The sequence below is a fragment of the Thalassospira sp. UBA848 genome (genome assembly GCF_002295455.1).
GTDB lineage: Bacteria > Pseudomonadota > Alphaproteobacteria > Rhodospirillales > Thalassospiraceae > Thalassospira.
In genome coordinates, this window is sequence record NZ_DBGS01000005.1 from 1 (window position 1) to 41,531 (window position 41,531).

A 41,531-nucleotide genomic window follows, 5' to 3' on the forward strand; every position below is an offset into this window, starting at 1 on the left:
AATGCCATGATCACAGCTCCTTGCGGATATCAACAAGACGCAACAGTGCGGTCACGATCAGCAAAACCGTGATCAGAAGCACCACCGCACTGGCCGCTGCCGCCGGATATTGCAGAAGCCCGATTTCATTGGAAATCTGCAAACCGACCGAAGCACTCTGCCCGCCGCTCATCAAACGGACCGTAATGAAATCACCCATCACCACCGTAATGACAAAGATCGACCCGATGGCTATGCCCGGTTTGGACAACGGCACGATGACGGATTTAAGGGTTTCAAACCCGCTGGCCCCGGCATCGCGCGCGGCCTCAACCAATGAGCGATCAATCCGCATCATGGAATTGAAGATCGGCACCACCATGAACAGTGCATAAAGATGCACATCTGCCAGAACGACTGCGAAATCGGAAAACAGCAGGAATTCAAGCGGTTGATCAACAATCCCCAGATTGATCAGGGCAGAGTTCAAAAGCCCGTTACGCCCAAGGAACGGGATCCACGAAATCATGCGAATGATGTTCGAGGTCCAGAACGGAATGGTGCACAACATAAAGAACACGATCTGCCAGGTCAGGCTGCGCACGTGAAACGCCAGGAAATAGGCCACTGTAAACCCGATCACCAGGGTAAAGAACCAGGTCAGAACAGCGTATTTCAGGGTGTTGAGATAGATGCTCCACGTGACCGAGGAACCCAGCAGATATTCGTAATTCTCGAAAATAAAGTCCGGCAGAATGCGGTATTCGTCATAGTCCCAGAAACTGACCACAACAATGGTCAGAAGTGGGATGACAAGAAACACCGCAAAGATCAGCGCCATCGGCGAGATCAGGAAATAGGACGATCTTTTTGACGTATCAGAAGCCATGCTCTGTCCTTGAAACCCTGCCAGAAAACCACAAAGTAAAAACGAAAACCCAAAGGCAAAAACGAATAAGAAAGCCCGGCCCGGCACCGGAAAATAAAAGCAATATCAAACCGGGATGACGGGCGCGGCCAAAGCCGCGCCCACCCAAAATCCGTCGCAGATTATGCTGCGATGAATTCGTTCCACTTGCGGACCATGTGCTTGTTCTCGTCCATGACGGAGTTCCAGCACGCGACCGAACCCATACGCTCTTCGTAGGAACCGCCATCGCGAACAGCACCCGCCTTTTCCATGACCTTGCCGTCCGGGCTGAGGATGTCGCCTTCGGCAGCCTTGCCTTCCATCCAGAAGCCCCACTCGTCTTCGGACATGAACTTCTTCGCGGTTTCCGGTGCTGCGCTGTAGTAACCCTGACGGTTAAGATACGCACCAACCCAGCCCGACAGGTACCAGTCGATATATTCGTACGCTGCTTCAAGCTCGAGACCCGAAAGGTGCTTGGCAAGACCGATGCCGCCACCCCATGCGCGATAACCTTCCTTAAGCGGCTGGTATTTGCAGGCGATGCCTTTGGAACGCACAGCAGCAACGGCCGGCGACCACATGGACTGAATGACAACTTCGCCAGATGCCATCAGGTTCACCGACTCATCGAAGCTCTTCCAGAAGGCGCGGAACTGGCCGGCTTTCTTGGCATCGATCATGACCGCGATGGTCTTGTCGATTTCTTCCTGGGTCATGTTGCCCTTATCGCCATAGGTGACTTCGCCCATGGCTTCGCACACCATCGCCGCATCCATGATGCCAATCGACGGAATGTTCAGGATCGATGCTTTGCCCTTGAATGCCGGATCAAGCAGATCGGCCCAGCTGGTGATTTCGCGATCAATCAGGTCAGGGCGAATACCAAGGGTATCTGCGTTATAAATGGTCGGGATCAGGGTCATCCACTGGGTCGGCGCTGATGCAAACTCGACACTGTCGGCACCTTCAACGAAGCCAACCGTATGCGGCGCGGTACCTTGGGCGATTTCTGAATCCGGGGTCAGTTTGCCATCAATGAACAACTTGGAGATGTACTGATAGTTTTTAAGCTTGGTGGTATCCATCGGCTGCATGGTGCCGGCCGGGAAGACCTTCTTACAGATCCAGTATTCGATATCGGCAATATCAAACGAGTTCGGCTGGGTCACGGCACGCTGGGCAACCGCATCCGAATCAAGGGCAGTCATCTGAAGGGTAAAACCAAGATCTTCTTTGACCTTGTCGGCAACGGCGTTGATGTTTGAAACACCGGTACCGAACTGACGCAGGGTGACGTTCTTGATGTTCTGGGCCCAGATGGTCGGGAAGCCGGTGATCGCACCCGAACCGATGGCAGCACCGGTAACAGCAGCGGCACCCTTGACGAAACCACGGCGCGAAACGCCGGTTTCCGTCTCAATAGATGTCTTCGAAACTTTCTTTTCGATCGTCATGTGAAGCACTCCTGATAGCTTGTTGATTTATTTCATTCAGGCCAGAACATGTGCATGTTCCGGCTTCCAATAGGCGATGAATTTGTCCAGTCGCCTGACCGGTGCCTGCCGAAATTCGCTTTCGGTCTTCATTAGGGTTAGTTCCTTGCCGTCGGCTGTGGTGGCGACAATGCGCACCCACAGGCCGAGATATTCGACCGTCGTGATCTCGACAGGGATTTGCCCGTTCTTGCAGTCTTCAGGTGGCGTTTCGTCCAAACCGATCAGGTCCGTACGAATGGTGAATTCAAGTTCTTCGCCCGCCTTGCCATCGGCAAAGCCGGGCAGAAGGAAGCTGTCCGGACCGCGCGCAAGCAAGGTGCCCGCCGGACCGGATTCCGAAACCGTGCCTTTGAAAATGTTCTGACCGCCCATGAAGTTGGCGATGAAGCGCGACTTGGGCTGGTTAAAGATTTCGTGCGGGGTGCCTTTCTGGCGAATGATCCCGTCTTCCATCACGACAACCATGTCCGAAAGGGCCAATGCCTCGTCCTGCGCGTGTGTAACGTGGACAAAGGTAATGCCCAGCTCCTGCTGCAGGCGGCGCAACTCGTCACGCATGCGCGCCCGCAGGAACGGATCAAGGGCGGAAAGCGGTTCATCAAGCAAAAGAACGGATGGCTCGGTAATCAGGGATCGGGCAAGCGCAATACGCTGTTGCTGCCCGCCAGAGAGCTGGTCGGGCTTGCGATCTGCAAATTGCTCCATATGGACCCGGGCCAGCATCTCTTTGGCCCGATCTTTACGATCCGATGGGGAGACACCTTGCATCTTAAGGCCAAAGGCGACGTTCTCCGCACAGGTCATATGCGGGAAAAGCGCGTAATTCTGAAACATCATCGCCGTGCCGCGTTTGACCGGCGGCAATTCGGTAACATTGCGGTCCCCGATCAGAAGATCGCCTTCGCTGATCACTTCGTGACCGGCAATCATGCGCAATGTGGTGGATTTGCCGCACCCGGACGGGCCGATCAAGCAGCAATACGCCCCTGCCGGGATTTGCAGATCAATCGATTTAACTGCCTGTGTGCTGCCATAGAATTTCGTGACAGCAATTAATTCAATGGCCCCGTTACCCGTCATCCGCTCACCCGTCGCTGCATGCAAAATTGTTAACAATCATGTCAGCGATCCAAGGCAAGATGCGTGCCACTTGTTTTCATTGGCAGTTTTTCAGCGAGTCCCATTGACACGGCGAAACCGTTGCATTCCCTGATGACTGGTTGTTTGCCCGTTTTCTGGCCACAGGATGCGCATTAAATGTGCATTTATGTTGCAACGCACATTTTATCATCATATTTGCTGGTCTTTGGGTGATGGCCAGTTTTTTATTGTGCAAATCGTCAACAATTTTGTAGAAATAAACCACCACCCAACAGACATAAGTAATGAAAGTATCGCCACGATGGGCAAGGCCGACCAAACCGGCAGCTATAAAGGCAGTGACAAACTGCGCCCGGAGGAAATGATCTATCACGAGATGCTCGACGCGATCCTTGATCGCCGTCTGGAGCCCGGCATGAAGTTGGTTGAGGAAGATCTTGCCAAGACCTTTGGCGTCAGCCGCGCACGCATTCGCGCGACCTTTCTGCAGCTTGCCCATGACAAGCTGATCAATCTCGTTCCCAACCGTGGCGCCTTTGTCGCCGAACCGACCATTGACGAAGCCATCGAGGTCTTTTCCGCACGCCGCATGATCGAGGATGGCGTGGCGCGCAAAGTCGCGACCAGCATGACCGATGAACGCGCCGCACAGATCAAGGCGCATCTGGATCGCGAACATGATGCCCATCATCGCGGCGACCATCGCGCGGCCATCATTTTGTCGGGCGAGTTCCATCTGCTGCTGGCACGTCTTAGCGGCAACCTGGTGATCGAGGAATTTCTCGAACGCCTGATCCTGCGCACGTCGCTGATTATTGCCATGTATGAAAGCCCGCAGCCTGTTGATTGCTCGCACAGCGAACATGACCAGTTGCTCAATGCGCTGCTTAGCGGTGATCCCGACGTCGCCGCCGCGGAAATGTCGCGCCACCTTGACGCCATCCGCGACCGCCTGCAATTACAGCGCCCCAAACCCGGCAAGACCGACTTCGCCAGCATCTTTGGCCGCGTGCCAACATCCGAAGCCAGCTGACACCAGCCAGACCCAGCAAAAATACACCCAAAACACAAATGGCCCGCAAAACGGGCCAGCTTGACATTTGTGAGCAATCCTCACCTTTCCGGCCAACGGAAAGTCATATCTGGTTGTCCGCTGTAAAACAGACCGGAAATCTTGGAGAACCACCGCAATCACCTACAATTGCGCCGCGATGATGTCTCATCGCGATGTGTCACCACTCCTCTTGCGATCAGCTTTCTTCAGCTACGTAAATCAAGATGCGAGATGGAAATTTCAATATATTCAATCGATTGATATATTTTGTATAAAATATTCGAAATTTTGATTTTGGCTTGTTATGGTCCGCGCTTGCTGGTTGCGCGACGGCATCTGTTATTATCATATTGTATGATGTTTACATCGCCAGTTTGAAAATCTAAGCTGCGCCCAGTTTATCAGACTGCGCCATCTGGCTTGTTCCTGCCCGCTTTTGCCGGTTGCATTTTCAGGTTGGACAGAACTGCGCAGTCACATCAGGTACAGGACTTAACCCCACAGGAGACTCCCACATGTTAAGTGGAAAGCATTACATCGCAGGCGAATGGCTCGATGGCCCGGATGTATTTCAGGCAGACAACCCGTCGACGGGTGACAAGCTCCCGACGAAGTTCCAGCACGGCACCAAGGAACTTGTTGATCAGGCCGTTTCCGCGGCACAGGCTTGTGCGGAAGAATTCGCTGCCATGCTTCCGGCCAAACGTGCCGGGTTCCTGCGCGCTATTGCTGATGAAATTGATGCACGCGGCGATGAGATTACCGAAATTGGCAATCTTGAATCGGCCCTGCCCGCAGCGCGCCTGACCGGTGAGCGCGGCCGTACTGTTGGTCAGTTGCGCTTCTTTGCGGACTGGATCGAAGAAGGTTCATGGCTCGAAGCCCGCATCGAAACCGCGCAGCCTGATCGTCAGCCGCTGCCAAAACCCGACATCCGCGTGATGAACAAGGCGCTTGGTCCGGTTGGTGTGTTTGGTGCCTCGAACTTCCCGCTGGCGTTTTCGACCGCGGGCGGTGACACCGCATCGGCACTGGCTGCCGGTTGCCCGGTTGTCTTCAAGGGCCATGCCGCCCATCCGGGCACGTCAGAAGTCGTTGCCAAGGCCATTGAAGCAGCCGTGGAAAAAACCGGCATGCCCAAAGGCGTATTCAGCCTGATCCATGGCGGCACGCGCAAGGTTGGTCAGGCACTGGTTGCCCATCCGCTGATCAAGGCCGTTGGCTTTACCGGGTCGACCGGTGGCGGTCGTGCGCTGTTTGATATTGCCGTATCACGCCCGGAACCGATCCCGTTCTATGGCGAACTGGGCTCGAACAACCCGGTCTTCCTGCTGCCCAAGGCAATGGGTGAAAAGGCCGCCGACATTGCCAAGGGCTGGGTGGCGTCACTCACCATGGGTGTGGGCCAGTTCTGCACCAACCCGGGTCTTCTGATCGCGCTTAAGGGTGCAGATCTTGACACCTTTGTCGATACCGCCGCAAGCGAGCTCGGCCAGATTGGCGGCACCGCGATGCTGACTGACCGTGTCTCAAGCGCCTATCACGAAGTGACCGACGCCATGACCAAACATGGCAAGGTTGCCTGCGCGCTGAAGCGCCGTGACTCTGATGGCAAGTTTGAAGGCAGCCCGGCGATCTTCCGCACCACGGCAGCCGACTGGAAGGCCAATCCGGAACTGGCCGAGGAAATGTTCGGCCCGGCCGGTATCATTGTCGAATGTGACTCGGTCGAAGAAATGGTTTCGCTGTCCGCCACCCTGATCGGTCAGTTGACCGCGACCATCCACATGGTCGATGGCGATGCCGATACCGCCGCTGCCCTGCGTCCGGCACTGGAAAAATGTGCGGGTCGTATCCTGATCAATGGTTGGCCGACCGGTGTTGAGGTCTGCCATTCCATGGTCCACGGCGGCCCGTATCCGGCAAGTACGGATTCGCGTTCGACCTCCGTCGGCTCGCTTGCCATCAAACGTTTCATCCGTCCGGTCTCTTATCAGGCCTTCCCGGATGCCTTGCTGCCCGACCCGATCAAGGATGCCAACCCGCTGAACATCCCGCGTCTGGTCAATGGCAAATGGCAGATGCCAGGCTAACCGGTCAGAGATGACACATTTTGAAGGGGCGCGGTTTGGCTATCGCGCCCCTTTGTTTTTTGGGCCAGCGATGATCACAATACTTTGTATGCCGTCATGATCTATGCGCCGCTACCATGGGTGTCGCAAACCGTAACAACACCGCCCAAACCGCAGAGCGAGCCTGGCCCATGAACAAGAAATACACCGGAAAGTGCCTTTGCGGAAACGTCAGCTATATCGCGGACGGACAGCCGAAAGTTGTCGCACAATGTCATTGTGAAGAATGCCGTCGCCTAAGCGGTACCGGTCATACAGTTGGTGCAATGTTCCCGTCCGATGCCGTTTCGGTGACGGGGAAAGTGTCCCAGTTCAAATACCTGTCAGGCAAGGGGTCGGAGGTGACCAAAGCGTTTTGCGCAACCTGCGGCAGTCCGGTCTATGGCACAAACACGCGCACCCCTGACCACATGACCCTGACACTTGGCACCATGGATGATGCGTCCGGGCTGGGCATTGAAGTTGTTGTTTTCGAGCGGGACAAACCCCACTGGGACCAGCTTGACGAGAACGTCATTTCCTTTCCAGCGCAGCCGGACTGGAAACCGCAAAACTGAACTGAAGCCATCTCAGGCATCGCGCGGCACACCGGCCGGATCCTCGCTGCCACGGTGATATTTAAATGTACCTGTCGATGTTCCGATCACATCACCTGCCGCGTTATAGGCAGTTGCCTCGGTAAATACCACCTTACGCCCTCCGCCCTGCTTGCGGGCAACCACACGCACCACGCCCTGTTTTGCCATGCCCAGAAAATTGGTAGTCAGTGACAAGGTCAGGGATTTGCGCACATTTCCCTGCACCGGGCAGAAACAAATCGCATATCCCGACGCCGTATCCATCAGGGTCGTCAAAACCCCGCCATGCAGAATTCCCGCACGGTTACAGTGATGGTTTTGCACATCAAGTTCGATCACCGCATGGTCTTCGGCCCATTCCACCAACCGATAGCCAAGATGATCCTGCAAGCCGCTACCATGAGCCTGCTCAAAGGCAAGATTATCATTCGAACCGGTCATTTACGGGCCACCTCTGTGATCAAGAATTCCCAAGCTATAACAGAAATCTGCATCGCCCGAAAACAGCGTTGAGTCTCCGCGTCAGATGGCACCAAAGCCCGCCAATCCAATCCTGTTTTTCGCGGAACCGCCTAAGTGTTGCGCGGCGCAACATGGAATAACGTATTATTTTCAATACATTACATATACCGTTCTCCAACCAAGAACGGGATAGCGGTGAAACGAGAATAGTCGCAGGCAGGGGCGTTTGATATTTCTCAAATCACCCCAGACACAGACGATGTCGCAAAGGATTAAAGCCATGACGACGATTGCTTACAAAGACGCAACCAGCATTGAACGTGAAGTCCGTATCGGTTGGTTCACCAGCCTTGTGCGCGCCCTTCAGGTTGCCGTGATCATGAAAGCATCCCAGGCCAAGAACCACGCAGAACTGACTGCGGACTGGAACAAGGCATGGCGTCAGGTTGAGGGTTAATTCCCTTCGTTTGAGGATGGTGCGACGGTCCCTGAATCATCGCACCCTCAAACTGCTTGACGCTTCGGGTTGAACCACCGACAACGGTTCCATGCAAAAGTTTGATATTGTGACCATCCGGCTTTTTGTCGCCATCGTGCGCGCCGGAAGCATCAATGAAGCCGCCCGGCGCGAACATATCGCGACTTCGGCTGTTTCACGCCGCATTGGCGAACTTGAAGCCATGCTGGGCGTCAAACTTTTGCGCCGCCTGCCGCGCGGGGTCGAACCGACCGAAGAAGGCGCGATCTTTGCCCGTTACGGCGAAAAGCTGTTGGGCGACCTGAACCATCTTTCCAATGAATTGCGCGATTTCAACGCCGGTGAAAAGGGCAAAATCTATCTTGCCACTGTTACCTCGGCGATCCTGACCGGCTTGCCGTCCTTTTTGGCCGATTTTGAACGCGATTTCCCACACATCACGGTCGATGTTCGCGAACTGACGTCACGCGAAAGTGCTGAATCCGTGCGTGAAGGTCGCGCTGATCTGGCAATTCTGGCCGATAACAGTCCGCTTGGCAGTCTGGCCCATGATGTATTTTGTGATGATCCGATCTGGGTTGTGACCCCCAAGGGCCACCCGTTAATCCCCAATGCCGACAATCCAAAACCCGTGAAATTCTCTGAAGCCGCGAAATACGACATCATTTCGCTGTTTGAAGGCGGGGTGATTGACGATCTGATTTCAGAGGCCGCAGCCAAATTGAAACTCGACATGCACCCGCACATTCGCGTGGTGCGTTTTGGATCGCTGCGTCAGATGATTGCAGCCGGTCTTGGCATCGGCTTTTTGCGCAAAAGCTCTGTCGCGGGATATCTGGACCATATGAATATCGCCGGCGCCCCAATTGCCGACGACTGGGCCAAACGCCAGTTGCTCATCGCCCATGAGGGTGATGCCAACCTGACCAGTGCGGCACGGTTGTTTCGCGATTACCTTCTGCGAAAATCGGGTGAAACCCGCTTCAAACCGGTTTTGGGTTAATCAAGGCTATTCCTGCTTGTCAGGCGGAACGCTGCGCCCGTTCCGCCCACAAATCCTGTCCGGTCGGACCCAGGGGCACGGCTGTCCCGCCAAACCGTGCGACATGTCGCTCGGCTTCATCCAGAACCAGCCCGGGCAATTCGGACCACTGCCCGATGGGCGGCAGGACCTCGATCATTTCGTTGGGTTTGGCATCGATCAGTTCAGGCAGATCGTCGCGGGCATGCGTCCCGCCACCGGCCAGCATCGGGATAACCATCGTCTGACGGTGTGAAGCAATATCGCGCCAATCGGCAAGCGACGGTGACCCTTCAACATTGCCAATGCAGATTTCCGCCCCGACACAAATCCGGCCCAACCGGTCTGCCAGACACATGGTTTCGGGCAAGGATTGCGTCAAGGTCTTCAGGCCATGCGGTACAAGGAAGACAGAGGTATCTGCAAGATCCCAGTCCCGCTTGCGCGCCGTGGCATGGATCCGCGCGGCAATCATTTCGCTAAAGCCGGGCAGATTGATCGCAGGCGGCAAAATGACACTGTCGCTCAGTCCCGCCTCATGCAGCTTGGACGGCAGTTCTTCGAACACCAGATAGCCTTCGCTAAAGAAAAGCGGAAACACAATCAGGCGGTCGGCATCGCCAGATGCCTTGAGCATTTCAAGCTGATCACTGACCGCAGGCTGGCTTCGCATGTAGCCATGGCTGACCCGACCGTTCCAGTCAGGCGCAATCGTTTTGGCAAGGTCGCCCGCCGGGTCGCCGCCGTTACCGCCGTTGCCATGGGACACCATCATCAGTGTCGGCATTTCGAAATCAGTCATGCCAGTCACCATAATTGCTTACATTAGAGCGTAGTTTGATATACGCGCCATGCAACCGTCTGGATCGCTAGATGACCAGAATGCAGTGAATTTTCAGGGCAAGGCTACTGGACAAGATCCCATCGCGGTTGATCGCCAAAACGATCCTGAATGAATTCGACAAGTAACCGAATACGCGCGGCAAACTGGCGACTGGGCGGATACAGAAGATACAGCGTCAACGGATCGGGTGCATAGTCGCATAGAATGCTCACCAGCCGGCCCGTTTGCAGTTCCGGCCCGGCGATAAAAGTTGGCAGTTCGGCAATACCCAAACCGGCCAGAGCGGCATCGCGCAAAATTTCGGCATTGTTGCAGCAAAAGGTACCATTGACCTGAATGGCCACCGGCCCGTCAGGTCCGGTCATTTTCCAGCGCGCACCGGATGGCAGATTGCCGTAATGCAGACATGGCATACGCGCCAGATCACGAATGTCGGTCGGCTCCCCATGGGTTCTGATAAATTCAGGCGAGACACACAAAACGCGGCGCATCGGCACGATTTCATGATCAATCAGGGCAAGGGTATCGGTCGGTCGACTGATGCGCACGGTCATGTCAAACCCGTCTGCGACCGGGTCAATAAAGTGATCATCAAGGGTCAAATCGACGCGAATATCCGGATATGCCCGCGCAAAATCAACCAGTGCCGGTCCCAGATGCAGCGTGCCAAAGGACATTGGGGCATTGATCCTGATATCGCCTGAGGGGCGATCACGATGTTCACGAATGGAATCCTCGGCATCGCCAAGATCCGCCAGAATGACTTTGGCCCGCTGATAAAAAGCCTGACCACTGGGCGTGACAGATACCTTGCGCGTTGTGCGGTTCAGCAACTGAACCCCAAGATCATCTTCAAGGGCGGCCACCGCCCGATTGACCTGGGAACGTGATTGCCCGATGGCACGTGCGGCGGCGGCGAAGCTGCCTTCTTCCACCACGCGCACGAAATTCTGCAAACTGACCAGTTTATCCACGGCCTTTATTCCCGTTTACGCCTTATTGAGCCTTGATTGTTGCATATAGTGCAACACAATGGCGATTATTACACGAATTGTCTCCTTTGTTGAAAAGGGTATTCTGCCTCCAACAACAGACACCCTCATGGAGGTAGACCATGCTTATCAAGGTAGATGCAGACACCCGTGGCCGTGCCCAGTTTGGCTGGCTGGATTCCAATCATACCTTTTCGTTCGGGCATTATTACGATCCGAACCGCATGGGCTGGGGCCCGCTGCGTGTGATCAATGAAGACCGGGTGATTCCCGGTGCCGGTTTTGACACCCATGGCCACAAGGATATGGAGATCATTTCCTATGTTCTTGATGGTGCCCTTGAACACAAGGACAGCATTGGCAACGGATCTGTAATTCGCCCTGGCCGACTGCAGCGCATGACGGCGGGCACCGGTATCCGCCATTCCGAATACAACCATTCGAAAAGCGATCCTGTGCATTTCCTGCAAATCTGGATCATCCCCGAAGCTGCGGGTCTGGAACCGGGATATGAGGAAAAGGAGATCGCCCGGCATGACACCGGATCAGGCCTGACCCTGATCGGGAGCCGTGATGGTCGTGAAAACTCGATCACCATTCACCAAAACGTCGATCTGTACGTTGCCCATCTGAGCGACGGTGAGACAGCAAAACACAACATCGCAAAAGGCCGGATCGCGTGGATACAAGTCGCACGCGGCAATCTGACTGTGAATGGCGAAACCCTTAATGCCGGTGACGGTGTGGCCATCAAAGAAGAAGACGAAATCATCTTTGCCGATGCCAGCAACGCCGAAGCCCTTTTGTTTGACATGGCGGCCTGATGTTGACGGTTGGGCTTCTGACCTGACCGGTGGCAGCAGCCACCCTTGTCTTCATGGCGATTGCAGTCTCAACCCATGTGCCAGCTGGCTCATTCTGGAACGACGGCGGATTTGAAAGGTCCCTGATGTGGGGTCTACCTACCCTGTCAGTCGTCATTCAGGACCGCGGAATTCAGGGCGGCGGAAAATTCTCGGTGGATCGCAAGACTGGTCGTGAATTCCAGTAATCACGTCATTTTCGTGAACATTCTTAACGGGCTGCCTCAGGTGCAGCCCGTTTTGCTTATGTGTCTCCCCATTTGGGGATATTGCCAAAAGCAGAAAACCGCAAAGATAGCGACCGTCACCACATTTACCCGTCTACAGTTCAACCCGGTAACCGCTCATGAATGTCGCATCACCCAGAAACAGCCAGAATGATATTGAAATCGCCAATGGCCTGCGCCGTTGCAAGGGCGACAATGCCGATGGCAAGCAAAACGCAGAGAAGCGCTTTTTGCTGGTCGATGACAGCATCGAACTGCGTTTCTCGGTCCGCCGGATCTTGCGTAGCGCAGGTGCCAAACACATCGACGTCGCGGACAATGGTGAAACTGCGCTTAAGATGTTGGCTGAGGCCGGGCGCAAACAGGCCCCCTATGACGTGGTCATTATGGATTACATGATGCCGGGCATGTCGGGCATCGAAATGCTGTATGAAATAAAGCGCCGCGAAATCAAGAATGCCGAAGGCACACGCAAAATCATGCTGACCGGCTTCTATAACGCTGAACTCAACACAGAAGCCAAATCCGTTGGCGCATCAATCGTGCTGAGCAAACCGTGTGATGCGGCCAGTCTTTCGGCCGCGATCTCCTAGACAACGTCAAAAGAAATGTCGCACAACGCATCGATCATATTTGTTGATGATGACCCCTATGTTCTGCGGGGCTTGCGACGACGCATGCTGTCACGGCGTCCGAATTGGAAAATGCGCTTCTATGAAAGTGCGCAACAGGCGTTGTTGGGACTGGAACAACAGCCAGCAGACGTCGTTATCTCCGACATGCGCATGCCGTCGATGGACGGGGCGGAGTTCCTGCGGATCGTCGCAGAACGGTGGCCTCAGACATCGCGCATTCTGTTGTCTGGCTTTGCCGATCAAACCGCCATTCAGAATGGCGCTGCCGCCACCCATCATTTCCTGGCCAAACCCTGCAGCGATAGCAACATCATTCAGGTCGCCGAGCGCGGCCTGATCATGAACATATATCTGCGCGACCCGTATCTGGTTAATCTGCTTTCCATCGTTCCTGGCCATCTGATCTGGCCAACGACCTTTCGTCGCCTGCATTCGATACTGCAATTCAGCGGTCCCAGCAGCCAGGCCGAACTTACTGCTTTCGCAAAGGACCACCCGGCATTAACGGCGCTGGCCAATGAGCTTGCCCAGCGTGAACAACTCATCCCCGGGGATAGCCATCACAGCTTCATCAAACTTCTTGAAATCTTGGGCATCGAAACCATCAAGGCGCTGTGTGTGCTGTGGTGCGAGATGGGACAACCTGACAATATTGATGGCAAGCAGATCAGTGTTAACCTTCACCGTCCCCTTGTCCTTGGCTTGATGGCAGCCGAGATTGCCCGACTTCGCAACCTTGAACCGAACTCCGTCGATCAGATCCGTGCCGCTGCCCTTCTGTGTCACATCGGCGATGCTTTCACCGCCCGCGCCGTGCCCGACAAACACACGGCCAGCCGCCATCTTGCAGACGTCGATAATTGCGACATCATATCAGCTGAAATCAGTGAAATGGGTTTTGCCCATCCGGCTGTGTCAGCATGCCTGTGTGCCCGTTGGGGCTTTTCCCATCAGATCATTGAAAACATCGCGTTTCATCACCGACCAGAAGCGGCCCCGACTGCAAATTCCGAAAGCCTTCTGATTGTCTATGCCGCACAATATTTTGCCCGCAAGACAGGTATTGATGGTGCAGCATGGGCACAAAAATATGATCTGGCAGGCAGCTATATCACCAAATGCGGCGCTGGCACCGAATGGCCCGTCTGGGAACAGGCCTGCGCCGAGAAACACGTCTTGCTGAAACGTGCCAAACACGGGGCCATCTGGCAGGGCGCATCCTGAAATCAGGTGGAGACAAACGATTTGCCCGAAACATGGCTGGCAAAGACGGTTGGGTGTTTCAATCAGCGATTTCGGTTACTTACCGCAACAGGCTGCTAAGGTCGCTGGGCCCGTCAAGAAGATCTGCATTGGTTTTATCCATGGTTGCCTGATCGGGTTTGGGCAACCGAATGATGAATTCTGCACCGTCGGCATAGTCCGCTGATAATGTCAGGTCACCGTTGAAATCATCCTGAATAAGCTTGCGGCAAATCGGCAACCCCTGACCGGTGCCGACCCCCCTTTCCTTGGTGGTAAAGAAGTAGTCGAAAATGCGTTCCTTAATTTCTTGTGGCACGCCGGACCCGTTGTCACGCAAACGGATATAGACATTGTCATCATCCGAATGAACCGCCAGTTCAATCCGGCCGCGTCGCTGTCCACTTTCACGAATGGACTGGGATGCATTGACGATCAGATTAATCAGCGCCTGCGACAGATGGTTTCTGCGGCCACTGACTTCAGTAACATCCGTTTGCATGACAACATCCAGATCAGCGATATGCTTGACCTGGTTTCGGGTCAGGGTAACGGCAGTCTCAATTTCCTCTGAAATCGAAATCAGCTCGACCGCATCGGTCGTTGGATGGGCAAACTTGCGAATGCCCCGGACAATCTCGGCAATCCGGTTAAGACCCTGAATGCTTTCATCAATCGCCATGGGTACTTCTTCGGTGATGAAGTCGACCTTGTCTTTTTCAAGATTAAGCCGCGGCGGTTCGTTTGGATCCTTGCGCTCAATCGCCCCGACAAGATCGGAAAAGCTGTCTGACAGGAACTCAAGGTTGTTCTGGATATATTGCGCCGGTGTGTTGATTTCATGGGCAACACCGCCTGCCAGCGTCCCAAGGGCGTGCATCTTGGCGTAGTCGGCGGCTTCCTCGATCACTTCCTGTTCCTGGCGCGCCTTCTGGGCGGCCATATCCGCCGCAAAAATCTTCTGACGCTGCCGAATCATGAACCCGCCAAGGGCGACCATGACAATCACACCAACAAAGAACAGATAGGAAAGAATCTGAATGTCACGCTTCACGACCGAAATATTGTTGGCGTTGTATACAGAGACAAAGTTGGTGGTCCGCACCACAGCCTGCTGCAAATCCTCGTTCATCGGCTCAAGCAAGCTATACAACACGGTCAGTTTTTCTTCGGGATCATTGATCACCGCAATCGCAGCGTCGATCTGGTCGATCTGGACTTCCAGCTGTTTGATTGCTTCAGCAACTTCCGGCACCGTAAAAAGGATCTCGAACCCGTCGCCATCGCGCAGCAAGTAGACGCGGCTGACCAGAATCTCATATTCCAGCAACACCTCATCGACCGCATCATCAGTCAAACCAACCCGACCGAGTGCTGCCTCGATATCGCGCTGAACAACAAGAAACTGACGCTGAACCTGGAAAACCGCCCAAACGAAATTTTCGCGGTACTTGAAGCGCTCATCGTCAAGCTGACGGACGATGGCGGTGGAAAAAACGCCATAAAGCGCAACAAACAGGACCAATGCGATAAACATGGCCCTGCCTGACGTCTTGAAAAAGAACGACTTAATTCGCTGCATCAACCGACTTTACCTGCCAGACGGAATAAGCCCAATAAGTATCAGTCTGAAATTGTTCATCGGCATCATAGGGAAAGATCACCCAGAACGGTCCCTTTTCGCGTACCGACATCTCCCCGCCATTCAGATGATAGGCCAGAATGGCACCATCTTCACGCAGGACATTGGCCGGTACCATGACGCTGTAATCATTGAGTGCTGAAACACGAACGGTTTCTGCGTTCAGACCATAGGTATCAAACAGCAGATCAAACGCCACACCCCGAAATGTCTGTACGCCGTCGGTCCACTCGGTCGAGGTGCTGATTTCAGTGGCCTGCAAATCCATCAGTTCCTGAAGGGTGACTTGAACCGTCTTGCCATCGGCCCTGGTCATCGAAAGCATGCTGTCTGCCCATGCCGGACCTGCAAAGAAACCAAACAATGCGACCGCAACAACGATCCGTTCAAGTGCACTTTTCATCATCGTTCTCATGCTCCATCACATGCATATACAGAGTGGTCGCCAGCTAACGTTTTTCAATCCCGGATTACCGGAAATTTGACGACATATTGATCAGCCTGACGCCCGAAGCGACGTCATTGCAGTTTCTTCCCACTGTTCGAGCGGAACCGGTGCGCCAAGATGAAACCCCTGTAGTTCGGTTATACCGTAAACCTGAAGTTTTTCTGCCACTTTCGAGCTTTCAATCCCCTTGGCCGAAATCGAAAGACCCATTTTCGAACAGACCTGTGCAATCCATTCGACAAAGGCATCATCAAGGAAATCGGTCATGATGCCGCGCACCAGATTGCGATCAAGCTTGATCCCGGCGAACACTTCCTGACGCAGCAAATGCAGCGAGTTGTTGCCCGATCCGAAATCATCAATCAAAAGTCCGATGCCGCGCTCGCGCAAGCGCGCTGCACTTGCCAGCATTTCAAGATCATTGGGCAACAGTTGTTTTTCGGGAACTTCAAAGGACACATTCACACCGCGCATCCGCATCTTTTCGTAAAACCGGATGATCAGTTCAAAGAATTGCGGCGTCTTGAGCGAAAAGGCCGACAAATTGACCGCAATATTGGCCTGGTCGCCCAGAAGCGCACTATAACGTGGCGCCTGATCGACCATGATCGCCATCAACTGGCTGCCAAGACGGTTGATGACCGGATTGTCCTCGCAGGATTCGATGATCTCGTCGATCCCGAATTCCTTTTCAAGCGACGGCATGCGACACAAAATTTCTGCACCGCACAGACCAAGATCACTTGCGCGGAAACGCGGCTGCAAAACGGTATGGAAATCAGCGCGATCAATCGCATTGTTGACCATATGGGCCGACGGACCGATCGGCATGCTTTTGACGCCAAGATCGGTTTTCAGAATACGATCAATCGCCTCCTTGAGCGTCGCGACCGAAACCGGCTTGGCCAGCACACGGGATACCATCGCCTGATTGATGGCCTCGCGCAAAGACAGGCTTGAAACATTGCCTGACAATAGCATCCGATGGATGTTCGGCGCCAGACGCGCTGCCTGCTTAAGGAACGTAATGCCATCAAGGGCGGGCATCACCAGATCGGCAATGATCAGATCGGTCCGCGTGTGGTTCTGCGCAAGCCAGCCCAGTGCCGCCTGCCCATCCGTGTAGGTCACGAATTCAAAGCACCCCGACAGAGTACGACGTACCGCTGCGAGCAACTTTTCATCATCATCGACCATCAGAATGACGGGGCGCTGTATCTCAACCTGATCTTGCACAGGACTTCTCCGAACGCGGATTACCGCAAAAACCATCTCAGTCAGCCATGCAAAAATGCGCCGTCGACGCACAGCAGGCTTTGAAGCGTCGAAGATTAGTGTCAGACTGCCATTCTCCGACATCCCCATTTGTGGAGGGCAGTTTTAATGACGGCCAACAAGTTGGTCCGACTTGCATTTGTTGATGATGACGAAAACCTTCTGTCGTCCCATCGCCGCAATTTTGCCCGTCTGCGCCCGGACTGGGAGGGTGTCTTTCTCAATGATCCGATTGCCGCACGCGATGCCATTACGGCAGATGCTGATATCGCGGCTGTCATCCTTGATATTCACATGCCCGGCATGACCGGACTTGAACTTGCCGCAGAGCTGCGCAAGGCACGCAAGGACCTGATCATCTTGATGCTTACCGGGTATGCTGATCTGCAATCAGCACTGCTTGCGGTAAACGAGCTGGGCGTGTTTCGCTTCTATCCAAAGCCGACCATGCTCGAAACGATGCTCGATGACATCGACGCTGAAATCAAAAGCCGCCTTGGCCAAAACGAGGATACCCTGCCAACGGAATTCCTTGATCTGTTTGAGCTGGGCGTGATTGCCGTTGATGCGGACCTTAATATCCTGCACCTGAATGCGCAGGGGGCTGATGTATTGCGTCGATCATCCCTGGTGCGATCAGGTTCACAAGGGCAGCTGATCATTGATCCAAACCCCGAAGGACTAGCTGGCTTCTTGTCACCGCAGGGCAAGACTGTGCCGCGCAGTCATCAAAGTTTTTCGCTTGAACGTGATGGTGAAAAACTCTCGCTTCTGATCCGTCGGGTCCCGAAAAAAGCCGATGGCAAACAAAGCTTCATGATCATTCTGGTTGATCCGGCCAAGCAGCGCCCGCCCGCCATTGACGATCTGATGGATCTGTTTGGCCTGACCCGTTCTGAAGCCAAGCTGACCCAGAAACTTGCCGAAGGTCTCGCCCTTGATCAGGCCGCCGAACTTGTGGGGATTTCACATAGTTCCGCGCGCACATACCTTAAGACGATCTTTTCGAAAACCGGTGTCAACCGCCAGCCCCAGCTGATGAAAACCGTGCTTTCAAGCATTCCATCCTTACGCTAACGCGCTGTAACTTCGACCTTAAATCTGACCTTGCAGCCAAGGACACATGCCATAAAAACTTGAAAATGCCGCCAATACATCTACCCTGAGTTATGAAACATCAGGGATGATGCATGTTGGGGTGGGCATCGGGTTTGATCAGGAATACCGACATATCAGAACCGCCGCGGGCCTTGATTTGGCCTCGCTCTGCCTATGACGGATTTGCCAAACGCGCCTGTGACCTGATCCTTGCCGGGCTTGGATTAATCCTGCTTTCGCCGGTTCTGGTTGCCATTGGTGTGTTGCTGTTCGGGTTGGGCTTTAACAAACCGCTTTTTCTTCAAAAACGCGTTGGCCAGCACGGTCGGACCTTTGTCATTTTCAAGTTCAGAACCCTGCGCAACAGGACCTGTCGTAAGGTTCCCCCGCCGATACTTCGTGGTTCAAAAAGGTTCACATTGATGTTGCGCCTCAGCGGTCTTGATGAATTGCCGCAACTCATAAACGTGCTGAAAGGCGAGATGTCGCTGGTCGGGCCGCGCCCGCACAGCCTTGTCGATGATCACAACTTTACTGCGCGCATCGCGGGCTACGCCGATCGGCTGGCAATCAAACCGGGTATGACCGGCTGGGCACAGGTTCAGGGCTGGCGTGGCCCGGTTTGTAACGAGGATCATTTACATGCGCGCATTACCTGCGACCGCCAGTATATCCGGCGTCAAAACCTTCTGTTTGATGGCTTCATTCTGATCCGAACGCTTGCTTTGCCTTTCAAAACATCGGGGCATTCCGCGCCGTGGCAACGGCCCTGTCATGGGCTGGAACCCTGCCTTCATTGCGACCGGCGGCAGGTTTGATGCACAGATACTTCCTGCCCGTTGCACTTGTTTTGGCAATCACGCCTGGCGCTGCGCAGGCGATGGATCAGCCCGATGACCCCGGCGGCATTCGGATCGGTCGCCTCTTGGCCACACCATCGCTTGGTACCGGCGCGCGATATGACAGCAACATCTTTCAAAGCGATGCCAACCCGACCAGCGATGTCATCACAACCCTGACCCCGCGCCTGACCCTGCAAGGCGACTGGCGGGTTTTTCATCTGCATCTTTCTGCGGGTGGCGAGCTTGGCTTTTTTTCGGACTCTTCGGCCGACGATTATCAGGATGCCACTGTCGAGATTGCGGGCAATGTCGAACTGGGCACCACTTCGATAGAGGGCGGGATTGATGTCAAACGCAGCCATGACGCGCGGGGTAGCAACGATGTTCCGACAAGTGCGACCGAACCTGTGATCTATCGCGATGTCCGTGCGCAAATCGGCGGCCGCCATGTGACCAACGGCCTGCATTACGAATCACAGTTTTCGCTGCGCCGTCTGGCGTTCGAGGACAGCACGGCGCGCAACGGATCGCATATCCGCAATGATGACCGTGATCGTCTTGAACTGCGCGAAACCCTGCGTGTTCTCTGGCCACTTGATCTTGGCCGCGAAGCCTATGGCGAAGTCACATTCAACCAGCGCCAATATGACCGTATTCCCGATGATGGCGGGCGTGTTCGCGATTCTTCTGGCTATCAGCTCCTTGGTGGTATCCGCCTTGACCTGACCGATCTGATCCGCGCTGATCTGGCTGCAGGATGGATGAGCCAGACCTATGCCGACCCGGCCTTTGGCGACATCGCCGATTATACGTTGCGTGGTGATTTTGACTGGTCGGTCACCCGTCTGACCAACATCACGTTCAATGCTGCGCGTACCGTGCGCGAAACCACCCAAACCGGGGCCAGCGGCATTCTGGCCCTTGAAGCAGGGGCGGCCATTTCCCATGAACTGCGCCGGTGGCTAAGCCTTTCAATCAACGCTGCCTACAGCTCTGAAAACTATCAACAGACCACGCGGCGCGACACCATCACGCAGTTGGGGTTTGGTATAGGCTATGACCTTAATCGCTTTGCACAGATCGAAGGCGGCATTGCCTATGACCAGCGAAACTCAAACAGCTCTGGTGAGGATTATGAACGCCTGCAAAGCCACCTCCGCCTCAAGCTGGAGATGTAAATGACCAAAAAAGCGCACCGATCCATTTCCCGGCTCCCACAACTTTATGCCGCCCTTGTCATGCTGATGACCATGGTGATGGTCCCGATGGCAGCGGCGCAAACCATTTATGTCATGGATAGTGGTGATACAGTGCGCGTCACCGTGTTTGGCGAACCGGACCTGTCTGGCGAATTCAAGGTCGATGCCATGGGCAGGTTAAACCTTGCACTGATTGGGCAAGTTGATGTTCGCAACCTCACCACCGATCAGGCCCGTCAGAAAATCCATGATGCCTATCAGGATGGCTATTTGCGTCATCCCGATATTGCGGTCGAAATCATCGCCTTCCGCCCGTTTTTCATCATGGGGGAGGTCAATCAGCCGGGTTCCTATGACTATGTACCGGGCATGAATGTGCTCAATGCCATCGCAATTGGTGGCGGGCTGAGCTATCGCGGCGATGAAGATGATATCGAAATCCTGCGCGGTCATGACGCATCCCGCGTCGTCATTCCGGCAACGCTCGCCACCATCGTCATGCCCGGTGATATCGTACGCGTGGCAGAAAGATACTTCTAAGTCACTACGATTTGGCGAATTTGCAGTATAATCGACTATGATTTTTCGATCAAAACGCAGGGGTTTTAGAACCACTCGATATATCGTCGGATTTTCTGCCATTTTGCAGATCTGGCATCTTTACCTTTGCCCGTTTTCCATGATGAAATCGCGATCACGCCATCATTAGGGTCAGAACCTTGATGGCAAACCGATAAACTCAAAAAGCCTATTTTGCCCCACGCAACGGAGTTCACGAAACATGTCCGGGAAAACAGAAACGCGCCATGGCGGACGCATTCTGGTCGATCAACTGGCCCTGCACGGGGCCGAACGCGTCTTTCTTGTTCCGGGCGAAAGTTACCTCGCCGTGCTTGATGGCCTTGTCGATCATCCCGACATGGAACCGATCATCTGCCGACAGGAAGGTGGTGCTGCCATCATGGCAGAGGCCTATGGCAAGCTGACCAACAAACCCGGTATTTGCATGGTCACCCGTGGTCCGGGTGCCACCAACGCATCAGCCGGCGTGCATGTCGCCCATCAGGACAGCACACCGATGATCCTGCTGGTCGGGCAGATCGGGCGCGACATGGTTGATCGCGAAGCGTTTCAGGAAGTCGATTACCGCAAAATGTTCGAACCGCTTGCCAAGTGGGTCGGACAGATTGATGACATCAACCGCATCCCGGAATATATCAGCCACGCCTATCACATCGCGACATCCGGTCGCCCCGGCCCGGTGGTTCTGGCCCTGCCCGAAGACATGCTGTCTTCAAGCACCGATGTTGCCGACGCCAAACCCTATGTCCCGGTCGAGGCCAAAACAGCGCCTGAAGATGTCTCTCGCTTCCGTGATGCTCTTGCGAAATCCGAAAAGCCGGTCATGATCGTTGGCGGGGGTGGCTGGACTCGCGAAGCGACTGAAAACCTTAAATCGTTTGCACTTCGTAACAATGTGCCGATTGCGACAAGCTTCCGTTGTCAGGACTATATCCCCAACACGCATAGCCACTTCATTGGTGATGTCGGCATCGGCATCAATCCGAAGCTGGCCGAATTCATCAAGGACAGTGATCTTGTGATTTTGGTCGGCTCGCGCATGGGGGAAATGACCAGCAGCGGCTATAGCCTGCTTGATATCCCCTGCCCGCAACAGAAACTCGTCCATGTTTACAGCGGGCCGGATGAACTGGGCCGGGTCTATCGCCCGGATGTCGCAATCAATGCGTCCCAGCGATCCTTCCTGCGTGCGATTGCCATGATGGAGCCGGTGGATGGATCGGCCCGCGACGAGATGATCGAAACAGCACACGCCAATTACATCGCCTTTTCGACCCCGGTCGAAACACCCGGTGATGTCAAAATGGCCCATGTGGTGGCGGAACTGCGCGAAAAGCTGCCCGATAATGCGATTGTCACCAATGGGGCGGGCAACTATGCCGCCTTTTTGCATCGCTTCTTCCGCTACCGGGAATACCGCACCGAACTGGCACCGACCTCGGGCTCGATGGGCTATGGCCTCCCGGCCTCGGTCTCGGCCAAGCTTGCCCATCCAGATCGTCCGGTGGTCTGTCTTGCCGGTGACGGGTGTTTCTTGATGCATGGGCAGGAATTTGCCACCGCCGTGCAATATGGCGCAAATATCATCACGCTGGTGGTCAATAACGGCATGTTTGGTACCATCCGCATGCATCAGGAACGCAACTATCCCGGTCGTGTTTCCGGCACCGAACTGCACAACCCGGATTTCGCCGCCTACGCCAAGGCCTTTGGCGGATATGGCGAAACCGTCACCAAAACCGCGGATTTCGGCCCGGCCTTTGACCGCGCTGTTGCCTCCGGCAAACCGGCGATCCTTGAAATCCAGGTGGACCCACAGGCACTCACCCCGGTCAAAACCCTTGATCAAATCCGCGCAGGCACCTAAAGAATTCTTGATTGTTTCGAAAATGCAATAAGCGGGATCAGCGTTTGGGAATGCTGATCTCGCCGCTTTCCAGTCCTGCTTTCAGGGCATCAACGGCAACGGCCAGCTTTTCGTCAACGACATGCAGATAAGCCGTCCAGTCCGAAAGCTTGGAAAGCTCTTCCTTGCCATCGGAAATGCCGCGCAAACCAATCAGCGGCACATCAAACTTGTGGCACGCCCGCAGGATGGCAAAGCTTTCCATATCAACCATGTCTGCATCAATCACGTCGTAAGCTGCGCCTGACACCACATTGGCCCCGGTCGACAAACGTGCTTCGGGAATGCCTGGAATGCGCAACGCCATCTCGATCTCGGCGGGCAGATCAACAAACGGCGTGCAGCCCTTCTCAAAGCCCAGAACCGATGCATCCATATCGCGATAGGATACCGATACCGCCTGATAAACCTCGGCCTGCTCCAACGTGCGCGACCCGGCCGACCCCAAGGTCACCACAAGATCAGGCAAATCACCCGCCAACTTCAATTCGGTCAACGCAGCCGTCAGATTGATCGCAGCCTCCACCGGCCCAACCCCGATCATGAGCGGCGTGAACCGCTCCTTGAGGTAATCCCCATACTCCGCCGGTGCCGCCATACAAAACAGCACGTTATGACCAGAAAGATTGTGAAGGTAGCCGCGCATAATCCTAATCCCGAATTTCGAATGATTTCGGGAAGATTAAACACCCATGCCGGAAATACCAGCACAAACAGGGCTATGATTTTGGGGAGATTTGGCGCACCCGACAGGATTCGAACCTGTGGCCTTCGCCTTCGGAGGGCGACGCTCTATCCAGCTGAGCTACGGGTGCGCAATATGTGGGGCCATGACTGGGATATGTGGCCCGAGTGCGATGGGTGATACAGGTTTTGGCCTGAACGGGCAAGGGTTTTCGAACCTGTTTGGCACCTTGGTCATCACCGATCCCGGTTAAGGTAACCTTGGCAGGTTCCGGCTGCAATCAGCTTTCGACATCGCGGCGTTCATATGGGTCACGCACCACCCATGTGCCGTTCCATTCGCGGTCCTGTTCACGCCTCTCAAGGCGTTCCATCCGGTTCATCATCAGCTGGGCGGCAAAGTCGCTGTCATCAAATTCCATGACTTCTTCATACAGCGGGCGGGCGGCATCGAAATTGCCATCGCGATAATGTGCCATGGCGGTTTCATATTTGCTGCGCCATTCGCGCCGTTCATCGGAAAGCTGTCCACCGGGGGCCAGGACTTCGTAAAGGAAGACAACCTTTTCCGTACCCAGCAGCACCACATGATCCAGATCGCGCATCTCAACCTCGCCCGATGCCATGCTGGCGGTTTCGTGGGACGCGAGAATTTGCGTGCCATAAACCCGGTTGGCCTTTTCAAGGCGGTTGGCGTAGTTCACGCAATCGCCAACCACGGTATAGGCGCGGGACTTATCCGTGCCGATGGAACCAACCACGACCTCGCCAGTCGCAATGCCAACACGGATTTCAAGGCCATGATCACCGATCAGATCGGCATATTTGGTCTTAAGCGCGTTAAAGCGCGCGACCTGTTCAAGGGCTGCCTGACAGGCATGCTTGGCATGCGCCCCTTCGCCGCAGAAGGGCGGGCCCCAGAAGCCAATCACCCGGTCGCCGACAAAGTTGTCGATAATGCCGCTTTGATTGGCGATCGGTTCAGTCATCGCGGTCAGATAGTCATTGAGGAAATCGACAAGTTTTTCGGGCGGGGTATGTTCGGCCAGCCAGTCAAACCCGGTCAGGTTCACGACACTGACCGTCATCACGCGCTTTTCGGAATTCTCAAGCGCGGTTTCCTGATTGATAAGATTATTGATGACTTTCGGATCGACATATTTGCCAAACCGTTCGCGCATCCGAAACCGCACACGAAGTTCGCGGGTCATGCGGTTAAAGGCATCGGCCATGCGGCCAAAATCACCCTTGGTGCTGAATTCAAGCTTGGTATCAAGCTTGCCCGATTGAACGGAGTTAAGCGCATTGGTCGTCTTGCGCACGGCAATCACCACCGCATGCGCCATGTAATAGGCCAGCGAGATACCGATAATCACGGCAGCCAGCATCATGATGAATTCGGCCTGAATCAGGAAATCTTCACGCTTGGAAACGTTTTCCACCGTGTCGGCGGCGTAATCTTCAAGCAGGCGAATTTCGTTGCGCAGGTTCAGCACGATAATCCGGTGCAGGCCGCGCACGGTTTTTTCCTGCGCCCCGGCATCGGGAAGATTGCCCTCGCTGACCTGATCAAGCAGCCGTTCAACACCAAGGGAAAACTGTGCCGACACATCAGCGAATTCACGCATGCGCACATCAAGATCAAGTAGTACGCCTTCGTCAAAATGACCAGATGCCTGCGCCCGACCAAGGGCCGCAAAGGTAAAGGATTTGCGAAACGCCTGTTCGATCTGGGTTTGCTTGGCTTCGATTTCGATTTCGAGACCATTCAAAAGCGATGTCTGCGGCCCGTCGCGTTCGACCACGCGCATGTATCGGTCAATCAGTGAAATCTGTTCAAGCTGGCGCGCACGAACATCCGAAAGCGAGTCCTTGACCGGCGTGACATAGCGCGACACCGCTTCAAGATCGCCATTGATGCCAAGGGACTGGATCACGGAGAACCCGGTGGCCACGACGAGCCACACGACAAAAAAGGCCGCGACACCCAGGAACTTCGCCCGAATGGTCCTTAGCATGCCGGTCCTGATCCTCCGGTTAAGTGATGGTGCACCGTCAAACGCTGCTTGGCATATCGGAACGAAACAGCGGTTCGACAACCCGCATAATGCATTGCAACTGCAGGGTCAGGACCCGTCAATATGCTTGCAGTGGTCTGCAAAATTTGTGCGGATACGCAAAGCAAGATCGCAGGGATATATTTATATTTCAAGATTTTGCGACAAAGTAGCGGTGCAAATTTTACTGATCCGAAGGACAATCGCTATCTATGCAATCTTCTGCGTCAAAGTCCTCGACCGGGCATTAGCCCGCTCTTCGAACATTTCCTAGTATTTCGCATAGATAGCGATTGCCACTGTAACCATATTGACGGGTCCTGACCCTTGAAAAGGCTACCTGATCATGCATTGGTGGTCAAAACGCAATCAGTTAATGGTGCAGGAATAATTTTGATCGGTTTGCCCACCCATCACCCAACGCCGGATATCCTCGATCGCCACCGGCCCGTTCAGATCCCGCAGCAGCATGTGATAACCCGCCCGATAGAGGCAGCGATGATAGGCAGGCAGACCAAGGCTTGAGAGTTCATCATCAAGGGCCACAACCGCATCGGGCGGGATCACCTGATCCTGCACGCCCGACAGCAAAAGGGTCGGCACTGAAATGTCGCGGGCACGAATGCGCGCCAGATCCATGATATCCGCAACCCCGGCGATCAGATCGACCCGAACGGCGGACATCATGTATGGATCACGCGAAAGCCGACGCAGCATTTCGATATTGTCCGACGGCCAGATATCAAGCCCCTGCCCGGTCAGCGGCAACCATGGCAGGCTGTGCGACATGATCGAAAGCGGAGCTGTCTGATACCACGGCATCATATCGCGGTTCCAAACTGCGGGTGCCACCAGAACCAATCCATCCATCAAATGCCCGCGGGTGGCAGCGGTAATGATCGCCACCGCCCCGCCCATCGAATTGCCGAGAAGATAAACCGGCGTATCGGGGTAGCGTGCACGCAGCAGGGTCAAAACATCGCTGGCATCATTGACCAGGCTTGCCGCCCCGGCCCAGAACGGGCGCGACGGGCTTCGACCAAAGCCCCGCTGATCAAAGGCATAAATGGCAATCCCGCTTGGGCCGATCTGCTCGCCCAACTCCATGAAGGCATTGGCATAATCGCCCATCCCGTGCAGACCAAGGATCACCGCATCGGGATTTTCAAGATCACCCCAACTTTGCAACGGCAGCTCCGTCCCGTCAGCCGCAACAAAAACATCTGGTCCAAGCACGGTCTGGGCAATCGGTGGCCCCGCCGAGCGAACGGTCGGCGCACAGGCGCCAACCATCCCGGCAAGCAAAAGCATGGCACAAAGGCGAAAAACGGGACGCAAAAAACACGCTGACAAGACGGTGACCAACCCTACGTAGGAAACAGGGACACTCAATGAAGATCATAATGCGTTCGCCCGCAAGGTATTGTCACACATTACATATTCCAGGCAGGCAGACGGGTTATTGACGAAATTCTGGTTTAAGGTTTAACCAATCGGCCCAATCTAGTAGAACTACAGCAGGTTCAGCGGGTTTTTTAATCCAATGACAGATGCAGACATTGGTTATTTTGCCTTGTTGCCATAACGATCGTTCCACACGTTTTCCAACGAAAGGATACGACCATGAGCATGAAAGAAGCTTACGAGAAAAAACTGGAAGCACAACTCAACGAGTGGAGTGCCCAGATTGACAAGCTTAAGGCGCAGGCTGATTTGGCGGAAGCCGACGCACAACTGCAATATCAGAAACAGGTCCAGGAACTGCGCGCCATGCAAGACGAGGCCGAGCAGAAGCTCCGCGAATTGCAGCAATCAAGCGATGACGCCTGGAACGACCTGAAGGCGGGCATGGATAACGCTTGGGACTCGATTGAAGCCGCGATGAAGGCGGCTTCCAACAGGTTCAAGTAATCAAGCGGTTCAAAACGTAATCACACAAAACCCCGCAAGTTTTCTTGCGGGGTTTTGTATATCTCGCCAAATCAAAGACCAGGTTCAGGCCGTCAGGATCACGCAGCCTTGCCCGCGCGTTCCTTGTTGTTGTCACGCGTCAGCATCAGGAAGATGTCCTCAAGGTCGCCTTCCTCGGTCGACAGGTCCTTGATCGCCAGGCCACAGCCGTGAATCGCTTCAAGGATTTCCGCCATCTGCGTGTTGCTGGGGCGGTAATGAAGGGCGATCTGGTTTTCCGATTTAAGCTCCGCACCCCAGGGCGACAGAGCTTCGGGTACTGCGTTCAGTTCGTTGTTCACGGTCAGAATCAGCGTCTTGTGATCAATCCGGCGCAGCAGGCTGCGCTTGTCTTCATGGGCAATCACGTTGCCCTGATTGATGATCGCGATCTCGTCACACAGTTCTTCGGCTTCTTCAAGATAATGCGTGGTCAGGACGATGGTCACACCCGCCGCGTTCAGTTCCTTGACGTAAGCCCAAAGCTGCTGGCGCAGTTCGATATCGACACCGGCCGTCGGTTCATCAAGGACCAGTACGGGCGGTGTATGCACCATGGCCTTGCCGACCAGAAGACGGCGACGCATCCCGCCCGACAGCGAACGGGCATACGAGTCTGCCTTGTCTGCCAGGCCAATGGCGGCCAGAATCTCGTCGGTGCGGCGTTCGGGTTTGGGCACGCCATAGAGGCCGGCCTGCAATTCCATCACCTGACGCGGGGTGAAAAATGCATCAAGGTTCAGTTCCTGCGGCACAATCCCGATGGAACAGCGTGCTGCACGCATCTGGGCTTCGATATCATATCCCCAGATTTTTGCCGTACCGCTGGACTTGGTCACGAGACCGGCCAGGATGTTGATAAATGTAGATTTTCCGGCACCGTTCGGACCCAGCAGGGCAAAAAACGAGCCGCGCGGTATTTTGAGCGAAACGTTATCAAGGGCGAGTTTTTCGCCGTTTGATCCCTTATAGACCTTTGTCAGCCCCTCGACTTCGATGGCATAGTCGGGCATTGCAGTCATATGTCAGTGATCTCCACTCTTTTCCGCGTCGCCTGTTTGCGCTAAGACCATGGGGCGCCATGAGCACGCGGAAGTATTGATTGAATATGCCCAATCGGTATCATTCCCGGGAAACCGGGGTCAATGCTGTCCACAGTGCGTGGCCAATCCCGATGGTCATACAAGCCTGAAAATGGCAAACTTGGAACTGGATATATGAAGATCACCGAAGAAATCAAAGTCGGCACGTTAAATGTTGCCTGTGACGGCGGAAAAGGTCACCTTGGGCACCCGACCGTTTACCTCAATCTTGAGGACAAGGGTGAGGTGGTCTGCCCGTACTGCTCGAAAAAATATATCTTCGACAAATCCTTGGCCGAGCACGCAGCCCACTAATCCAAACCCTGCTATTTCGGGTACAGTATGGGGCCAGACACCGCCGGTCCTTGCGCACTGGCGGTCTGGCAAACCATATAGTGTCACCTGATTTGCACCTGCCTATGCTGTCGTGAACGCCATCACGGCCAATCCACGGGGAACTTCCATGACGTCTTCTGCACCTAACAGCTTTCGCGCCCTGCCCGATCCGGACGGACATTTTGGCAATTTCGGTGGACGCTTTGTCGCCGAAACCCTGATGCCGCTGATCCTGGAGCTGGAACAGGCCTATAAGGACGCCAAGGCAGACCCCGCCTTCAAAAAGGAGATGGACTACTATCTCCGTCACTATGTTGGCCGTGAAAATCCGCTTTATTTTGCCGAACGCCTGTCCGAGCACCTTGGCGGCGCAAAGATCTATTTCAAGCGCGAGGATCTCAACCATACCGGCGCGCACAAGATCAACAACTGCATCGGCCAGATTCTGTTGGCCAAGCGCATGGGCAAAACCCGTATCATTGCCGAAACCGGTGCTGGTCAGCATGGCGTTGCGACCGCGACCGTTTGTGCACGCTTTGGCCTGCCCTGCACGGTCTATATGGGCTCGAAGGACATCGAACGTCAGTCGCCCAACGTGTTCCGCATGCGCCTGCTTGGTGCCGAAGTCAAACCGGTTGTATCGGGCTCAAACTCGCTCAAGGATGCGATGAACGAAGCCCTGCGTGACTGGGTCACCAACGTTGAAGATACGTTCTATATCATCGGTACGGCAGCTGGCCCGCATCCCTATCCGGAAATGGTCCGTGATTTCCAGTCAGTAATCGGCAACGAATCCCGTCAACAGATCATGGAAGCCGAAGGCCGCCTGCCCGATCAGGTGATTGCCTCTGTCGGTGGCGGTTCGAACGCGATTGGCCTGTTCCATCCGTTCCTGGATGACAAGGGCGTTGACGTCGTGGGTGTCGAAGCCGCCGGTCACGGCGTTCACACCGGCAACCATGCCGCAAGCCTGTCTGCCGGTCGGCCGGGTGTTCTGCACGGCAACCGGACCTATCTGCTGATGGATGATGACGGCCAGATCAAGGAAGCCGATTCGATTTCGGCCGGTCTGGATTATCCGGGCATCGGGCCGGAGCACAGCTGGCTTAAGGATATCGGTCGCGCGCGCTATGAGCCGATCACGGATAAAGAGGCGCTTGAGGCCTTCAAACTCTGTTCGGAACTCGAAGGCATCATTCCGGCACTGGAATGCAGCCACGCGATTGCGCAGATCATGAAAGAGGCCCCGAAAATGGGCAAGGACCAGATCATCCTCATGTGTCTGAGTGGCCGGGGTGACAAGGACATCTTTACCGTGGCCGAAGCACTGGGAGTAGAATTGTGAGCGACGCTATCATCGGCGGCCAGGACCGCATCGCCAAACGTTTTGCCAAGCTCAAGGAAGAAGGCCGTGCAGGTCTGGTAACCTTTATCACTGCAGGCGACCCGGACCCGGAAACCTCGTTTGAAATCCTCAAACAGTTGCCTGATGCCGGTGCAGACATCATCGAGCTGGGCATGCCGTTTACCGATCCGATGGCCGATGGCCCCGCCATTCAGGAAGCATCGATCCGGGCCCTTGATGCCGGCATGCATATGCGCAAGACCCTGTCGATTGTGCGCGGCTTCCGCGATCAGGACCATGAAACGCCGATCATTCTGATGGGCTATTACAACCCGATCTATATCTATGGCGTTGCCGAATTTCTTGAAGATGCGCGCAATGCCGGTGTTGATGGCCTGATCGTTGTTGATTTGCCGCCCGAAGAAGATCCGGAACTGTGCATCCCGACGGTGGAAAAGGGCCTGTCCTTTATCCGCCTGACCACGCCGACCTCTGATGACAAGCGTCTTCCGAAACTTGTTCAGAATACCTCTGGCTTTGTTTACTATGTCTCGGTTGCCGGTGTGACCGGTGCCGGATCGGCCAGCAATGACCAGATTGTCGAAGCGATGGGGCGTCTGAAGCGCCATACCGACCTTCCGATTGCGGTCGGATTTGGCATCAAGACTGCCGAACAGGCAGCAGACGTGGCAAAGCAGGCAGATGCCGCGGTGGTAGGTTCGGCAATCGTATCAAAAATTGCCGAAAGTCTTGACGAAAACGGCAAGGCCACCGATAAGACCGCCTCTATGGTTACCGGCCTTGTGCGTGAACTTGCAAACGGGGTCCGAAACGCGCGCAAGTAAGCTGTGCTGCGTTTGAAAGAACCGATATAGACAGAACCAAGGATCAGTATCCGATATGTCGTGGCTGACTGAATTCGTCCGTCCAAAGATTCAGAAACTTGTTCGCCGCACTGATGTGCCCGAAAATCTGTGGCACAAATGCAAATCTTGCGAACAGATGATTTTCCACCGCGATCTGGCAAAGAACAATCATGTTTGCCAGCACTGCGGTCATCACATGCGCATTTCTGCCAAGGACCGTCTTGCGACCCTGTTTGATGATGGCAAGTACCAGACCATCGAACTGCCCAATGTCCCGGTCGATCCGCTGAGATTCCGCGATCAGAAGAAATATACCGACCGCCTCAAGGCCGCACAGGCCAAAGCAACCTTCAAGGATGCGCTGGCTGTGGCGCACGGCGAAGTCGGCGGTCATGCGACCGTTGTTGCTGTTTTTGACTTCTCCTTCATGGGCGGGTCAATGGGCATTGCGGTGGGCGAAGGCATTGTTGCTGCGGCCGAACTGGCCTGTGTGCAAGATGCGGCCCTGATCATCGTACCGGCTTCGGGTGGCGCACGTATGCAGGAAGGCATTCTCAGCCTGATGCAGATGGCCCGTACCACGGCGGCGATTGAAAAGGTCAAGGAACAGGGCCTGCCCTATTTTGTCCTTCTGACCGATCCGACCACCGGCGGTGTTTCGGCATCCTTTGCCATGCTGGGCGATATCCAGATCGCCGAGCCGGGCGCACAAATCGGCTTTGCCGGGCGTCGCGTGATCGAAAGCACCATCCGCGAAAAACTGCCTGATGACTTCCAGACGGCCGAATACCTTCTGGAACATGGCATGGTGGATATGGTCGTGCCGCGTTCGGAACTGAACGCGACCTTTGGCCGCCTCATCGACATGATCCGTCGCACCAAACCGGGTGCGGCTGTGGTGCCGATCAAGGATGCCAAGGCTAAATCGACCAAATCCAAAACTCCGAGTGCGGATAAATAACTTGGCGGGCAGCGACGCAATCCTTGCTCGCCTCGGCAAGCTGCACCCGAAAGTCATCGACCTTTCGCTGGGGCGGATTACCCGACTGCTTGAAAAGCTGGGCAATCCGCACCTTGCCCTTCCGCCTGTCATTCATATTGCCGGCACCAATGGCAAGGGATCGACCCTGGCCTATCTGCGGGCGATCTATGAGGCTGCGGGTCTTCGGGTGCATTGCTCCACCTCGCCGCACCTGGTGCGCTTCCACGAACGCATCACCCTTGCAGGGGACATGATCTCCGAAGATGCGCTTTGTGAACTTCTTGAAGAAGTCGAAGCGGTCAATGGCAGAGAATCGATTACCTTCTTTGAAATCACCCAGGCGGCGGCGTTCCTTGCCTTTTCGCGCGTTCCGGCCGATGTGTTGCTGCTTGAAACCGGTCTTGGCGGGCGCGTGGATGCATCCAACGTCATTGATGCCCCGGCAGCAACCGTAATTACCCCGATTTCGCTTGATCATCAGGGGTTCCTTGGCGATACAATTGCCAAGATCGCCTTTGAAAAAGCCGGGATCATGAAAACCGGGGTTCCCTGTATCACTGCCCCGCAAAGCCTTGAGGCCTTTAACAAACTGGCCTGCTATGCCAACCGGATTTCGGCCCCGATCTTCAATGATTTCGCCGTCATTGAAGAACGCGAAGACGGCTTTGCCATTCGCATTGGCAGCGATCAGATCGACCTGCCACACCCGGCCCTGCCCGGGCGCCATCAATACACCAATGCCGCCACCGCGATTGCCACCGTGCGCAAGGCGGGCATTCCCGGCTGTGACGGCATGGATACGGATATCCTTGCGCGCGGCCTTGAAACCGCAAGCTGGCCTGCACGGCTGCAAAAACTGACCACCGGGCCGCTGTGTGATGCCTTGCCTGCTGGCTGTGAGCTGATTCTGGATGGTGGCCACAACATCGCCGCGTCCGAAGCCATCGCCGACTGGCTATCGCGTCAGCCCGCTGGTGATACCGTGGTGATCATGGGCATGCTTGATAATCGCGATGCCTCGGCATTCCTCAAACCCTTGGTAACGCACATCACAGCCTTTGCCGGCGTCCCGATCCCCGGCGAACATCAGGCCCATCTGCCCGAAACCCTGCGTGATGCCGCGATTGCGTCCGGCATTAGCCCGGCCTTTTCCTGTGACGGGTTCGAAGCCGCCATTACGCCGCTTCTCGATGCCTGTGCAACGCCGAAGCGGGTATTGATTCTCGGTTCGCTCTATCTGGCCGGGCTGGTTCTGGAAAATCACGCCTGATCAATCGTATATAAGAATTTTCTCAATCAATCCTGTAATATCACCGTCTAACAGTAAGTGTCCGGCGGTGTTTAACCGAATTTGATCCGCGTGGGCGAAGTGCTGCATATAGGTTTCGCAATGCGCGAACCTGACAATTTTGTCGTCTACGCTGTGGCAAAAATGTATTGGTTTACATTCTTTTAGGACCGCAACTTCATCCTCGGTCAGAGAAAAATCAGTGACTTCCCAATCCGCCAGCCCCCAAAACGGAGCGGCGATGCTAAAGATCGCGGAAAATCGGTCCTTGCCGCGCCAGATATCGGGGTTTCGCGCCAGGTATTGCAAAATGGATGATCCACCAAGCGAATGGCCAACCAAAACGGCCCCTGATTTCGCTTGCGATACCGTCTGGTCGATCTGAGACAACCATGCATCTATATCCGGGCGCTCAGGATCGGGCATCAAGGGTGCGATGATGTTGAATTTGTCGCCCAATGCCGCTTCAAACCGTGAAATCAGGCCGGTACTGCCATTCTTACCGCCTTGCGGACCAGCACTGTGGATAAAAACCAGATCACGTTTCACTGTCAAGATGCCTCCGTCATTTTTCAGTGGCCATCAAACCGTCCGTGTTCAGACGTCGGGCAACTCGACTTTGCGGCGCGCATTGCCATTTGTCGGCCCGCCACCACCGTCGGTACTGCGCAGGCGCAGATTACCCGCCTTGTGCACACGGCGGCGATCACCCTGAACCGGGGGCGGCAGACCCTTGTTACCCTTTTTGGTGTCATCATTTTTGGTCAATCCGGGATCGCCATTTTTGGCCGCCTCGCGTTTGACCTTGCGCCCGGTAATCCAGGTATAGCCCAGCACATACAGCAAAAATCCACCCACACCGACGGTCAGGGTCAGGAACTGCAAAACCGGTATGAAACTGCCAAAAATCTGCCCGCCACCATAGATCATGAAAATGCAAAGCGCGGCCACCGGGGCAAGTGCCAAAAAGAAGATACCGCGTACCTTGTGGCGGATCGGGCCATAATGCATCAGCATCGCATAGAACAGATACATCAGCGCGACAAAGACCACGAGTTTGATCAGCAAGATGAAGTGATCAAAATTGGCAAGACGTTGATTGCGTTCGTAAATGCCAAAGACAACAAACAAGCCATGGACGATCAGACCAAAGATGCCGAAGGTCAGAATAAAGCGCAGCCAGACGCTGACGCTAAAAAACCTGCGCCATCCCGTACCGTTCGCATTGCGACGGTCTTTCTGCTTTTTGCGTTTCCGGGTGGCAAGCTTCATATCATCTGAGAGCTCACGCGCCGGACCTGCAGTTTCCACGCCGATGCCTTTTGGCAAGAATTCCGGCTTGCTTGTTTTCCGGGCCACGAACCCGATCTCCCATGTCCCTTGGGATGAAGTTATTCGTTACCATAGCAATCCCGAGGCAAGCTGATAAGCACAAAGAAGAACGGCGCTAGAAAACCCCGCGAATGAGGGCGTTACCGTTCTTGTTTCGAATTCGAAACTTTATCGAGTGCAAGCTCTGAACACCATCAAACTCTCTTGCCCAAATCTGTCAGGAGGTCAGGCTGTTTTTGCCCGAAATCGGCAGGCGGTACTCGACTTAAGGGCCCGGATCGGGCATTCTTCGGACCAATCATTTTCACGCATAAAAGAGCACGAGACGCATGACAGATTCCGCCCCGTCCGATACCGGTTCGTCCGCCGACAAAGCCCCGCGTCGCGTCGTTCTGGTTGACGGTTCCGGCTTTATTTTCCGCGCTTTCCACGCCCTGCCACCGATGACGAGCCCCGATGGCACGCCGGTAAATGCGGTCTATGGCTTCTGCACCATGCTGATGAAGCTGCGCGAAGATACCAAACCCGACCATATGGCGGTGATCTTTGACACCAAGGGCAAGTCGTTCCGCAACGACTTCTATCCGGATTACAAGGCACATCGTCCGCCACCCCCCGAAGAACTCGTCCCGCAGTTTGGCCTGATCCGTGATGCGACACGCGCTTTCAACCTGCCCTCAATCGAACTTGACGGCTTTGAAGCCGACGATCTGATCGCGACCTATGCCCGCCAGGCCGAGGCAGAAGGTTCTGACGTGATTATCGTGTCTTCGGACAAGGACCTCATGCAACTTGTCACCGATCGGGTGCAAATGTTTGATGCGATGAAGAATCGCACCATCGGTGCTGCCGAAGTTCTGGAAAAATTTGGCGTCAACCCGGACAAGGTCATTGATATTCAGGCCCTTGCAGGCGATTCCGTTGATAACGTGCCCGGTGTGCCGGGCATTGGTGTTAAGACCGCCGCCCAACTTATTGATGAATATGGTGATCTTGATTCTCTACTGGAGCGCGCTGGCGAAATCAAACAGCCCAAGCGCCGCGAGAAACTGATCGAAAATGCCGAACTTGCCCGTATTTCGCGCGACCTGGTGACGCTCAAGACCGATGTGCCGGTGGTTGAACCGCTGGGTGACTTCGAATTGCGCGAACCGGATCCCGAAGTTCTTTTAAGCTTCATCGCAAGTCACGGCTTTAAATCATTGCTTTCTAAAGTAAAGTCGAAATTTGGCGGCGATGTCGAGTTTGAAAGCCCGACGGCCGCCGGTGTTGGCATCAATGATATCAAGGTCGAAAAGGCCGAATATGAACTGGTGCAGGATGAAGATCGCCTAAAGCACTGGATTTCCGAGGCCGAGTATCTTGGCACCGTCGCGGTTGATACCGAAACCACATCGCTTGATGCCCATACGGCCAAACTGGTCGGCGTTTCGCTTTCGACCGAGCCCGGCAATGGCTGCTACATCCCGCTCGGCCATGTTGGTGGCGAGGCACAAGGTGGCTTTGACTTCGGTGATAATCCTGCCGAGAACAAGGACGCGCCCAAGCAAATCAAGCTTGAACGCGCGATTGAGCTTCTCAAACCGCTGCTTGAAGACCCGGGTGTTCTCAAGGTCGGCCAGAACCTGAAATACGATATGATCGTTCTGGCCCGTCATGGCGTCAATGTTGCCCCGATGGATGACACCATGGTGCTGTCCTATGTGCTTGATGGCACCAGCCACGGGCACGGCATGGATGAACTGGCCGAGCTGCACCTTGATTACAAACCGATTTCCTTCAAGGACGTCTGTGGCAGTGGCAAAACCCAGATCACCTTTGATCAGGTCCCGCTCGACAAGGCGCTGGATTACGCGGCCGAGGATGCCGATATCACGCTGCGCCTGCATCGGTTGCTCAAACCTCGCATCGCACAGGAACATATGGCCAGCGTCTATGAGACGCTTGATCGTCCGCTGGTCCCGGTTCTGGCCAAGATGGAAGGCCTTGGGGTCAAGGTCGATGCCGAAATCCTGAAAAACCTGTCCGATGATTTTGCCAAACGCATGGCATCGCTTGAAGAAACCATTCACGAAATGGCGGGCGAGCCATTCAATCTTGGCAGTCCCAAGCAGCTGGGCGAGATCCTGTTTGATAAAATGAGCCTGCCCGGCGGTAAAAAGACCAAAACCGGCGCCTGGCAGACCGGGGCCGACGTGCTTGAAGCCCTGGCCGCACAGGGCCATGACCTGCCAGCCAAGCTTCTGGAATGGCGTCAGCTTTCCAAGCTCAAAAGCACCTATACAGACGCCCTTGCCCATCACATCAATCCCAATACAGGGCGGGTACACACCAGTTACGGGCAGACCAACGTCAATACCGGACGTTTGTCATCGAACGACCCGAACCTGCAAAACATCCCGATCCGAAGCGAGGAAGGCCGGAAAATCCGTACCGCCTTTGTCGCCGAATCAGGTCACAAGCTGATTTCTGCCGACTATTCGCAGATCGAGCTGCGCCTTCTGGCCCATGTGGCCGAGATCGAAGCACTTCGCGAAGCGTTCAAGAACGGCGAGGACATCCACGCCGCAACCGCATCAAAGGTCTTTGGTGTGCCGATCGAGGGCATGGACCCGATGGTCCGCCGCAAGGCCAAGGCGATTAACTTTGGCATCATTTACGGCATCTCGGCCTTTGGTCTGGCCAACCAGCTTGGCATTCCGCAAAAAGAGGCCAAAGCCTTCATCGAAGCCTATTTCGAGATTTATCCCGGCATCCGCGATTACATGGACGAGGCCAAGGAATTTGCCAAAAAGCACGGCTTTGTCCGCACCCTGTTTGGCCGCCACATCCATATCAGCGGCATCAATGACAAAAACGGCATGCGCCGGAGCTTTGGTGAACGTGCCGCCATCAACGCCCCGATTCAGGGCGGGGCGGCAGACATCATCAAACGCGCGATGATTGCCGTTCCCGGTGCCTTGCTTGATGCCGGGCTCAAGACCCGCATGCTGCTTCAGGTCCACGATGAATTGATCTTTGAAGCCCCGGAAGACGAAACCGAAAAGGCGATCAAGACCATCCGCGAGGTCATGGAAAATGCCGCCCATCTTTCAGTACCGCTGATTGCTGATGCTGGCACCGGCGATAGCTGGGCCGACGCGCACTGATCAGCGCGTCCAGACGCACAGAAACCAAAAAAGACCCCGCTGCAGTTCATTGCTGCGGGGTCATCTTGTATCAGGTTCGCTTTGTCGCGCTAAGCGATTAGAGTCCCAGTACTTCACGCATGGAATAAAGGCCCGGTGCCTTGCCTTCGGCCCATTTGGCGGCACGGACAGCACCCTTGGCAAAGACTTCGCGTGACGATGCCTTATGGGTGATCTCGATCCGCTCCCCCTCGCAGGCAAAGACAACCGTGTGATCACCAACCACATCACCACCGCGCAGGGTCGCAAAGCCGATGGTGCCGTCTTCACGTGCACCGGTATGGCCATCGCGCGATCGCACAGAAACCTCATCAAGGTTCACACCACGGCCCTTGGCCGCGGCTTCACCCAGGCCAAGCGCTGTGCCCGACGGCGCATCGACCTTGTGTTTATGGTGCATTTCAACGATTTCGATATCGGCCACATCCTTATCAAGGATGCTTGCCACCTTCTCGACCAGCGCAAAGGCCAGATTCACACCAACACTCATGTTCGGGGCAAAGATGATCGGAGCCATTTTGCCTGCGACCTTCAGCTCGTCTTTCTGATCATTGGAAAGGCCGGTGGTGCCGATCACAAGGATCTTGCCGGTTTCAGCGGCCAGTTTCGCATGCTTCATGGTCGCGGCCGGGGCAGTAAAATCAATTACTGCATCAACCGCTTCAAACAGTGCCTTGGGATCGTCACCGACGACAACACCGCTTTCTTCCAGACCAGCGATCAGGGTGACGTCCTTGCCGATGAACGGGCTTCCGGGCAGGTCCGTGCCGCCACCAACTTCACATCCCTTGGTCTTGGCGGTTTCATTCACCAGCATCCGTCCCATACGGCCCGCACATCCAACAATCCCGATCTTCATTTCCGGTCTCCTCCGGGCAAGCAAGTTCAAATTTGTAATTGCTTTAACACAAGGCCCTGACAGCGCAAAACAAAACCCCCGACAAAGCTGCCGGGGGTTTTGGAAATCAATCTTTCACAGCACACGCCGATCAGTCAGTCAGGTCTTTCCAGATTTCTTTCATCTTGGAAAAGAACCCTTCGCTTTCCGGGCTGGAACCTTCTTCGCGCGAAATCTCGTCGAATTCCTCAAGCAGTTCCTTCTGACGGTCTGTCAGATTGACCGGGGTTTCGACACTGACTTCGACAAACATGTCACCCCGTGCCTGACTGCGCAGGATGGTCATCCCCTTGCCGCGCAGACGAAGCTGCTGACCGGACTGTGTGCCTGCCGGGATGTTGATCCGCGTACGGGTCCCTTCGATCGTTGGCACCTCGATGGTGCCGCCAAGGGCAGCCTTACCCATCGGGATCGGAATCCGGCAATAAAGGTTGGCACCTTCACGCTGGAAGAAGCGGTGATGGGCAATATCAAGGAAGATATAAAGATCGCCCGCTGGCGCCCCATTCGTCCCTGCCTCGCCCTCGCCTGCAAGGCGAATGCGCGTGCCGTCTTCGACACCGGCCGGAATGGTGACCTGAAGGGTCTTTTCCTTTTCAACGCGGCCAACACCGTGACAGGCCTTGCACGGGTTCTTGACGATCTTGCCCTTGCCATGGCAGCTCGGGCAGGTGCGTTCAATGGTAAAGAATCCCTGCTGCGCGCGAACCTTGCCGTGACCATTACAGGTCGGGCAATTGACCGGCTGCGAACCGGCTTCGGCACCGGTACCGTCACAGCTTTCGCACGATACGGACCCGGGGATGGTAATCTCGGCCTTTTTGCCTTCGAACGCTTCTTCAAGCGAGATCGCCATGTTGTAGCGCAGATCTGCCCCGCGGGAAGATCCGCCACCACCGCGGCGACCGCCGCCCATGGCGCCAAAGATTTCGTCAAAGACGTCGGCAAATCCACCGCCGCCAAATCCACCGCCGAAGCCGCCACCAAAGCCGCCTCCGCCACCGGGGCCACCCTGTTCAAAGGCGGCGTGGCCAAAGCGGTCATAGGCCGCACGTTTTTCCTGATCCTTCAGGATTTCGTAGGCTTCGTTAACCTGCTTGAATTTGATTTCAGCTTCGGTATCGCCCGGATTTTTATCCGGGTGATATTTCATGGCTTGCTTGCGATAGGCGCTTTTCAGCTCGGCTGCGCTGGCATCTTTGCTGACACCCAACAGCTCGTAATAATCTTCTTTCGCCATCTGTAACTCCGAAATACGGTCGGGCCGTTCCAGCAAATCCTTGCGTCCGGAACGGCCCGATTTTTCTTTACAGGGCGTCGTTCAAGACGACCTCTGCGGTCGCCCTACTTGTCTTTTTTGTTGTCATCGACTTCTTCGAAGTCGGCGTCAACAACACCGTCGTCGGCCTGAGCAGAGGCATCAGCGTCTGCCGCTTCACCGTCACCAGCTTCTTCCTGCTGGGCCTGATACATGGCTTCGCCAAGTTTCATCGAGGCCTGCTGCAGTTCATTCAGCTTGGTGGTGATGGCTTCGGGATCTTCACCGTCCTTGGCTTCTTTCAAAGCCGACAGGGCGTTTTCGATTTCCGACTTGGTCGCATCGTCAACCTTGTCACCATGCTCCGAAAGGTTCTTTTCGGTGGCGTGGATGATGGCTTCTGCCTGGTTGCGGGCTTCCACAAGGGCCTTACGCTTCTTGTCGGCTTCGGCGTTGCTTTCCGCGTCCTTGACCATGTTTTCGATCTCGTCGTCGGAAAGACCACCAGATGCCTGAATACGGATCTGCTGTTCCTTGTTGGTCGCCTTGTCCTTGGCAGACACGTTGACGATACCGTTGGCATCAATGTCAAAGGTCACTTCAATCTGCGGAACACCGCGCGGTGCCGGCGGGATACCAACCAGATCGAACTGGCCAAGCATCTTGTTATCGGCTGCCATTTCACGTTCACCCTGGAAGACGCGGATGGTCACGGCCGTCTGATTGTCTTCAGCGGTCGAGAAGGTCTGCGACTTGCGGGTTGGGATCGTGGTGTTACGGTCGATCAGGCGGGTGAAGACACCACCGAGCGTCTCGATACCAAGCGACAGCGGGGTCACATCAAGCAGAAGAACGTCTTTGACGTCACCCTGCAGGACACCACCCTGAATCGCGGCACCAAGGGCAACAACCTCATCCGGGTTCACACCTTTGTGCGGATCACGGCCAAAGAACTCTTTAACGCGTTCCTGAACCTTCGGCATACGGGTCATGCCGCCGACCAGAATGACGTCGTCGATTTCACCTGCGGTGATACCGGCGTCTTTCAGGGCCGCTTTGCACGGGGTCATGGTGCGTTCGATCAGATCGGACACCAGACCTTCAAGCTTCGCACGCGACAGCTTGATGTTGAGGTGCTTCGGGCCGGATGCGTCTGCGGTGATGAACGGCAGGTTGACATCGGTCTGCATCGACGAGGAAAGCTCGATCTTGGCTTTCTCGGCAGCTTCTTTCAGACGCTGCAGGGCCAGACGGTC

Annotated in this window: 39 protein-coding genes and 1 tRNA gene; 21 read left to right on the top strand and 19 right to left on the bottom strand. The window is 55.1% G+C overall.

Annotation, left to right across the window (positions count from 1 at the left end; translation table 11 throughout):
- Positions 1–10 precede the first annotated feature (10 nt).
- From B2R48_RS00760 to B2R48_RS00770, 3 genes are all read right to left on the bottom strand, one after another.
- Complete coding sequence (locus tag B2R48_RS00760; protein ID WP_062956960.1) at positions 11–868, bottom strand: ABC transporter permease; 858 nt, start codon at positions 866–868, stop codon at positions 11–13.
- A 161-nt stretch (positions 869–1,029) separates the two neighbouring features.
- The gene (locus B2R48_RS00765) at positions 1,030–2,346 is read right to left on the bottom strand and encodes an ABC transporter substrate-binding protein (RefSeq protein WP_062956961.1); all 1,317 of its coding nucleotides are present in this window, start codon (positions 2,344–2,346) and stop codon (positions 1,030–1,032) included.
- Between the two features lie 36 nt (positions 2,347–2,382).
- On the bottom strand, positions 2,383–3,468 hold the full coding sequence (locus B2R48_RS00770; protein WP_062956962.1) for an ABC transporter ATP-binding protein: 1,086 nt from the start codon (positions 3,466–3,468) through the stop codon (positions 2,383–2,385).
- Positions 3,469–3,790: 322 nt separating this feature from the next.
- On the opposite strand from B2R48_RS00770, the gene B2R48_RS00775 reads away from it, so the two are divergent.
- The 3 genes from B2R48_RS00775 to B2R48_RS00785 all read left to right on the top strand — a co-directional run bounded on the left by B2R48_RS00775 (position 3,791) and on the right by B2R48_RS00785 (position 7,232).
- Positions 3,791–4,522, top strand: coding sequence for a GntR family transcriptional regulator (locus tag B2R48_RS00775; protein ID WP_213475004.1), 732 nt, complete (start codon positions 3,791–3,793; stop codon positions 4,520–4,522).
- A 536-nt stretch (positions 4,523–5,058) separates the two neighbouring features.
- On the top strand, positions 5,059–6,636 hold the full coding sequence (locus tag B2R48_RS00780) for an aldehyde dehydrogenase (NADP(+)) (protein ID WP_296996608.1): 1,578 nt from the start codon (positions 5,059–5,061) through the stop codon (positions 6,634–6,636).
- A gap of 170 nt (positions 6,637–6,806) precedes the next feature.
- Positions 6,807–7,232 carry a GFA family protein gene (locus B2R48_RS00785; RefSeq protein WP_296996610.1) on the top strand — a complete coding sequence of 142 codons (426 nt, stop codon included), beginning with the start codon at positions 6,807–6,809 and terminating at the stop codon, positions 7,230–7,232.
- A gap of 12 nt (positions 7,233–7,244) precedes the next feature.
- Here B2R48_RS00785 and B2R48_RS00790 read toward each other — a convergent pair whose 3' ends face one another.
- Complete coding sequence (locus B2R48_RS00790) at positions 7,245–7,694, bottom strand: PaaI family thioesterase (protein WP_296996613.1); 450 nt, start codon at positions 7,692–7,694, stop codon at positions 7,245–7,247.
- A gap of 301 nt (positions 7,695–7,995) precedes the next feature.
- On the opposite strand from B2R48_RS00790, the gene B2R48_RS00795 reads away from it, so the two are divergent.
- On the top strand, positions 7,996–8,172 hold the full coding sequence (locus B2R48_RS00795) for a hypothetical protein (RefSeq protein WP_157088467.1): 177 nt from the start codon (positions 7,996–7,998) through the stop codon (positions 8,170–8,172).
- 91 nt (positions 8,173–8,263) lie between these two features.
- Positions 8,264–9,196 (top strand): LysR family transcriptional regulator, encoded by a 933-nt coding sequence (locus B2R48_RS00800; RefSeq protein WP_296996619.1) that lies wholly within the window; start codon positions 8,264–8,266, stop codon positions 9,194–9,196.
- Positions 9,197–9,215: 19 nt separating this feature from the next.
- On the opposite strand, the gene B2R48_RS00805 is transcribed toward B2R48_RS00800, so the two are convergent.
- Positions 9,216–10,016, bottom strand: coding sequence for a CbiX/SirB N-terminal domain-containing protein (locus tag B2R48_RS00805; protein WP_296996621.1), 801 nt, complete (start codon positions 10,014–10,016; stop codon positions 9,216–9,218).
- Positions 10,017–10,120: 104 nt separating this feature from the next.
- Positions 10,121–11,032 carry a LysR family transcriptional regulator gene (locus B2R48_RS00810; protein ID WP_296996624.1) on the bottom strand — a complete coding sequence of 304 codons (912 nt, stop codon included), beginning with the start codon at positions 11,030–11,032 and terminating at the stop codon, positions 10,121–10,123.
- A gap of 140 nt (positions 11,033–11,172) precedes the next feature.
- On the opposite strand from B2R48_RS00810, the gene B2R48_RS00815 reads away from it, so the two are divergent.
- The 4 genes from B2R48_RS00815 (at position 11,173) to B2R48_RS00830 (ending at position 13,999) form a co-directional block, all read left to right on the top strand.
- Positions 11,173–11,874, top strand: a complete 702-nt coding sequence (locus B2R48_RS00815; protein ID WP_296996626.1) for a pirin family protein — start codon at positions 11,173–11,175, stop codon at positions 11,872–11,874.
- A 29-nt stretch (positions 11,875–11,903) separates the two neighbouring features.
- Positions 11,904–12,101, top strand: a complete 198-nt coding sequence (locus B2R48_RS00820) for a DoxX family protein (protein WP_296996629.1) — start codon at positions 11,904–11,906, stop codon at positions 12,099–12,101.
- A 158-nt stretch (positions 12,102–12,259) separates the two neighbouring features.
- Positions 12,260–12,733 (top strand): response regulator, encoded by a 474-nt coding sequence (locus B2R48_RS00825; protein WP_213474989.1) that lies wholly within the window; start codon positions 12,260–12,262, stop codon positions 12,731–12,733.
- 15 nt (positions 12,734–12,748) lie between these two features.
- Entirely contained in the window at positions 12,749–13,999 is a 1,251-nt protein-coding gene (locus tag B2R48_RS00830; RefSeq protein ID WP_296996633.1) for a response regulator, read from the top strand.
- Between the two features lie 79 nt (positions 14,000–14,078).
- On the opposite strand, the gene B2R48_RS00835 is transcribed toward B2R48_RS00830, so the two are convergent.
- The 3 genes from B2R48_RS00835 to B2R48_RS00845 all read right to left on the bottom strand — a co-directional run bounded on the left by B2R48_RS00835 (position 14,079) and on the right by B2R48_RS00845 (position 17,343).
- Positions 14,079–15,554 carry a sensor histidine kinase gene (locus B2R48_RS00835; RefSeq protein ID WP_296996635.1) on the bottom strand — a complete coding sequence of 492 codons (1,476 nt, stop codon included), beginning with the start codon at positions 15,552–15,554 and terminating at the stop codon, positions 14,079–14,081.
- Positions 15,555–15,585: 31 nt separating this feature from the next.
- Entirely contained in the window at positions 15,586–16,065 is a 480-nt protein-coding gene (locus tag B2R48_RS00840) for a hypothetical protein (RefSeq protein ID WP_296996638.1), read from the bottom strand.
- Between the two features lie 90 nt (positions 16,066–16,155).
- Positions 16,156–17,343 (bottom strand): EAL domain-containing response regulator, encoded by a 1,188-nt coding sequence (locus B2R48_RS00845; protein WP_296996641.1) that lies wholly within the window; start codon positions 17,341–17,343, stop codon positions 16,156–16,158.
- Between the two features lie 147 nt (positions 17,344–17,490).
- On the opposite strand from B2R48_RS00845, the gene B2R48_RS00850 reads away from it, so the two are divergent.
- From B2R48_RS00850 to B2R48_RS00870, 5 genes are all read left to right on the top strand, one after another.
- Entirely contained in the window at positions 17,491–18,459 is a 969-nt protein-coding gene (locus B2R48_RS00850; protein WP_062956977.1) for a DNA-binding response regulator, read from the top strand.
- A 173-nt stretch (positions 18,460–18,632) separates the two neighbouring features.
- Positions 18,633–19,298 carry a sugar transferase gene (locus B2R48_RS00855; RefSeq protein WP_296996645.1) on the top strand — a complete coding sequence of 222 codons (666 nt, stop codon included), beginning with the start codon at positions 18,633–18,635 and terminating at the stop codon, positions 19,296–19,298.
- Positions 19,298–20,500 (top strand): outer membrane beta-barrel protein, encoded by a 1,203-nt coding sequence (locus B2R48_RS00860; protein WP_296996647.1) that lies wholly within the window; start codon positions 19,298–19,300, stop codon positions 20,498–20,500. The genes B2R48_RS00855 and B2R48_RS00860 overlap by 1 nt, the downstream gene beginning before the upstream one ends.
- A complete protein-coding gene (locus B2R48_RS00865; RefSeq protein WP_296996650.1) occupies positions 20,501–21,061 on the top strand; it encodes a polysaccharide biosynthesis/export family protein in 561 nt (186 codons plus the stop codon).
- A 241-nt stretch (positions 21,062–21,302) separates the two neighbouring features.
- On the top strand, positions 21,303–22,970 hold the full coding sequence (locus tag B2R48_RS00870; protein ID WP_296996653.1) for a thiamine pyrophosphate-binding protein: 1,668 nt from the start codon (positions 21,303–21,305) through the stop codon (positions 22,968–22,970).
- A 37-nt stretch (positions 22,971–23,007) separates the two neighbouring features.
- On the opposite strand, the gene B2R48_RS00875 is transcribed toward B2R48_RS00870, so the two are convergent.
- The 4 genes from B2R48_RS00875 to B2R48_RS00890 form a co-directional block, all read right to left on the bottom strand.
- The gene (locus B2R48_RS00875; RefSeq protein ID WP_296996657.1) at positions 23,008–23,655 is read right to left on the bottom strand and encodes a 5'-methylthioadenosine/S-adenosylhomocysteine nucleosidase; all 648 of its coding nucleotides are present in this window, start codon (positions 23,653–23,655) and stop codon (positions 23,008–23,010) included.
- A 92-nt stretch (positions 23,656–23,747) separates the two neighbouring features.
- A tRNA-Arg gene (locus B2R48_RS00880) sits at positions 23,748–23,824 on the bottom strand.
- 150 nt (positions 23,825–23,974) lie between these two features.
- Positions 23,975–25,711: an adenylate/guanylate cyclase domain-containing protein gene (locus B2R48_RS00885; protein ID WP_062956983.1), complete on the bottom strand. Its 1,737-nt coding sequence runs from the start codon at positions 25,709–25,711 to the stop codon at positions 23,975–23,977.
- Positions 25,712–26,119: 408 nt separating this feature from the next.
- Positions 26,120–27,061, bottom strand: a complete 942-nt coding sequence (locus B2R48_RS00890) for an alpha/beta hydrolase (RefSeq protein WP_296996661.1) — start codon at positions 27,059–27,061, stop codon at positions 26,120–26,122.
- Between the two features lie 312 nt (positions 27,062–27,373).
- Between B2R48_RS00890 and B2R48_RS00895 the strand changes: the two genes are divergently transcribed.
- Complete coding sequence (locus tag B2R48_RS00895) at positions 27,374–27,661, top strand: coiled coil domain-containing protein (protein ID WP_213474965.1); 288 nt, start codon at positions 27,374–27,376, stop codon at positions 27,659–27,661.
- Positions 27,662–27,759: 98 nt separating this feature from the next.
- Here B2R48_RS00895 and B2R48_RS00900 read toward each other — a convergent pair whose 3' ends face one another.
- A complete protein-coding gene (locus B2R48_RS00900) occupies positions 27,760–28,722 on the bottom strand; it encodes an ABC transporter ATP-binding protein (protein WP_062956987.1) in 963 nt (320 codons plus the stop codon).
- Positions 28,723–28,917: 195 nt separating this feature from the next.
- Here B2R48_RS00900 and B2R48_RS00905 point away from each other — a divergent pair, with 195 nt between their 5' ends.
- The 5 genes from B2R48_RS00905 (at position 28,918) to B2R48_RS00925 (ending at position 33,581) form a co-directional block, all read left to right on the top strand.
- Positions 28,918–29,097, top strand: a complete 180-nt coding sequence (locus tag B2R48_RS00905; protein WP_062957346.1) for a zinc-finger domain-containing protein — start codon at positions 28,918–28,920, stop codon at positions 29,095–29,097.
- 148 nt (positions 29,098–29,245) lie between these two features.
- The gene (trpB, locus tag B2R48_RS00910) at positions 29,246–30,463 is read left to right on the top strand and encodes a tryptophan synthase subunit beta (protein WP_114129816.1); all 1,218 of its coding nucleotides are present in this window, start codon (positions 29,246–29,248) and stop codon (positions 30,461–30,463) included.
- Complete coding sequence (gene trpA, locus B2R48_RS00915) at positions 30,460–31,308, top strand: tryptophan synthase subunit alpha (RefSeq protein WP_296996670.1); 849 nt, start codon at positions 30,460–30,462, stop codon at positions 31,306–31,308. Before trpB ends, trpA begins: the two co-directional genes overlap by 4 nt.
- A 55-nt stretch (positions 31,309–31,363) precedes the next feature.
- Positions 31,364–32,290, top strand: coding sequence for an acetyl-CoA carboxylase, carboxyltransferase subunit beta (gene accD / locus B2R48_RS00920; protein ID WP_062956990.1), 927 nt, complete (start codon positions 31,364–31,366; stop codon positions 32,288–32,290).
- 1 nt (position 32,291) lies between these two features.
- A complete protein-coding gene (locus tag B2R48_RS00925; protein WP_296996673.1) occupies positions 32,292–33,581 on the top strand; it encodes a bifunctional folylpolyglutamate synthase/dihydrofolate synthase in 1,290 nt (429 codons plus the stop codon).
- Here the strand turns inward: B2R48_RS00925 and B2R48_RS00930 are convergent, their stop codons facing one another.
- Both B2R48_RS00930 and B2R48_RS00935 read right to left on the bottom strand, forming a co-directional pair.
- Positions 33,582–34,148, bottom strand: coding sequence for an alpha/beta hydrolase (locus B2R48_RS00930; RefSeq protein ID WP_296996675.1), 567 nt, complete (start codon positions 34,146–34,148; stop codon positions 33,582–33,584).
- A 48-nt stretch (positions 34,149–34,196) separates the two neighbouring features.
- Positions 34,197–34,958 carry a hypothetical protein gene (locus B2R48_RS00935; protein WP_062956993.1) on the bottom strand — a complete coding sequence of 254 codons (762 nt, stop codon included), beginning with the start codon at positions 34,956–34,958 and terminating at the stop codon, positions 34,197–34,199.
- A gap of 302 nt (positions 34,959–35,260) precedes the next feature.
- On the opposite strand from B2R48_RS00935, the gene polA reads away from it, so the two are divergent.
- On the top strand, positions 35,261–38,080 hold the full coding sequence (gene polA, locus B2R48_RS00940; protein ID WP_296996680.1) for a DNA polymerase I: 2,820 nt from the start codon (positions 35,261–35,263) through the stop codon (positions 38,078–38,080).
- Positions 38,081–38,177: 97 nt separating this feature from the next.
- Here the strand turns inward: polA and dapB are convergent, their stop codons facing one another.
- The 3 genes from dapB to B2R48_RS00955 form a co-directional block, all read right to left on the bottom strand.
- A complete protein-coding gene (gene dapB, locus B2R48_RS00945) occupies positions 38,178–38,978 on the bottom strand; it encodes a 4-hydroxy-tetrahydrodipicolinate reductase (protein WP_296996683.1) in 801 nt (266 codons plus the stop codon).
- Positions 38,979–39,108: 130 nt separating this feature from the next.
- Entirely contained in the window at positions 39,109–40,257 is a 1,149-nt protein-coding gene (gene dnaJ / locus B2R48_RS00950; RefSeq protein WP_062956996.1) for a molecular chaperone DnaJ, read from the bottom strand.
- Between the two features lie 104 nt (positions 40,258–40,361).
- The coding region (locus B2R48_RS00955) for an Hsp70 family protein (RefSeq protein WP_296996688.1) at positions 40,362–41,531 on the bottom strand (1,170 nt) is incomplete at its 5' end.

Excerpts from the sequence above, each read along its gene's own strand:
- B2R48_RS00885 (WP_062956983.1), bottom strand. The coding sequence starts at position 25,711 with ATGCTAAGGACCATTCGGGCGAAGTTCCTGGGTGTCGCGGCCTTTTTT.
- B2R48_RS00770 (WP_062956962.1), bottom strand. The coding sequence starts at position 3,468 with ATGACGGGTAACGGGGCCATTGAATTAATTGCTGTCACGAAATTCTAT.
- B2R48_RS00785 (WP_296996610.1), top strand. The coding sequence starts at position 6,807 with ATGAACAAGAAATACACCGGAAAGTGCCTTTGCGGAAACGTCAGCTAT.
- B2R48_RS00790 (WP_296996613.1), bottom strand. The coding sequence starts at position 7,694 with ATGACCGGTTCGAATGATAATCTTGCCTTTGAGCAGGCTCATGGTAGC.
- B2R48_RS00850 (WP_062956977.1), top strand. The coding sequence starts at position 17,491 with ATGACGGCCAACAAGTTGGTCCGACTTGCATTTGTTGATGATGACGAA.
- B2R48_RS00840 (WP_296996638.1), bottom strand. The coding sequence starts at position 16,065 with ATGATGAAAAGTGCACTTGAACGGATCGTTGTTGCGGTCGCATTGTTT.
- dapB (WP_296996683.1), bottom strand. The coding sequence starts at position 38,978 with ATGAAGATCGGGATTGTTGGATGTGCGGGCCGTATGGGACGGATGCTG.
- trpB (WP_114129816.1), top strand. The coding sequence starts at position 29,246 with ATGACGTCTTCTGCACCTAACAGCTTTCGCGCCCTGCCCGATCCGGAC.
- B2R48_RS00780 (WP_296996608.1), top strand. The coding sequence starts at position 5,059 with ATGTTAAGTGGAAAGCATTACATCGCAGGCGAATGGCTCGATGGCCCG.
- accD (WP_062956990.1), top strand. The coding sequence starts at position 31,364 with ATGTCGTGGCTGACTGAATTCGTCCGTCCAAAGATTCAGAAACTTGTT.
- B2R48_RS00895 (WP_213474965.1), top strand. The coding sequence starts at position 27,374 with ATGAGCATGAAAGAAGCTTACGAGAAAAAACTGGAAGCACAACTCAAC.
- B2R48_RS00800 (WP_296996619.1), top strand. The coding sequence starts at position 8,264 with ATGCAAAAGTTTGATATTGTGACCATCCGGCTTTTTGTCGCCATCGTG.
- B2R48_RS00815 (WP_296996626.1), top strand. The coding sequence starts at position 11,173 with ATGCTTATCAAGGTAGATGCAGACACCCGTGGCCGTGCCCAGTTTGGC.
- B2R48_RS00905 (WP_062957346.1), top strand. The coding sequence starts at position 28,918 with ATGAAGATCACCGAAGAAATCAAAGTCGGCACGTTAAATGTTGCCTGT.
- B2R48_RS00875 (WP_296996657.1), bottom strand. The coding sequence starts at position 23,655 with ATGCGCGGCTACCTTCACAATCTTTCTGGTCATAACGTGCTGTTTTGT.
- dnaJ (WP_062956996.1), bottom strand. The coding sequence starts at position 40,257 with ATGGCGAAAGAAGATTATTACGAGCTGTTGGGTGTCAGCAAAGATGCC.
- B2R48_RS00870 (WP_296996653.1), top strand. The coding sequence starts at position 21,303 with ATGTCCGGGAAAACAGAAACGCGCCATGGCGGACGCATTCTGGTCGAT.
- B2R48_RS00900 (WP_062956987.1), bottom strand. The coding sequence starts at position 28,722 with ATGACTGCAATGCCCGACTATGCCATCGAAGTCGAGGGGCTGACAAAG.
- B2R48_RS00795 (WP_157088467.1), top strand. The coding sequence starts at position 7,996 with ATGACGACGATTGCTTACAAAGACGCAACCAGCATTGAACGTGAAGTC.
- B2R48_RS00760 (WP_062956960.1), bottom strand. The coding sequence starts at position 868 with ATGGCTTCTGATACGTCAAAAAGATCGTCCTATTTCCTGATCTCGCCG.
- B2R48_RS00835 (WP_296996635.1), bottom strand. The coding sequence starts at position 15,554 with ATGTTTATCGCATTGGTCCTGTTTGTTGCGCTTTATGGCGTTTTTTCC.
- B2R48_RS00805 (WP_296996621.1), bottom strand. The coding sequence starts at position 10,016 with ATGACTGATTTCGAAATGCCGACACTGATGATGGTGTCCCATGGCAAC.
- B2R48_RS00825 (WP_213474989.1), top strand. The coding sequence starts at position 12,260 with ATGAATGTCGCATCACCCAGAAACAGCCAGAATGATATTGAAATCGCC.
- polA (WP_296996680.1), top strand. The coding sequence starts at position 35,261 with ATGACAGATTCCGCCCCGTCCGATACCGGTTCGTCCGCCGACAAAGCC.
- B2R48_RS00865 (WP_296996650.1), top strand. The coding sequence starts at position 20,501 with ATGACCAAAAAAGCGCACCGATCCATTTCCCGGCTCCCACAACTTTAT.
- B2R48_RS00765 (WP_062956961.1), bottom strand. The coding sequence starts at position 2,346 with ATGACGATCGAAAAGAAAGTTTCGAAGACATCTATTGAGACGGAAACC.
- B2R48_RS00830 (WP_296996633.1), top strand. The coding sequence starts at position 12,749 with ATGTCGCACAACGCATCGATCATATTTGTTGATGATGACCCCTATGTT.
- B2R48_RS00860 (WP_296996647.1), top strand. The coding sequence starts at position 19,298 with ATGCACAGATACTTCCTGCCCGTTGCACTTGTTTTGGCAATCACGCCT.
- B2R48_RS00775 (WP_213475004.1), top strand. The coding sequence starts at position 3,791 with ATGGGCAAGGCCGACCAAACCGGCAGCTATAAAGGCAGTGACAAACTG.
- B2R48_RS00890 (WP_296996661.1), bottom strand. The coding sequence starts at position 27,061 with ATGCTTTTGCTTGCCGGGATGGTTGGCGCCTGTGCGCCGACCGTTCGC.